Annotated in this window: 51 protein-coding genes and 1 tRNA gene (1 of these 52 running past the window's edge); 24 read left to right on the top strand and 28 right to left on the bottom strand. The window is 69.7% G+C overall.

Features of this window, described 5'->3' with window-relative positions:
- Positions 1-97 precede the first annotated feature (97 nt).
- Both OG718_RS28180 and OG718_RS28175 read left to right on the top strand, forming a co-directional pair.
- A complete protein-coding gene (locus OG718_RS28180; protein ID WP_143643333.1) occupies positions 98-1,327 on the top strand; it encodes an MFS transporter in 1,230 nt (409 codons plus the stop codon).
- A 189-nt stretch (positions 1,328-1,516) separates the two neighbouring features.
- Positions 1,517-1,936 (top strand): GlcG/HbpS family heme-binding protein, encoded by a 420-nt coding sequence (locus OG718_RS28175; protein ID WP_143643334.1) that lies wholly within the window; start codon positions 1,517-1,519, stop codon positions 1,934-1,936.
- A gap of 158 nt (positions 1,937-2,094) precedes the next feature.
- On the opposite strand, the gene OG718_RS28170 is transcribed toward OG718_RS28175, so the two are convergent.
- Both OG718_RS28170 and OG718_RS28165 read right to left on the bottom strand, forming a co-directional pair.
- On the bottom strand, positions 2,095-2,961 hold the full coding sequence (locus tag OG718_RS28170) for a GNAT family N-acetyltransferase (RefSeq protein WP_328845505.1): 867 nt from the start codon (positions 2,959-2,961) through the stop codon (positions 2,095-2,097).
- Positions 2,962-2,966: 5 nt separating this feature from the next.
- On the bottom strand, positions 2,967-3,548 hold the full coding sequence (locus tag OG718_RS28165; RefSeq protein WP_143643336.1) for a DUF2269 domain-containing protein: 582 nt from the start codon (positions 3,546-3,548) through the stop codon (positions 2,967-2,969).
- Positions 3,549-3,624: 76 nt separating this feature from the next.
- On the opposite strand from OG718_RS28165, the gene OG718_RS28160 reads away from it, so the two are divergent.
- A complete protein-coding gene (locus tag OG718_RS28160) occupies positions 3,625-4,257 on the top strand; it encodes an HAD family hydrolase (RefSeq protein ID WP_143643337.1) in 633 nt (210 codons plus the stop codon).
- A gap of 418 nt (positions 4,258-4,675) precedes the next feature.
- On the top strand, positions 4,676-6,343 hold the full coding sequence (locus OG718_RS28155) for a globin domain-containing protein (protein ID WP_328845504.1): 1,668 nt from the start codon (positions 4,676-4,678) through the stop codon (positions 6,341-6,343).
- Positions 6,344-6,357: 14 nt separating this feature from the next.
- Here OG718_RS28155 and OG718_RS28150 read toward each other — a convergent pair whose 3' ends face one another.
- From OG718_RS28150 to OG718_RS28130, 5 genes are all read right to left on the bottom strand, one after another.
- Entirely contained in the window at positions 6,358-6,840 is a 483-nt protein-coding gene (locus OG718_RS28150) for an NUDIX domain-containing protein (RefSeq protein ID WP_143643339.1), read from the bottom strand.
- A 66-nt stretch (positions 6,841-6,906) separates the two neighbouring features.
- The gene (locus OG718_RS28145) at positions 6,907-7,812 is read right to left on the bottom strand and encodes a LysR family transcriptional regulator (protein ID WP_143643340.1); all 906 of its coding nucleotides are present in this window, start codon (positions 7,810-7,812) and stop codon (positions 6,907-6,909) included.
- A gap of 212 nt (positions 7,813-8,024) precedes the next feature.
- Positions 8,025-9,164, bottom strand: coding sequence for a cystathionine gamma-lyase (locus OG718_RS28140; protein WP_328845503.1), 1,140 nt, complete (start codon positions 9,162-9,164; stop codon positions 8,025-8,027).
- Positions 9,161-9,664: a low molecular weight protein-tyrosine-phosphatase gene (locus tag OG718_RS28135; RefSeq protein WP_143643342.1), complete on the bottom strand. Its 504-nt coding sequence runs from the start codon at positions 9,662-9,664 to the stop codon at positions 9,161-9,163. The genes OG718_RS28140 and OG718_RS28135 overlap by 4 nt, the downstream gene beginning before the upstream one ends.
- A gap of 8 nt (positions 9,665-9,672) precedes the next feature.
- Positions 9,673-10,050 carry a phage holin family protein gene (locus tag OG718_RS28130; RefSeq protein ID WP_143643343.1) on the bottom strand — a complete coding sequence of 126 codons (378 nt, stop codon included), beginning with the start codon at positions 10,048-10,050 and terminating at the stop codon, positions 9,673-9,675.
- A 60-nt stretch (positions 10,051-10,110) separates the two neighbouring features.
- Between OG718_RS28130 and OG718_RS28125 the strand changes: the two genes are divergently transcribed.
- From OG718_RS28125 to OG718_RS28110, 4 genes are all read left to right on the top strand, one after another.
- A complete protein-coding gene (locus OG718_RS28125; protein WP_055610299.1) occupies positions 10,111-10,428 on the top strand; it encodes a cupin domain-containing protein in 318 nt (105 codons plus the stop codon).
- A gap of 173 nt (positions 10,429-10,601) precedes the next feature.
- The gene (locus tag OG718_RS28120; RefSeq protein ID WP_328845502.1) at positions 10,602-10,814 is read left to right on the top strand and encodes a DUF5326 family protein; all 213 of its coding nucleotides are present in this window, start codon (positions 10,602-10,604) and stop codon (positions 10,812-10,814) included.
- 291 nt (positions 10,815-11,105) lie between these two features.
- Positions 11,106-11,831 carry an IclR family transcriptional regulator gene (locus OG718_RS28115; protein ID WP_143643434.1) on the top strand — a complete coding sequence of 242 codons (726 nt, stop codon included), beginning with the start codon at positions 11,106-11,108 and terminating at the stop codon, positions 11,829-11,831.
- Between the two features lie 99 nt (positions 11,832-11,930).
- Positions 11,931-12,371 carry an SsgA family sporulation/cell division regulator gene (locus tag OG718_RS28110; protein WP_143643345.1) on the top strand — a complete coding sequence of 147 codons (441 nt, stop codon included), beginning with the start codon at positions 11,931-11,933 and terminating at the stop codon, positions 12,369-12,371.
- A 182-nt stretch (positions 12,372-12,553) separates the two neighbouring features.
- Here OG718_RS28110 and OG718_RS28105 read toward each other — a convergent pair whose 3' ends face one another.
- Positions 12,554-14,047 (bottom strand): YibE/F family protein, encoded by a 1,494-nt coding sequence (locus tag OG718_RS28105; protein ID WP_143643346.1) that lies wholly within the window; start codon positions 14,045-14,047, stop codon positions 12,554-12,556.
- Positions 14,048-14,267: 220 nt separating this feature from the next.
- Between OG718_RS28105 and thiC the strand changes: the two genes are divergently transcribed.
- The gene (thiC, locus tag OG718_RS28100) at positions 14,268-16,097 is read left to right on the top strand and encodes a phosphomethylpyrimidine synthase ThiC (protein WP_328845501.1); all 1,830 of its coding nucleotides are present in this window, start codon (positions 14,268-14,270) and stop codon (positions 16,095-16,097) included.
- A 365-nt stretch (positions 16,098-16,462) separates the two neighbouring features.
- Here thiC and OG718_RS28095 read toward each other — a convergent pair whose 3' ends face one another.
- From OG718_RS28095 to OG718_RS28085, 3 genes are all read right to left on the bottom strand, one after another.
- A complete protein-coding gene (locus OG718_RS28095; protein WP_143643349.1) occupies positions 16,463-17,335 on the bottom strand; it encodes a hypothetical protein in 873 nt (290 codons plus the stop codon).
- Positions 17,336-17,518: 183 nt separating this feature from the next.
- Positions 17,519-18,721, bottom strand: a complete 1,203-nt coding sequence (locus OG718_RS28090) for a metallophosphoesterase (protein WP_143643350.1) — start codon at positions 18,719-18,721, stop codon at positions 17,519-17,521.
- Positions 18,722-18,933: 212 nt separating this feature from the next.
- Positions 18,934-20,046: a LacI family DNA-binding transcriptional regulator gene (locus tag OG718_RS28085; protein WP_143643351.1), complete on the bottom strand. Its 1,113-nt coding sequence runs from the start codon at positions 20,044-20,046 to the stop codon at positions 18,934-18,936.
- A gap of 432 nt (positions 20,047-20,478) precedes the next feature.
- Here OG718_RS28085 and hisC point away from each other — a divergent pair, with 432 nt between their 5' ends.
- From hisC to OG718_RS28055, 6 genes are all read left to right on the top strand, one after another.
- Complete coding sequence (gene hisC, locus OG718_RS28080) at positions 20,479-21,561, top strand: histidinol-phosphate transaminase (protein WP_143643352.1); 1,083 nt, start codon at positions 20,479-20,481, stop codon at positions 21,559-21,561.
- Positions 21,562-21,821: 260 nt separating this feature from the next.
- Positions 21,822-23,330: a cytochrome ubiquinol oxidase subunit I gene (locus tag OG718_RS28075; RefSeq protein WP_328845500.1), complete on the top strand. Its 1,509-nt coding sequence runs from the start codon at positions 21,822-21,824 to the stop codon at positions 23,328-23,330.
- Between the two features lie 20 nt (positions 23,331-23,350).
- Positions 23,351-24,355, top strand: coding sequence for a cytochrome d ubiquinol oxidase subunit II (cydB, locus tag OG718_RS28070; RefSeq protein ID WP_328845499.1), 1,005 nt, complete (start codon positions 23,351-23,353; stop codon positions 24,353-24,355).
- A 101-nt stretch (positions 24,356-24,456) separates the two neighbouring features.
- Positions 24,457-27,957, top strand: coding sequence for a thiol reductant ABC exporter subunit CydD (gene cydD, locus OG718_RS28065; protein WP_328845498.1), 3,501 nt, complete (start codon positions 24,457-24,459; stop codon positions 27,955-27,957).
- Positions 27,958-28,166: 209 nt separating this feature from the next.
- Positions 28,167-29,828, top strand: coding sequence for a GAF domain-containing sensor histidine kinase (locus OG718_RS28060; protein WP_328845497.1), 1,662 nt, complete (start codon positions 28,167-28,169; stop codon positions 29,826-29,828).
- A 230-nt stretch (positions 29,829-30,058) separates the two neighbouring features.
- Positions 30,059-31,105 (top strand): M23 family metallopeptidase, encoded by a 1,047-nt coding sequence (locus OG718_RS28055; protein ID WP_328845496.1) that lies wholly within the window; start codon positions 30,059-30,061, stop codon positions 31,103-31,105.
- A 112-nt stretch (positions 31,106-31,217) separates the two neighbouring features.
- Here OG718_RS28055 and OG718_RS28050 read toward each other — a convergent pair whose 3' ends face one another.
- From OG718_RS28050 to OG718_RS28020, 7 genes are all read right to left on the bottom strand, one after another.
- A complete protein-coding gene (locus tag OG718_RS28050; protein ID WP_328845495.1) occupies positions 31,218-32,105 on the bottom strand; it encodes a Cof-type HAD-IIB family hydrolase in 888 nt (295 codons plus the stop codon).
- Positions 32,106-32,343: 238 nt separating this feature from the next.
- On the bottom strand, positions 32,344-33,258 hold the full coding sequence (locus OG718_RS28045) for an LLM class flavin-dependent oxidoreductase (protein ID WP_328845494.1): 915 nt from the start codon (positions 33,256-33,258) through the stop codon (positions 32,344-32,346).
- A gap of 140 nt (positions 33,259-33,398) precedes the next feature.
- Positions 33,399-33,947 (bottom strand): RNA 2'-phosphotransferase, encoded by a 549-nt coding sequence (locus OG718_RS28040; RefSeq protein WP_143643359.1) that lies wholly within the window; start codon positions 33,945-33,947, stop codon positions 33,399-33,401.
- Between the two features lie 122 nt (positions 33,948-34,069).
- The gene (locus OG718_RS28035) at positions 34,070-35,014 is read right to left on the bottom strand and encodes a MerR family transcriptional regulator (protein ID WP_328845493.1); all 945 of its coding nucleotides are present in this window, start codon (positions 35,012-35,014) and stop codon (positions 34,070-34,072) included.
- Positions 35,015-35,067: 53 nt separating this feature from the next.
- Entirely contained in the window at positions 35,068-35,991 is a 924-nt protein-coding gene (locus tag OG718_RS28030; RefSeq protein ID WP_328845492.1) for a metal-dependent hydrolase, read from the bottom strand.
- Positions 35,988-37,742 carry an SDR family oxidoreductase gene (locus tag OG718_RS28025; RefSeq protein WP_143643361.1) on the bottom strand — a complete coding sequence of 585 codons (1,755 nt, stop codon included), beginning with the start codon at positions 37,740-37,742 and terminating at the stop codon, positions 35,988-35,990. Before OG718_RS28025 ends, OG718_RS28030 begins: the two co-directional genes overlap by 4 nt.
- A complete protein-coding gene (locus tag OG718_RS28020; protein ID WP_143643362.1) occupies positions 37,739-38,617 on the bottom strand; it encodes a M24 family metallopeptidase in 879 nt (292 codons plus the stop codon). Before OG718_RS28020 ends, OG718_RS28025 begins: the two co-directional genes overlap by 4 nt.
- A gap of 374 nt (positions 38,618-38,991) precedes the next feature.
- On the opposite strand from OG718_RS28020, the gene OG718_RS28015 reads away from it, so the two are divergent.
- From OG718_RS28015 to OG718_RS27990, 6 genes are all read left to right on the top strand, one after another.
- The gene (locus OG718_RS28015) at positions 38,992-39,978 is read left to right on the top strand and encodes an ABC transporter ATP-binding protein (RefSeq protein ID WP_143643363.1); all 987 of its coding nucleotides are present in this window, start codon (positions 38,992-38,994) and stop codon (positions 39,976-39,978) included.
- Positions 39,968-40,903 carry an ABC transporter permease gene (locus OG718_RS28010; protein ID WP_328845491.1) on the top strand — a complete coding sequence of 312 codons (936 nt, stop codon included), beginning with the start codon at positions 39,968-39,970 and terminating at the stop codon, positions 40,901-40,903. The genes OG718_RS28015 and OG718_RS28010 overlap by 11 nt, the downstream gene beginning before the upstream one ends.
- The gene (locus OG718_RS28005; RefSeq protein WP_143643365.1) at positions 40,900-41,811 is read left to right on the top strand and encodes an ABC transporter ATP-binding protein; all 912 of its coding nucleotides are present in this window, start codon (positions 40,900-40,902) and stop codon (positions 41,809-41,811) included. The genes OG718_RS28010 and OG718_RS28005 overlap by 4 nt, the downstream gene beginning before the upstream one ends.
- Positions 41,812-41,821: 10 nt before the next feature.
- The gene (locus tag OG718_RS28000) at positions 41,822-42,541 is read left to right on the top strand and encodes an ABC transporter permease subunit (RefSeq protein ID WP_143643366.1); all 720 of its coding nucleotides are present in this window, start codon (positions 41,822-41,824) and stop codon (positions 42,539-42,541) included.
- Positions 42,542-42,688: 147 nt separating this feature from the next.
- Positions 42,689-42,952, top strand: coding sequence for an SGM_3592 family protein (locus OG718_RS27995; RefSeq protein ID WP_143643367.1), 264 nt, complete (start codon positions 42,689-42,691; stop codon positions 42,950-42,952).
- 327 nt (positions 42,953-43,279) lie between these two features.
- Positions 43,280-43,369: transfer RNA gene (locus OG718_RS27990), tRNA-Ser, on the top strand.
- Positions 43,370-43,520: 151 nt separating this feature from the next.
- Here OG718_RS27990 and OG718_RS27985 read toward each other — a convergent pair.
- The 9 genes from OG718_RS27985 to OG718_RS27945 form a co-directional block, all read right to left on the bottom strand.
- A complete protein-coding gene (locus OG718_RS27985) occupies positions 43,521-44,369 on the bottom strand; it encodes an HAD family hydrolase (protein ID WP_143643368.1) in 849 nt (282 codons plus the stop codon).
- Positions 44,366-45,643: a serine--tRNA ligase gene (serS, locus tag OG718_RS27980; RefSeq protein WP_143643369.1), complete on the bottom strand. Its 1,278-nt coding sequence runs from the start codon at positions 45,641-45,643 to the stop codon at positions 44,366-44,368. Before serS ends, OG718_RS27985 begins: the two co-directional genes overlap by 4 nt.
- A 724-nt stretch (positions 45,644-46,367) precedes the next feature.
- Complete coding sequence (gene pheA, locus OG718_RS27975; RefSeq protein WP_143643370.1) at positions 46,368-47,300, bottom strand: prephenate dehydratase; 933 nt, start codon at positions 47,298-47,300, stop codon at positions 46,368-46,370.
- 89 nt (positions 47,301-47,389) lie between these two features.
- Entirely contained in the window at positions 47,390-48,778 is a 1,389-nt protein-coding gene (efeB, locus tag OG718_RS27970) for an iron uptake transporter deferrochelatase/peroxidase subunit (protein WP_328845490.1), read from the bottom strand.
- An 8-nt stretch (positions 48,779-48,786) separates the two neighbouring features.
- Positions 48,787-50,766 carry a copper resistance protein CopC gene (locus OG718_RS27965; RefSeq protein WP_328845489.1) on the bottom strand — a complete coding sequence of 660 codons (1,980 nt, stop codon included), beginning with the start codon at positions 50,764-50,766 and terminating at the stop codon, positions 48,787-48,789.
- 14 nt (positions 50,767-50,780) lie between these two features.
- The gene (locus tag OG718_RS27960) at positions 50,781-51,245 is read right to left on the bottom strand and encodes a copper chaperone PCu(A)C (RefSeq protein WP_143643436.1); all 465 of its coding nucleotides are present in this window, start codon (positions 51,243-51,245) and stop codon (positions 50,781-50,783) included.
- 56 nt (positions 51,246-51,301) lie between these two features.
- Positions 51,302-51,973: an SCO family protein gene (locus OG718_RS27955; RefSeq protein ID WP_306938913.1), complete on the bottom strand. Its 672-nt coding sequence runs from the start codon at positions 51,971-51,973 to the stop codon at positions 51,302-51,304.
- Positions 51,974-52,099: 126 nt separating this feature from the next.
- Positions 52,100-52,849: a YcnI family copper-binding membrane protein gene (locus OG718_RS27950; RefSeq protein ID WP_328845488.1), complete on the bottom strand. Its 750-nt coding sequence runs from the start codon at positions 52,847-52,849 to the stop codon at positions 52,100-52,102.
- A gap of 127 nt (positions 52,850-52,976) precedes the next feature.
- On the bottom strand, positions 52,977-53,807 hold the full coding sequence (locus OG718_RS27945; protein ID WP_328845487.1) for a hypothetical protein: 831 nt from the start codon (positions 53,805-53,807) through the stop codon (positions 52,977-52,979).
- A gap of 224 nt (positions 53,808-54,031) precedes the next feature.
- Between OG718_RS27945 and OG718_RS27940 the strand changes: the two genes are divergently transcribed.
- From OG718_RS27940 to OG718_RS27930, 3 genes are all read left to right on the top strand, one after another.
- On the top strand, positions 54,032-54,487 hold the full coding sequence (locus tag OG718_RS27940; RefSeq protein ID WP_143643376.1) for an ATP-binding protein: 456 nt from the start codon (positions 54,032-54,034) through the stop codon (positions 54,485-54,487).
- Between the two features lie 120 nt (positions 54,488-54,607).
- Entirely contained in the window at positions 54,608-55,555 is a 948-nt protein-coding gene (locus OG718_RS27935; protein ID WP_328845486.1) for an intradiol ring-cleavage dioxygenase, read from the top strand.
- A gap of 33 nt (positions 55,556-55,588) precedes the next feature.
- A complete protein-coding gene (locus OG718_RS27930) occupies positions 55,589-56,428 on the top strand; it encodes a triphosphoribosyl-dephospho-CoA synthase (protein ID WP_328845485.1) in 840 nt (279 codons plus the stop codon).
- Here the strand turns inward: OG718_RS27930 and OG718_RS27925 are convergent.
- Positions 56,403-56,591: the 3' end of an MFS transporter gene (locus tag OG718_RS27925; RefSeq protein ID WP_328845484.1), read on the bottom strand. 1,101 nt of this gene lie beyond the right edge of the window; 189 of the gene's 1,290 nt are visible here — the last part of the coding sequence; its start codon lies off the right edge, out of view; the stop codon is at positions 56,403-56,405. The two genes, OG718_RS27930 and OG718_RS27925, sit on opposite strands and share 26 nt — an antisense overlap.

The following is a 56,591-nucleotide window of genomic DNA, read 5'->3' as shown; positions in this document are numbered from 1 at the left end:
ACTACCGCGATAGTCCGCGCTTGCAAGTAGTCAGCGTCTGCAAGTATTGTCAACGCATGTAAAGCGCTCCTGCAATCGTCTGGGAAGGTTCTCCCCCATGCCTCTCGCGCTTCTTGCCCTCGCGATCGGGGCCTTCGGAATCGGAACCACCGAGTTCGTGATCATGGGTTTGCTGCCCGAGGTCGCCGGTGACTTCGGTGTCTCCATCCCCACCGCGGGCTTCCTCGTGACCGGCTACGCACTCGGCGTCATGTTCGGCGCGCCGCTCATGACCGTCCTCGGTACCAAGGTGTCCCGCAAGCGGATGCTGATGCTCCTGATGGGGCTGTTCATCATCGGCAACCTGCTCTCCGCCGTCGCTCCCAGCTTCTCCGTGATGCTGATCGGCCGCGTGGTCGCCTCGCTCGCACACGGTGCCTTCTTCGGCATCGGTGCCGTCGTCGCCGCAGACCTCGTCGCGCCCGACAAGAAGGCCGGCGCCATCGCGATGATGTTCACCGGCCTGACCGTCGCCAACGTCGTCGGTGTACCGCTGGGCACCCTCATCGGCCAGTCCGCCGGCTGGCGCGTGACCTTCACGATCGTCGCCGCTCTGGGTGTCCTCGGCCTGGCGGGCATCGCCAAGCTCGTCCCCGACATGCCCAAGCAGGAAGGCGTGCGCCTGCGCCACGAGCTCGCCGCGTTCAAGAACGTCCAGGTACTGCTGGCGATGGCGATGACCGTCCTCGGTTTCGGCGGAGTCTTCGCGGCGATCACCTACATCGCGCCGATGATGACGCACGTGGGCGGCTTCGCCGACGGCTCCGTCACCTGGCTGCTCGTCCTCTTCGGCCTCGGCATGGTCGGCGGCAACCTCGTCGGCGGCAGGTTCGCCGACCGCGCCCTGATGCCGATGCTGTACGTCTCCCTGGGCGCCCTGGCGGTCGTACTCGCCCTGTTCACGCTCACCGCGCACAACAAGATCGCGGCGGCCGTGACCATCGCGCTGATCGGTGCCCTCGGGTTCGCCACCGTGCCGCCGCTCCAGAAGCGGGTGCTCGACCAGGCGCACGGCGCCCCGACACTCGCCTCCGCCGTGAACATCGGCGCCTTCAACCTCGGTAACGCCCTCTCCGCCTGGCTCGGCGGCCTCGTCATCGCGGCCGGCCTCGGCTACACCGCCCCCAACTGGGTCGGTGCCGCCCTCGCTGCCGCCGCTCTTGCGCTCGCCGTCCTCTCTGCCGCTCTGGAGCGCCGGGCCGACGCCACGGACGCCACCGACGGCTTGGTCGTCACCGGGGCGGCCTCGGCGGAGTCCGCGCAGCAGAAGGCCGCTGTCCACCACTGACCCGCTGCCCGGGCGGTCGTATCCGCCCTGGTTTGGTCGACCGCTGGGCCAGGGCTGTCCCGGTGTCCCACCGAAACCCCGAGCAGGCCTTCACCCGCACCTCAGCAGATCACTGCCCCCACACGCCCCACCCGGCAAACCGCCACCCCCACCCCCACACGGCACCACTCATCAAGGAGAAACAAGCTCATGAGCACCACCGCCGTCGCCCCGCTGACCATCCAGGACGCCGAGGCTCTCGTCACGGCCGCTCGTCGCGCCGCGGAAGCCGCCGACGTCACGGTCAGCGTCACCGTCCTCGACGCGGGCGGCCACCTGCTCGCCTTCCGGCGCGACGACCGGGCCGTGCTGATCTCCGGTGAGACCAGCACCCGCAAGGCCTACACGGCACTGCAGCTGGACACCCCCACAGCCGACCTCGTCGACGCCGTGCAGCCGGGTGGTCTCTTTCACACCCTGCCCACCGCCCTCGACCGCCCGCTGCTCTTCATCGCGGGTGGCGTCCCGGTTCACCGCGACGGCCGTCTGGTCGGCGCGATCGGAGTCGGCGGTGGCGCGCCGGAGCAGGACCACGCCTTCGCCACCACCGCGCTGAAGACGCTCGCTTAGGAGCGCTCGAACGCGCCGGAGCGCCAGGAACACCGAAACGCCTGTCCCGTCCGGGGCAGGCGTTTCGGTTGGCCGCCAGTTCTCTACCGCCGAGTTCTCTACCGTCGAACTCTCAGTCGCCGAGCTCTCAGACGTCGGCCCAACTCACCCTCGGCCCTTCAGCCCGCAGCCACCGTGAGCGGAGCGAACCGCCGCGTCCAGTCGCCCGGCAACTCCGAGATGCCGTACGTCATGACCGCGTTGAAACTCAGGGGGGCGAGCCCGCGTTCCTTCACCCACGCCAGCAACTCCTCGTGCCGTACGTCGATGTCGGTGCGCAACGGTCCGTCGACGTGGGCGGCCAGCGAGGCGATGAGCGCCTTGGCCGTCTCCGTGTCCCGGGCGATCAGCGGACCCACGACATGGTTGTCCAGGTTGGGCCAGGCGGCCGCGTAGCCGATGATCCGGCCGTTCTCCTCGGCGACACGCAGCTGGTCGGCGAAGGCGGGCAGGCGCGTGATCATGTGCGTGCGGTCGGTACCGAAGACCCCTTCGTCGAGCCGGAGGATCGCATTGAGGTCCTCGGCCGTGGCCGCACGCGTGGCGACCTCGGGCTCAGGGCCGCCCGGGACGAAGTGGCCGCGGACCATCTCGGCCCGTCCGGTGGTCTTGAATCCCAGCTCCTCGTAGAGAGGGCGCCCGTACGGCGTCGCGTGCAGCGTCACCGGTGTGGTGTCCAGCTCGGCGACGACATGCTGCATCAACCTGCGTCCGACGCCCTGGCGGGCATGCCGCTCGGCGACCAGCACCATGCCGATCGCGGCCAGGGCGGGGCGCTCCTGGGGCCCGTACGAGGTCACGACGCAGGCGGTGACGAGGCCCCCGTCGGGGTCGTCGATGCCGTAACCCGTACCGGCCGTGAGCAGGAGGCCCCACTTGTGCTCCTCGCGGGGCCAGCCGCGGTTCTCGGCGAGATCGGCGCAGGCGGTGAGATCGCGTGGGGTCAGACGGCGGATGGGCTGGAAGGCGGGGGAAGGAGTCGACACGCAGGTCAGGCTGTCTGAGATGCCCGCTCGGCGTCCACCGATTTCCGGGCAGCCGCACTGATCTTTTGCCCACGCGACTTCTGTCCGACTGACTTCTGCTCACGCAGCCTCCGTCCACGCCGGGTCAGTCCCCAGGGCTTGAGGACCGAGATCACCGTCATGAAGAGATAGGCGGACAGCGAGACGATCGGCCCGAACAGAACGTCACCGGCGTCAGGCAGCGGGCCGCCTGCCGAAACAGCCGTGACGGCGGAACCGACGCCGGGACGCAGCGCGAAGACAGTGGCGGTGATCGTGGCCAGGGTCAGCCAGAACTTGATGTAGACCCAGCGATGCCTCGCCAGTCCCCACGGAGTGCCGAGGGACAGCACCAGACCACTCAGGAGCGTGAGGATCGCGAGGGGGAGCAGGAGCCAGTCGGCGAACAGCTTCATGGCGCGTACGGAGGCCTCCACGGTCACCGCGGACCCTGTGGTGGCCGCGGTGATCCCCAGAGCGAGCAGCCCGAGCGTGAGCCCGAGCCAGCCCGCGGAGGCGGCTACATGGACGACGAGGGTGGCCCGGCGTGCGGGGCGGCTTAGTTTCACGTGAAACACCGTGCCGCGCGGGAGCGAAGAGTACGTCTGCCGGCGGGAGTAACCCCACGTACTAGCCTCGGCGTACATGGCGAGACTTCATCTCTTCGATCTGGACGGGACCTTGCTGCACGGCACCTCGGCGCCTGTGGAGATCTCCCGGCAGCTCGGCCTGGAAGCCGAGACCGTGGCGCTCGACGAGGCGATCGGAGCGGGGCTCATAGGCCCGCCGGAGTACGCGACGCAGGTGCACGCCCTCTGGAGAGATCTCACCGAGGTGCATGTGGCGACCGCCTTCGCGAGTGCGCCGTGGCTGGAGGGCATCCAGGACGTCTGGGCGGACATCAGGGGGAGCGGCGACTACAGCGCCGTTGTCTCGCTCTCACCCTCGTTCTTCGTCGAGCGGCTGACGGGGTGGGGCGCGCACGCCGCGTACGGATCACGCTTCCCCGCGGTGCCGTTCACCGAGCCGGTGGACCCTGCCGGGATCCTGAGCGCGGCGGCCAAGGTACGGATCGCGGACCGGCTCTGCGCGGAGTTCGGGGTGGCGAGAGCCGACTGCGTCGCGTACGGCGACTCGATGTCCGACAGGGATCTGTTCGGGGTGGTGCCGGTATCCGTCGCCGTCAACGCGGACCGGCATGTGGAAGGTCTCGCCACCCACTCCTACGTGGGGCGGGATCTGCGGGGTGCCTATGAATTGGTGTGCCCTGCCCGGTAATTCAAGGAATTGACGGTCCGGTCCCCCTTCAATTCCCGACGTGGGGAAGGGGGGACTTGTGTGCCGGACGGCGGCCGGTATGGTCGACTCCGGTTCGTGTCCGGTGTGATGTCCGCGCATCCCGCCAGGGCGAACAAACGGCAATGCAGCCTAACGGGACAGAGAGATCGAAGACCCGCATTTCCGGTTACGTGGCCGGGGTGTTGGCGCAGGGTGAGATGCTGCGATGGCTGTAGTGCGGCCAATGTCACACTCTTGGCCTACTTGTCCGTAGGGTGCGGGATTCCGGGGTTCAATGTGGCCGCCATGGGGCGACGGGGCGGAACGGGGAAAGCAAGCAGTCTGCGGGGGAAAGCAGGCATCTTCCGACCGAGGAAGTGCGCAGACCGACCGAAAGATGTTCGAGGCGAGGCACACCATGGACGCTCCGACCACCACGTCGGCCGACAACGGCACTTCAGGGGGTAGTGGCGGGGGCGGCTGGTTCACGCCGCACAAGCCGCCGGAGCCGCCCGCGGGCGGCGAGCAGGAGGCGCCCGAGGGCCACCGCCTGGCCGCGCTGCGCCCCGTCGGCAGGCCCACAACGGGCGCCGACGCCACGACTGGGCAACGAATACCCCCGACCGACGAGACCGTCTCCGACACCGAACGAGTCGACACCGGAGTCACGGAGACGCTCGGCCGCCACGCGGGTTCCCCTGACGGCGGCCCCACCGGCGCCAGGTTCGTACCTGCCGACGCTCCCCGTGCCGACGCTCCCCGTGCCGACGCCCCCCGTGCCGGGGCCGCTCATGCCGGAGCTGCTCATGCCGGGCCGACCGCGACGCCAGCCATGACGTACGAGGCGACACCCGCCCCGCAAGCCCACACCGGTCCCCCCGCCCCACCTGGGCCCGACCACGCGCCGCGCGTTCCCGACTGGCGCTCCGTTCCTGCCCCCGCCGCCGTAGCCGTTCCTGCCCCCGCACAGGCCGCCTCCCCCGACGCCGTCCTCATCCGCCGGACCATGGCCGAGGTGGGTCCCGTCGCCGACAAGGTCACCTCGTACTTCTACGCGCTGCTCTTCGTACGGCACCCGGAGCTGCGCCAGCTCTTCCCCGCTGCGATGGACACTCAGCGGGACCGGCTCCTGCGGGCACTGCTGACCGCGGCCGAGCACATCGACAACACCGAGGTCCTGGTCGCGTATCTGAAGAACCTCGGCCGTGGCCACCGCAAGTACGGCACCCGCCCCGAGCACTACCCGGCCGTCGGCGAGTGCCTGATCGGCTCGCTCAGCCGGTTCGCCGCAGGCTGGGACGGGGAGACCGAGGCTGCCTGGGTGCGGGCGTACACAACGATCTCGCAGGTCATGATCGACGCCGCAGCCACGGACGAACTGCGGGCGCCGGCCTGGTGGCATGGCGAGGTGGTCTCGCACGACCTCAGGACCCCGGACGTCGCCGTCATCACGGTCCGCCCCGACCAGCCGTACCCCTTCCTCGCCGGGCAGTACGCGAGCCTGGAGACCCCTTGGTGGCCGCGGATCTGGCGGCACTACTCCTTCGCCTCGGCGCCCCGCTCCGACGGACTGCTGTCGTTCCACGTGAAGGCGATTCCGGCGGGCTGGGTCTCCAACGCGCTGGTGCACCGCGCCCGCCCCGGCGACGTCGTCAGGCTCGGCCCTCCGGCCGGCTCGATGACCGTCGACCACACCACCGACAGCGGCCTGCTCTGCCTGGGCGGCGGTACCGGCATAGCGCCGATAAAGGCCCTGGTCGAGGACGTCGCCGAACACGGCGAGCGGCGCCCGGTCGAGGTGTTCTACGGAGCCCGCACCGATCACGACCTGTACGACATCGACACGATGCTCCGGCTTCAGCAGAGCCACCCCTGGCTCGCGGTGCGCCCGATAGTGGACCAGCACGGGCATCTGAATCTCCCCGACGCCGTACGCGAGTACGGGCCGTGGAACGAGTACGACGCGTATCTTTCGGGCCCGCCCGGCATGATCCGCAGCGGGGTCGACGCGCTCAGGGACATCGGCATCCCGTCGGAGAGGATCCGTCACGACTCGGTGGAAGAACTCGCCGTGACCGGAGACTGACTCCGAACCAGTCGTCAGCCCAGGTCGGGTGCGTGCATCGCCAGTACGCCCTCGATGTTTCCGTCGAGATAGTGCCGCAGCGACAGCGGTACGAGATGGACGGAAGCGATTCCCACGCGGGTGAAGGGGATCCGCACGATCTCGTACTCTCCGCAGGGCTCGTCGATCTCGGGGCCATGGCGCAGCGAGGGGTCCATGGATTCCAGGCGGCAGACGAAGAAGTGCTGGACCTTCACGCCGGTCGTGCTCGCGTCCTCGCCGATGTGCTCGACGGTGTCGACGAAGCAGGGCACCACATCGGTGATCTTGGCGCCGAGTTCCTCGTGCACCTCACGATGGAGTGCGTCGACGACGGTCGTGTCCTCCGGCTCGACCCCGCCGCCGGGCGTCAGCCAGTAGGGATCGACGCCGGGCTTGGTCCGCTTGATGAGGACCAGGTCATTGCCGTCCAGTAGGACGGCCCGGGCGGTGCGCTTGACCACGGGTCGGACGGTCATGGGAGAAATGTGGCCCAGTTGGTTCCACGTGAAACATCGCCCTCTTGACGAGGTGATGCATCTTGGTCATGACCAGTCTATGGCGGCGTGCATGAGCCACTCGTGCGCCCGCGCAATATGGGGCATGGCCAGTGTGCCGGTGCGTACCACCAGGAAGTACGTACGAAGCGGAGGCACCGCGGGTTCGGTCAGTGCGACGACGTCTCCCCGCGCCAGAGCCGGTGCGCACAGATAGCGCGGTAACACCGCGAGCCCGGCGCCGGTGGTCGCACAGGCGAGGACAGCGCGCAGGTCGGGGACGATGACGGTGCCCGAGGCGGCCGGGCGGGAGTCGAAGACGGAGGCCCAGTAGCGGGCGACGAACGGCAGCGACTCGTGCACCTCCACCACGGGGAAGTTCTCCAGGGAGGGCTCGCCCCGGTGACGTAACGAGCCGGAGCCGAGGCGGTCGGCCCAGCGCGGGGCGGCGACCAGGACGTGCTCCTCGTCGCAGAGCGGAGTCGCGGTGAGCAGGGCGCCGCGCGGGCGGGCCGTACTGATGGCCAGATCGTGATGTCCGGCGGCGAGTCCTTCCAGCGTCTCCTCCGCGTTGCCGAAGGAGGCACGCAGCGCGAAGCCCTGGCCGTCGTCCCCGGTCAGCTCGGTGAGCGCGGGCAGGGCGCGTTCGGCGGTGAACTCCGGCGGGCCGGCGAGATGGAGCGTGCGTACGGAGGAGTCCTCGTCGAGACCGGTCTCGGCGATCTCCACCAGGGCGTCGAGATGGGGTGCCGCCTTGTGGGCGAGTTCGTCGCCCATGGTCGTAGGGGTCACTCCACGGGCCTGACGCAGGAAGAGAGGGCGTCCCAGCTGTCGTTCGAGGGTCCGGATCTGGGAGGTGACGGCAGGCTGCGAGAGGCCCAGCAGGGCGGCCGCGCGGGTGAAGGAGCCGGCCCGGTGCACGGTCACGAAGGTCCGCAGCAAGGCCAGATCCATGGCGTTCCTTTTCTCTCCAGCTCCCGGAAGCCCCCAACTATAAATATGTCGATAGGTCTCTGTCGCTACTGTGATTGGACACTGACACAGAGTCAACTAGCCTTGTTCGCGCGGTTCTTCGCGCGCAGAACCGGGACGGTCCGAGCCACGAGGGGGGAGGCTCGGACCGTCCGCCGTACGTGCCCGCTACTGACCGGTGACTCAGCGGGCGTTCACTGAGCGGACTCGTCGAGCGCACGCAGCACATCGGCCACGAGGTCCTGAGGATCCTCGGCACCGGCTGAGAAGCGGATAAAGCCCTCCGGCACCGCGTCACCGCCCCAGCGGCCGCGCCGCTCGGCCGTCGACCGCACCCCGCCGAAGCTGGTCGCGTCGTCCACCAATCGCAGCGCGTCGAGAAAACGGTCGGCACGCGCGCGCGTGGGCAGCGTGAACGACACCACGCACCCGAAGCGCCGCATCTGCTGAGAGGCGATCTTGTGCGACGGGTCGCCGGGCAGCCCCGGATAACGGACCCCGAGTTCCTCGTGCCGGTCGCGCAGGGCCTCGGCGATCACCAGTGCATTGGCGTTCTGCCGTTCCACGCGCAGGTGGAGCGTCGCGAGGGAGCGGTGCGCGAGCCACGCCTCCATGGGCCCCGGAATCGCCCCGACGATCTTGCGCCAGCGCCGTACGGAGGCCATCGCCACGGCGTCGCCACCGGTGACGTACCCCAGGAGGATGTCTCCGTGCCCGGTGAGCTGCTTGGTGCCGCTGGCCACGGAGAAGTCGGCGCCCAGTTCCAGCGGGCGCTGTCCGAGCGGGGTCGCCAGGGTGTTGTCGACGGCGACCAGACAGCCACGCGCGTGCGCCGCCTCGACGAGCCGCCGTACGTCGCACACGTCGAGCCCCGGGTTCGACGGGGTCTCGATCCACAGCAGCTTCGCGCCGTCGAGGACGTCGAGCTGGGCGTCGCCGCCGGTCGGGGCGGTGCGCACCTCGATTCCGTACGCCTCCAGCTGTGCGCGCACGAGCGGCAGCACCTGGTAGCCGTCGTCGGGCAGCACGACCGTGTCGCCGGCGCCCAGCTGGGAGAAGAGGACGGCCGAGATGGCGGCCATGCCGGAGGCGAAGACGAGCGTCTCGACGTCGTCGTGCCCCGGAGCCTCCAGCTCGCCGATGGCGCGCTCCAGATGGGTCCAGGTCGGGTTCTCGTCGCGGCCGTATGTGTACGGGCCGGTGGGGTCGCCCGGCAGATGGAAGTGGGCGGCGAACACCGGCCCCGGGAGGGTCGGCTCGTGCTTGACGGGCTCGGGCAGCCCCGCCCGCACCGCGCGTGTGCCGTCACCCACTCCCGTAACGGAATCTGTCATGCCGCCTGTCCCTCCACTTGCTCCCGTACCGCGGCGAGCAGGCCGGGGCTCGCCGCCTCCACCATCTCAAGACACTCCTCGAAGCCGTCCAGGCCCCCGTAGTAGGGGTCCGGTACGTCGAGGTCGACTCCCGAGGCCGACGCGACGGCAGGGTCGTACGAGCGCAGCAGCCGCACCTTCTCGGCGTCCGCCTCAGTGGGGGCGAGGCGGCGCAGGGCCCTCAGGTGGCCGGCGTCGAGGGCTATGACCAGGTCGAGCCGGGTGAACCAGTCGGCGTGGAACTGGCGGGCCGCATGGCCGCCTTCGTAGCCGCCCGCTTCGAGGACGGAGACGGTGCGTGGGTCGGCGCCGTCGCCCTCGTGCCAGCCGCCGGTGCCGGCGCTGTCCACCTCGACCAGACCGTCCAGCCCGGCCTCAGCCACCCGCGCGCGGAAGACGGATTCGGCCATCGGGGAGCGGCAGATGTTGCCGGTGCAGACGAAGCACACGCGATAGGGCATCTGGTCGCTCAGTCCTTGTCGGGGAGGACGACGTTCAGCGCCCAGGAGACGATGGAGATGATCAGGCCGCCCAGGACGGCGGTCCAGAAGCCCTCGACGTGGAAGCTCAGGTCGAGCTTGTCCGCCAGCCACGAGGTGAGCAGCAGCATCAGGGCGTTGATCACCAGTGTGATCAGGCCGAGCGTGAGAATGAACAGCGGGAACGTCAGCACCTGCACGATCGGCTTGACCAGGAAGTTGACCAGGCCGAAGACCAGTGCGACGAGCAACAGCGTGCCGATCTCCTTGCCCGTGCTGTCACCGGACAGGGTGATCTTGTCGAGCAGCCACACGGCGACGGCCAGTGCGCCGGCGTTGGCGAGCGTCTTGACTACGAAATTCTTCATGTGTCTGATCGTGACAGACGTGATCGGATACGAGCAGCGGGGCAAGGGCGGACAAGAACGATGAAGGCATTCCGGCTGGACGAACTGGAGGCGGAGCGCGCCGCCAACGACGGTGCGTACCTCCAGTTCCTGCGTGAGAAGAACATGTCGGTCGGCCTGTACGCGCTCGACGCGGGCACCCAGGACCCGCAGCAGCCCCACCGCCAGGACGAGGTGTACTTCGTCGTCAGCGGCCGCGCCGCGATCACGGTCGGCATGGAGACGACCCAGGTGGCACGCGGCAGCGTCGTCTACGTGCCTGCGGGGGTGGCCCACAAGTTCCACCACATCAGCGAGGATCTGCGGGTCGTGGTGGTCTTCTCTCCGCCGGAGAGCTGACCTCCGCCTCAGGGTTCCCTAGGGGAACGTTCAGGGGAGGACAAGGGGTGCGAGGCCCCCGTCGGCACCCCTGCCGCGCCTAGCATCGAGGGCAGGACATCCGAGACCCGTCACCTTCGGGAGCGGGCCGGGACAGCACTCGGAAACGGGCAGAGAGACAAGGAACAAGGGCGATGCGAGAGATCTTCGCGGGTATGCCGTGGTGGATTAAGTGGGTCGCGGTGCCGGTCATCGCCCTGGTCGTGTTCGGCGGCCTGATAGCGAGCGTCGTCGGGTTCGTGATCGGCCTGCTCTTCAAGCTGCTGGTCTTCGTGGCGTTGGTCGGCGGACTGATCTACGTCGTACGGAGGTTCATGTCGAGCTCCTCGTCGAGGAGCGACTGGTAGGCGACGGGAGACCCGCCGGTCGGCAACCGGCCGGCGGTAACAGGAACCGGCAGTTCCCTCGGGCGAGGGAAGTTTCGGCACAGGCCGTCTGCGAGCGGTGGCAGACGGTTAAAGTCCGGAATTCGACGCGGGGTTGATACCCGCGAGCGGCGCTCAGATCCCTCCCGTGTTACCCCCGCACGGGCGGCCCCCCTCGCGCTTCGGGAGCACCCCTTGGCCACGGTTGACACCGCATCCGCCGGACCACACGTCCCTTCCTCCGAGCCGCATCCCACGACCCTCATCGGATCCGTGCAGCGTGCGATGCGTCTCCTGGAGTCCGTCGCCCGCCACGAGCACGGGGCGCCCGCGAAGCAGCTCGCCCGTGAGGCCGGGCTCGCCCTGCCCACGGCGTACCACCTGCTGCGCACCCTGGCCCACGAGGGCTATCTGCGCCGGGAGAAGGGCCTGTTCTTCCTCGGCGAGGCGGTCGAGCGGCTGAGCAACGGCGGGGCCCAGCAGAAACGTCGCAGCATGGTCGCCGACGCACTCGCGCAGTGCCGTGATTCGGTCGGCGCACCCGTGTACTACGCGCTCTACCGCGACGGTGAGATCGAGGTCCAGTGCGTCGCCGACACTCCGGCCAATCCCGCCGTCGAGGAGTGGGCCGACTTCCGTGAGACGGGCCATGCGCACGCGATCGGCCAGTGCCTGCTGTCCCAGCTCGACGAGGACGCCCGTCGGGACCACCTCGACCGCTACCCCGTCCGGTCCATCACGCCGTATACGGTGCGTGACGATCGAACTCTGTTGCGACGCCTCGAATCCGCGCGACGCATGCAGCCCGTGATCGAGCGTCAGGCGTACGCGCTGGGTACGGTCTGCGCCGCGATTCCGATCACCGTGGGCAGTACTGCGGCCACTATTGCCATTTCTCTGCCTGCCCACCAGGCCGACCGACTGCTGCCGGCGGCACGCCGATTGCAGAGCGAGATCGGCAGGCTGCTGGGGTCACTCTCGCTCTCTATCAGCATCTGAAAACTCACTCCTTGTGATCTGGTGTGTACGTTCAGCAAGATGCCAGCAGTGTCAGGTGGATGATTCCCGGCCAGTCGAAGGCGAACGACGGGGTAGGCGATGCGCGAGTCGGTAGTACAGGCAGAGGTCATGATGAGCTTCGTCGTCTCGGAGGAGCTCTCCTTTCGCATCCCGGTGGAGCTGCGCTACGAGACCTGTGATCCCTATGCCGTGCGGCTGACCTTCCACCTGCCCGGTGACGCCCCGGTGACCTGGGCCTTCGGCCGCGAGCTGCTGATCGACGGGGTGGGCCGGGCGTGCGGGGACGGTGATGTGCACATCGCTCCCGCCGACAGCGAGGGGTTCGGCGATGTGCTGATCCGGCTTCAGGTGGGCGGCGACCACGCGTTGTTCCGCTGCGGGACGGCGCCGCTGCTGGCGTTCCTCGACCGTACGGACCGGCTGGTGCCGCTGGGCCAGGAGCGTTCCCTCGCGGACTTCGACACGCACCTCGACGAGGCGCTGAACCGCATCCTGGCGGAGGAACAGAGCGCCGGATGACGCGAAACGGGGCTGGGGCAGGCATGGCGCCGCCTCGCTGTACGTCGTCCCGTACCGGTGTGACGCATGCTCGTCCTGCCCGGCGCCTGCCGCACTTCATACCGCTGCTTGCCTCGCCGCCTTACGGGCTGCCGTAACGCTTCTTCTCAACTCTCGGCAACCGGATCCGGCAGGGGCCGGGTTCAGTGCTTGCGGCGGCGGCCGCTCCCGCCACGCAGAGGCGCCCTGGCGCCCGACTGGGGCTGCGGCTGCGGCTGTTCCTGTTGCGCCGGCGCGGCGGGGCCCGGGCGGTCCGCCGAGACCACCAGGGCGGCGAGAACCGTGGTCACCGGCACGGAGGCGACCAGTCCGATCGAGCCGACAAGCGTGCGCACGATCTCCTCGGCGACCAACTCACTGTTGGCCACCGTCCCCACACTGCTCTGCGCGATGGAGAACAGCAGCAGCAGCGGCAGCGCGGCGCCCGCGTAGGCGAGGACGAGCGTGTTGACGACCGACGCGATGTGGTCGCGGCCGATGCGGATGCCCGCGCGGTACAGCCCGCGCCAGCCCATCGTCGGATTGGCCTCGTGCAGCTCCCAGACCGCCGACGTCTGTGTCACCGTCACGTCGTCGAGCACACCCAGCGAGCCGATGATGATGCCCGCGAGCAGCAGGCCGCTCATGTCGATGGACGGGTACAGCCCGTGGATCAGACCGGTGTTGTCGTCCGTGTTGCCGGTCAGCGCGGCCCAGTCGATGAACAGCGAGCCGAGCAGCCCGATCAGCAACAGGGAGAGCAGGGTGCCGAGCACCGCCACCGACGTACGGGCGGACAGTCCATGGCACAGATAGAGCGCGATCAGCATGATGGCGCTCGCTCCGACCACCGCCACGACCAGAGGGTTCGAGCCCTGCAGGATCGCGGGGAGGATGAAGAACGTCAGGATGAGGAAGCTGGCGGCCAGTGCGACCAGCGCCATGACGCCGCGCATCCGGCCCACCACGACCACCGCGACGGCGAAGATCCCGGCGAGCAGCGTCATCGGGAGCTTGCGGTTCACATCGGTGACCGAGTACTGGAGCTCCTTGGGGGCATCCGGCGCATACGCGACGATCACCTCCTGGCCCTGCTCCAGCTGCCGCGAGGAGTCCGGCTGGACGATCTCCGTGAAGGTACGGCCCTTGTCCTTGCCGGTGTCGACCCGGACCGTCGCCTTCTTGCAGCTGCCGGACGCCTGTTGCTGCGCCGACGAGCCCTCGGCGGTCGAGGTGTCGCCGGTCGGCGTCTCCCCCGAGGCGTTCACCGATTTGCAGTCGACCTTGTCGACCTTGGTCACGGTGGCCTGTTGGGTCTGTCGGTCGAAGCCGACACCGGTGCGCTCGTGCCCCGGGGCGCCGCCGGGCCAGAGCACCACGAGGCCGACGACTACCGCAGCCGCGAAGGGGATCAGCACGGCCGCGATGACCTTGCGCAGATGCATCGAGACAGGTGCTGCGGGTCCGTGACTGTGGGAGTGGCCGTGCCCGCCGCCACCCGGTCCGCCACCGTCACCGCCGCCGGGCCCGTCTCCGCCGCCGCCCGGTCCGGGGCCGTGGGGGCCGTGCCCAGGTCCGCCGCCGTGACCGTGGCCGTCGTGGCCGTGTCCGTGGGGCGGTTCGGACGGCGGGATTGGGGGCTGCTGCGTCGTGGTCACCGACCGATCATCGCAAGAACGGCCCGGGCCCACTGTTCACCGCGCCACATCTGACGCTAGCGTGGGGGCACCTTTGCACACGCGGGAGCTCGGAGCACCGGGCTGAGAGGGCGCTGACCTCCGTAGACGCGATGTTTCACGTGGAACATCGCTGGACGGAAATCGCTGCGTCGACCGCCGAACCTGTTACCGGGTAATGCCGGCGTAGGGAGTAGGTCTCATGACCAACAAGGACGTACGCACGCCTGCCTCCAGCGAGACGAACGGGGCCCTGTCCGAGAGTTCCCCGTCCCAGAACGGCGAGGCCGGGAAGTCCATCGGCTGGCACAAGGCGTATGTCGAGGGTTCGCGCCCCGACCTGCGGGTGCCGGTCCGTCAGGTGCACCTCACCAACGGGCAGTCGGTCACTCTGTACGACACCTCCGGCCCGTACACCGATCCGACCGTGGACACCGACGTACGCAGGGGCCTCGAGGCCGTCCGGGCCAACTGGATCATCGCCCGCGGTGACACCGAGGAGTACGCGGGCCGACCCGTCCGCCCCGAGGACGACGGGATCAAGCACACCTCGCCGCGCGGTGGACTGCGCAACCTCGACGCGGTCTTTCCGGGGCGTCCGCGCCAGCCCCGGCGCAGCCGTGACGGACAGGCGGTGACGCAACTCGCGTACGCCAAGCGGGGCGAGATCACGCCGGAGATGGAGTACGTGGCCATCCGGGAAAGCGTTTCTCCCGAGGTCGTCCGCGAGGAGATCGCGGCGGGCCGGGCCGTGCTGCCGGCCAACGTCAACCACCCGGAGATCGAGCCGATGATCATCGGCAAGCGGTTCCTGGTGAAGGTCAACGCCAACATCGGCAACTCCGCGGTCACCTCCTCCATCGAGGAGGAGGTCGAGAAGATGACCTGGGCGACCCGTTGGGGCGCCGACACGGTCATGGACCTGTCCACCGGCCGCAACATCCACACCACGCGGGAGTGGGTGCTGCGGAACTCCCCCGTCCCCATCGGCACGGTCCCGCTCTACCAGGCGCTGGAGAAGGTCGACGGGCGGGCCGAGGAGCTCACCTGGGAGATCTACAAGGACACGGTCGTCGAGCAGGCCGAGCAGGGCGTGGACTACATGACCGTCCACGCGGGCGTGCGGCTGCCCTTCGTCCCGCTGACCGCGAACCGCAAGACGGGCATCGTCTCGCGCGGTGGCTCGATCATGGCGGCCTGGTGCCTGGCGCACCACAAGGAGTCGTTCCTGTACGAGAACTTCGAGGAACTCTGCGAGATCCTCGCTGCGTACGACGTCACGTACTCGCTCGGCGACGGCCTGCGGCCCGGCTCGATCGCGGACGCCAACGACCCTGCCCAGTTCGCCGAGTTGAGGACTCTAGGGGAACTCAACAGGGTCGCGAAGCGTTTCAACGTACAGACCATGATCGAGGGCCCGGGGCATGTCCCGATGCACAAGATCAAGGAGAACATCGACCTTCAGCAGGAGATCTGTGATGAAGCTCCGTTCTATACGCTCGGCCCGCTGACGACGGACGTCGCGCCGGCGTACGACCACATCACCTCCGGCATCGGTGCCGCGATGATCGCTTGGTGGGGCACGGCCATGCTCTGCTACGTCACGCCCAAGGAGCACTTGGGCCTGCCCAACCGTGACGACGTCAAGACGGGCGTCATCACCTACAAGATCGCGGCCCATGCGGCGGACCTCGCCAAGGGACATCCGGGCGCACAGGAGTGGGACGACGCGTTGTCGGACGCCCGCTTCGAGTTCCGTTGGGAGGACCAGTTCAACCTGGCCCTCGACCCCGACACGGCCCGGGAGTTCCACGACGAGACCCTCCCGGCCGAGCCCGCCAAGACAGCGCACTTCTGCTCCATGTGCGGGCCGAAGTTCTGCTCGATGAAGATCAGCCACAGCATCACCGAGCAGTTCGGCGGCACGGCGGCTGCGGGGGCGACGGCCGAAGAGGTCGCCGAGGGGATGCTCCAGAAGTCGAAGGAGTTCGCGGCGAGCGGAAACAGGGTGTACCTGCCCATGGCCGACTGACTCCGGCGTGCTGTTCGACCCCTTCTCCGAGGTCCTGGCCATCCAGGCCGGGGCTTCACGGAGGAACGCGACGCCATGCTGTGCACCGGTGCTCTTCCACCTCGCCCTGGTGCATGTCTCCAGCCGCACACGGGTCGAGCGAGCGACCGCGCAGATCGTGCGACGCATGTGGAAACGGAATGAAGGCACGGCACGACAGCGCGGCATGAAGGCGCGCCATTGCAGGCACGGTATGAGGGCCGCACCTGTCGGAACGCGGCCGTCGCGGGCGTAGTGCCCGCGACGCTGCGGCCGGTAGGGCCCCACTCCGCCTGGCCGCGCCCGGTTGCCGGCCCGCACAGGGCCGGACCCGGGCGAGGGCGGGGCTACTCCGGCTGGTGCTCCGGCCCCCCGAAGTCGGGGCTGCTGAAGTCCGGGCTGGAGAAGCTGGGGCGGGGTCCCGCTGTCGGACCGCCGTCCGGGCTGCTGAAGCCTGGCCGGTTGTAGCCGAGCTGGGGCATCCGGCTGATCGGCGCCGACGGCTTCGTACGGCCGAGGGCGGCCGTGCCCGGGTCGGCGAGGGCCTCCCTGAGGAACGGCATGATGCCGCGCTCCAGAAGGGCGTCGTGCCAGGCTTCCCTGGCCCGGTTCACCTCTTCGCTGCGTTCGCCGTGCGCGCCGGCCTGGAGTGAACTGGCGCCGTTGCGCAGGGCGGCGAGCAGGAGACCGACCGCGGCCACCAGGATCGTGACGGCCGTGATGGCTCCGAAGACCCACCCTGTGGTGAGGAGGGTCTGGGCGATGCCCGGCTGGGGGTCGAGCATCTTCAGGATGTAGCCGACGAGCAGGAAGATCGCCGCGGCGGTGCCGGCGAGGACGGGAGCGAGCACGGCTACGACCGCCGCGGCACCCGCCCCGGCGGTCTCGGCGACCTCCCCCATGGTCGTGGCGAGCCCGACCGCGCCCGTGGCCGGATCCGTGGTGCTGGTGGACCCTTCGCGGACAGGAGGGGTGGACGGCGCCGGCTGGCGCAGTTCCTCGCGGACCTTCACATAGTGCTGGTACTCGGTCGCCGCGGCCGCCGTGATGAGAGCGGTGGCGTTGAGCGCCATCGTGCGCAGTTGTTCGGGGTTGAGCCGCTGACCTACAGCGGCGAGTTCCGGACGGTGTGGTGCGGAGCGCAGCGCCTCATCGAGGATCCGCTCGTACTCTTGGCGGTCCTCGCTCAGCAGGTGCTGCGGAACGCTGTTCATGTGCATCCCCCGATGCTCCGTAGGGCTTGGGGCTCGGCATGCTGACGAGCCGTCGGGCAGAAACGGAGGGGAGCCTGCTACGGATAAGCCGATGGTAGAGCGGTGACGGCACACGGTGACAGGGGGTTTCCAGAATTTGCCCCTGCGTTGCGGATGTCCTCCGTCGGGGGACGCCTGCCCGATGAACGCTCAGCTATCCAGGGGAAGTTGCTGGACCAGCAGCTTTCCGGCCATGGTCACTCCGCCGTCCATCGCGATGGCGAGCCCGTCGGCGTACACATGCGGCTTGTCGACGACGGGGTTCGGGGAGTCCTCCCCTTCCTCCGGGCCGACCTCGCCCAAAAGATACGGAATGGGGCTGTGACCATGGACGATGCGTGAACCGCCGTACATGTCCAGCAAGGAGCGCACCGCCTGCGCACCCCCGTCGTCGCGGAACGCGAAGCGCTTGGTGAACTTGCGGAACACGTCCCAGCACTCGTCCGCGTCATTGCGGGTGAGCGTTTCGCGGACGGTGTCGTTGACCGCTTCGATGGAGTCGCCGTAGTCGAGATAGGCGGTGGTGTCGGAGTGCACCAGAAGGTGCCCGTCGGCCATCTCCATGGCGTCGAGGCGGGCCATCCACTGGAGATGGTGGTCCTGGAGGCGCTCCATGTCGGTCTTCTGGCCGCCGTTCAGCAGCCAGGCGGCCTGGAAGGTGGCCGTTCCGGCCCCCGAGTTGACGGGGGTGTCCCCGAACCGCTTGGCGCCGAGCAGCAGCAGCTCGTGGTTGCCCATCAGAGCCTTGCAGTAGCCCCCGGCCGCCGCGGCCTCCGCGGACAGCCGCATCACGAGGTCGATGACGCCGATGCCGTCCGGCCCGCGGTCGGTGAAGTCGCCGAGGAACCAGAGCCGTGAGGTCCCCGCCGCCCAGCTGCCGTCGATGTCGATGAGGCCCTTCTCGCGCAGCGCGGCGACGAGCTCGTCGAGATAGCCGTGGACGTCACCGACGACGTACAGCGGTCCAGGCCCTTCGGCGGGCTGGACGATCGGTCCGGCCTCTGGGTCGACCGGTACCTGAAGGGTGTCACCGCGATTGATGACGGGCAGATCGCGCTGCGTCGGTGTGTAGCCCTCCGGCTCGCCGACCGGTCCGGCACCCTCGCCGGGAGGCATCTGCTGCGCATGAGGGCCGGGCCGGTCGTACCGGTCGGATGCTTCGGCGTAGGGACCCGCGGACCGGTCCCGGGCCTGGTCGTACGGCTCGGCGGCCTGGTCGTACACCTCGCCGGACTGCGGGTACGGGCCGGGGGACTGTGTGTACGGACCGGCCTCGTCGACGTACGCCGGCACGCGGAAGTCGCGCACCGTCGGCGTACGCATCTCGGGTCCCTGACCGGCCCCCTGAGTCATCGACCCCTCCACCACCATCGCGCCGCATCTGCACCGCGTCGGACTGCCTGGTCGCAGCGGCCCGCGGTGTCGTCCGCCCATCATAGGAATGCGGATCGCGCCATGTGATGACCCAGGGGTGGTGAATCGGAGCAGAACCCCAGTTCACCGTGGTTTTCTCCCGAATTGGGAGGGGCTTTCCGCGCCGGTTTTACCCGTAGGTCATCCGGAGGTCATTCCTCCTCCGGTGATCGGGGCGGGCTGACGGTCGTCCGGGGAGGCCGTCGCTGGGAGGACGTCCGCACGATCAGCTCGGTCGGTATCACCTGCTCGACCGGTTGGTCCGATTCGACCCCCTCGATCGCGTCGATGAGGAGCTGGACCACGGCCGTGCCGATGCGACGCGGTTTGAGCGAGAGTGTCGTGACGGGCGGCTCGGTGTTTGCGTACACGGTGGACTCGCTGCAGCACACGAGCAGCAGGTCCTCCGGTACGCGCAGTCCGTAGCGGCGGGCCGCCGCGAGGAGGTCGGTGCCGTTCGGGTCGAACAGCCCGTAGACGGCGTCCGGCCGGTCGGGCCGGGCGAGGAGTCGGTCGGCGGCGACGGCCCCCGCGCACGGATCGTGCGCGGGATAGGCCTCGTACACCGGATCCTGGCCCACGCGCTCGCACCAACGCAGGTACGCGGTCGTGGACAGATGTGTGTACGTGTCCGTGGTCGTCCCCGTGAGCAGGCCGATCCGGCGGGCGCCGGCGTCGGCCAGGTGGTCGAGGATGCCCAGGACCGCGGCCTCGTGGTCGTTGTCCACCCAGGCGGTCACCGGCAGCGAGCCGGCCGGGCGGCCGTCGGAGACCACCGGCAGGCCCTGGCGGACCAGTTCGCTGACGACCGGGTCCTGGTCGGAGGGGTCGATGACGACCGTCCCGTCCAGGGCCACGTTCGACCACACGTCGTGGCGCGAGGTCGCGGGGAGGATGACCAGGGCGTAGCCCCGGGCGAGCGCGGCCGAGGTGGCGGCTCTGGCCATCTCAGCGAAGTACGCGAACTCCGTGAAGGTGAAAGGTTCATCCCCGTAGGTCGTCACAGTCAGGCCGATGAGGCCGGACTTTCCGGTACGGAGGGTTCGGGCCGCGGCGGAGGGGCGATAGCCCAGCCGGTCGGCGACCTCGCGGACATGGCGTCGGGTGGCGTCCGGGAGCCGCCCCTTGCCGTTGAGTGCGTCGGACACGGTCGTGATGGACACTCCCGCGGCCGCGGCCACGTCTCTGATGCCCGCCCGGCCCGGCCGGCTTCCTCGGCGGGAGGTATCCGACCGGCTCACCTGGTGCTTCCCTGCTGCTGTCATGGCGAGCCGATAGTAGGGCTCATGAGGTGGGGTAGTGCGGACGCATATGCACGCGTTGACAGGCACGTTTCTGCATGGTCATCGGCAGGCAAGTCCCTTGGAAGAGAAGGGAGTTGACCGTTTCAATGGCAGGACGTCACTTGTCGGCGCGCATGGGCCTGCCAAATGGGCCATGTTTCGAAGAGGTCTCAACTCACCTTCACGAGGGATGCGCGCCACGGCGCGAGCCACCGGCGCGTGCTCCGGTGGGTGGCGCGCCCCCTCTTTCGTACGCCTTCGGGCGGTGATGCCCGGGAGTGCGTACGTGGCTGCCGGGCGCCGTCGATGCGGGAGGTCCCGGGCCATACGCAGCGGAGCCGAATCCTCTTAAGGTGAGGAGTATTGGTTGCCGGTGGTGGTCATGAGCCGGAGAAGGTCACGAGGAGGAGTGCGGTGAGCGAGACGAGCCCGAAGCTGCGTGCCGAGCTGGAGGGTATTCCCACGTACAAGCCGGGGAAGCCCGCCGCGGCCGCGGACGGCCCGGTGGCGTACAAGCTGTCCTCCAACGAGAACCCCTACCCGCCGCTGCCCGGTGTGATGGAGAGCGTGGCCTCGGCGGTCGGCGCTTTCAACCGCTACCCCGACATGGCCTGTACGGGGCTGATGAACGAGCTGGCGGACCGCTTCGGCGTGCCGCTCACGCACCTGGCCACGGGCACCGGTTCGGTCGGTGTCGCCCAGCAGCTGCTGCAGGCGACCTCGGGGCCGGGCGACGAGGTGATCTACGCCTGGCGGTCCTTCGAGGCGTATCCGATCATCACCCAGATCAGCGGGGCGACGTCGGTGAAGGTGCCGCTGACGCCGGGAGACGTGCACGACCTCGACGCGATGGCGGACGCGATCACCGAGCGAACGCGGCTGATTTTCGTCTGCAACCCCAACAACCCCACGGGCACGGTGGTGCGCCGGGCCGAGCTGGAACGGTTCCTCGACCGGGTGCCGAGCGATGTCCTCGTGGTCCTCGACGAGGCGTACCGGGAGTTCATCCGCGATTCCGAGGTGCCGGACGGCGTCGAGCTCTACCGCGAGCGGCCGAACGTGTGCGTGCTGCGGACGTTCTCCAAGGCGTACGGGCTGGCCGGGCTGCGGGTCGGATTCGCGATCGCCCATGAGCCGGTGGCGGCGGCGCTGCGCAAGACGGCCGTGCCCTTCGGTGTGAGCCAGCTCGCGCAGGACGCGGCGGTCGCCTCGCTGCGGGCCGAGGACGAACTGCTCGGCCGGGTGGGTTCGCTGGTGTCGGAGCGTGCCCGTGTGGTCGAGACGCTGCGCGGGCAGGGCTGGACGGTGCCGGAGACCCAGGCGAACTTCGTGTGGCTGCGGCTCGGTGAGCGCACGCTCGACTTCGCCTCGGCCTGTGAGCAGGCCGGGGTCGTGGTGCGGCCGTTCGCCGGCGAGGGGGTCAGGGTCACGGTGGGCGAGACCGAGGCGAACGACATCTTCCTGAAGACGACCGAGGCGTTCCGCAAGGAGCTCTAGCCGGTTGGTGGGGGTGCCGGAGCTGGTTGGTGGGGGTGTCGGTCGTGCGGTCGAGCCCGTCGGTCGGGCCGGTGCTGTCGGTCTGGCCGACAGGTGTGACCGATCCGGCACCCCCCGCGTGTCAACCCTCGAACTGCCATGCGTCATAATTGCTTGTGAATGTGAACGCGTTCACAAGCGTGTCCCAGTTGATCCCGTGATGTCTGCGACAAGCGGGACAAACTGACGCCGATACCTCGGCGATGTTAGGAGATGACGACGTGGAATTGGCTTTGGCGCCGGAGACGCTGGCGCGATGGCAGTTCGGCATCACCACCGTCTACCACTTCCTCTTCGTCCCGCTCACGATCTCGCTCGCCGCGCTCACCGCCGGCCTGCAGACCGCCTGGGTGCGGACCGAGAACGAGAAGTACCTCAAGGCCACCAAGTTCTGGGGCAAGCTCTTCCTGATCAACATCGCGATGGGCGTCGTCACGGGCATCGTGCAGGAGTTCCAGTTCGGCATGAACTGGTCCGACTACTCGCGCTTCGTCGGTGACGTCTTCGGTGCCCCCCTCGCCTTCGAGGCGCTGATCGCCTTCTTCTTCGAGTCCACCTTCATCGGCCTGTGGATCTTCGGCTGGGACAAGCTGCCCAAGAAGATCCACCTCGCCTGCATCTGGATGGTCTCGATCGGCACGATCCTGTCGGCGTACTTCATCCTCGCGGCCAACTCGTGGATGCAGCACCCCGTCGGCTACCGGATCAACGAGCAGAAGGGCCGAGCCGAACTCACCGACTTCTGGCTGGTCCTGACCCAGAACACCGCGCTCGCCCAGGCCTTCCACACTCTCTCCGCGGCCTTCCTCACGGGTGGCGCCTTCATGGTCGGCATCGCCGCCTTCCACCTGGTCCGCAAGAAGCACATCCCGGTGATGAAGACCTCACTGCGGCTCGGCCTGGTCACCGTCGTCGCCGGCGGCATGCTCACCGCTCTCAGCGGTGACACGCTCGGCAAGATCATGTACGAGCAGCAGCCCATGAAGATGGCCGCGGCCGAGGCGCTGTGGGACGGCGAGGCTCCCGCTCCCTTCTCCGTCTTCGCCTACGGGGACGTCGAGGCCGGCCACAACAAGGTCGCCATAGAGATCCCGGGACTCCTGTCCTTCCTGGCCAAGGACGACTTCAGCTCGTACGTCCCCGGCATCAACGACGTCAACAAGTCCGAGCAGGAGCGGTTCGGGCCCGGCGACTACCGGCCCAACATCCCCGTCGCCTACTGGGGGTTCCGCTGGATGATCGGCTTCGGCATGACGTCCTTCACCATCGGTCTGGCCGGACTCTGGCTGACCAGGAAGAAGTTCATGCTGGGGCGGCATCTGCGGGTCGGTGACGACGAAGTGCCGCACGTGGTGCTCTTCAAGAACAAGGCTCTCGGCCCGACGCTCACCAAGTGGTACTGGCGCATTGCGATCCTGACCCTGGGATTCCCGCTGATCGCCAACTCGTGGGGCTGGATCTTCACCGAGATGGGCCGTCAGCCCTGGGTCGTCTACGGCGTGCTCCAGACCCGCGACGCGGTCTCCCCCGGTGTCTCGCAGGGCGAGATCCTCACCTCGATGATCGTCTTCACCACGCTCTACGCGATCCTCGCCGTGATCGAGGTCAAGCTGCTCGTGAAGTACGTCAAGGCCGGTCCGCCCGAGCTCACGGAGGCCGACCTCAATCCACCCACGAAGATCGGCGGCGACCCCAAGGACGCCGACAAGCCGATGGCCTTCTCGTACTAGGCCCAGGGAGCTGCTGAGTCATGGAACTTCACGACGTCTGGTTCGTCCTCATCGCCGTCCTGTGGACCGGCTACTTCTTCCTGGAGGGCTTCGACTTCGGGATCGGCGTCCTCACCAAGCTGCTCGCCCGGAACCGGACCGAGAAGCGGGTGCTGATCAACACCATCGGGCCGGTCTGGGACGGCAACGAGGTGTGGCTGCTCTCGGCGGGCGGCGCGACCTTCGCCGCCTTCCCCGAGTGGTACGCCACGCTCTTCTCCGGCTTCTACCTGCCGCTGCTGCTCATCCTGGTCTGCCTGATCGTGCGCGGCGTCGCCTTCGAGTACCGGGCGAAGCGGCCCGAGGAGCAGTGGCAGCGCAACTGGGAGAACGCGATCTTCTGGACCTCGCTGCTCCCGGCGTTTCTGTGGGGCGTGGCCTTCGGCAACATCGTCCGGGGCGTGAAGATCGACCAGGACTTCGAGTACGTGGGTAACCTCGGGGACCTGCTCAACCCGTACGCCATCCTGGGCGGTCTGGTGACGCTGACGCTGTTCACCTTCCACGGGGCGGTGTTCGCGGCACTCAAGACCCTGGGTGACATCCGGGAGCGGGCCAGGAAGCTGGCGCTCGGGCTCGGTCTGGTGACGACTGTGCTCGCTCTGGCCTTCCTGCTCTGGACCCAGGCCGACAACGGTGACGGCAAGAGCCTGGTCGCGCTGGTTGTGGCCGTCGTCGCCCTGGTCGCGGCGATCGGGGCGAACCAGATGGGGCGCGAGGGCTGGGCGTTCGCGCTGTCAGGCCTCACCATCGTCGCCGCCGTGGCGATGCTCTTCCTGTCGCTCTTCCCGAACGTCATGCCGTCCTCGCTCAATGACGAGTGGAGCCTGACGGTCACCAACGCCTCGTCGAGCCCGTACACGCTGAAGATCATGACCTGGTGTGCGGTGATCGCGACGCCGGTGGTGATGCTCTACCAGGGATGGACGTACTGGGTGTTCCGCAAGCGGATCGGTACGCAGCACATCGCCGAGGCCGCGCACTAGCACCGATGAATCCATGGGCCTGTTTCACGTGAAACAGGCCCAATGAGAAGAGGGTGTGTTTCACGTGAAACACACCTGCTTGACCCGAGGGTGTGTTTCACGTGAAACCGATCGACCCGCGACTGCTGCGATACGCCCGCGCCACCCGCCTGTTCCTGATCGCTGTTGTCGGTCTGGGAGTTGTGGGGGCGGGGCTGGTCATCGCCCAGGCGATGCTGATCGCTGAAGTAGTGGTCGGTGCCTTCCAGCATGAGCTGTCCGTCGCCGAACTGCGCACGCCACTCCTGCTGTTGGCGGCGGTCGCGGTCGGTAGGGCATGTGTCTCCTGGCTCACCGAACTCGCCGCACACCGGGCGAGCGCGGCGGTCAAGTCGGAGCTGCGGAGGCGGTTGCTTGAGCGTGCCGGTGCGCTCGGTCCGGGCTGGCTGAGCGGACAGCGGACCGGTTCGCTGGTCGCGCTCGCCACCCGCGGGGTCGACGCGCTGGACGACTACTTCTCGCGTTATCTGCCGCAGTTGGGGCTCGCGGTGGTCGTGCCGGTGGCGGTGCTCGCGCGGATCGTCACCGAGGACTGGGTGTCGGCGGCGATCATCGTCGGCACCTTGCCGCTCATTCCGATCTTCATGATGCTCATCGGCTGGGTCACCCAGTCACAGATGGACCGTCAGTGGCGGTTGCTGTCACGGCTCTCGGGCCACTTCCTGGACGTGGTCGCGGGACTGCCCACACTCAAGGTGTTCGGTCGGGCCAAGGCGCAGGCCGACTCGATCCGCCGGATCACCGGGGAGTACCGGCAGGCGACCATGCGGACCCTGCGGATCGCCTTCATCTCGTCCTTCGCGCTGGAGCTGCTCGCCACGATCTCGGTCGCGCTGGTCGCGGTGACCATCGGAATGCGGCTCGTCCACGGCGAGATGGCGTTGTACGACGGTCTGGTCGTCCTCGTTCTCGCGCCCGAGGCCTATCTGCCGCTGCGGCAGGTGGGGGCGCAGTACCACGCGGCGGCGGAGGGGCTGTCCGCCGCCGAGGAGATCTTCTCGGTCCTGGAGACACCCGAGCCGACGTCCGGGACCGGCGCGGTGCCGTCCTCCGGAGGGGTGAGCTTCGAGAGGGTGACGGTCCGGTACCCCGGGCGGTCCTCCGACGCGGTGTCGGACGTGTCCTTCGCGGTCGAACCCGGGGAGACGGTGGCACTCGTCGGCCCCAGCGGAGTGGGCAAGTCGACGCTGTTGAACGTGCTGTTGGGATTCGTGGAACCCACGTCGGGTCGGGTACGTGTCGGGGGAGCCGATCTCACCGAGACCTCCCTGGAGGAGTGGCGTTCACAGGTCGCGTGGGTGCCGCAGCGGCCCCATCTGTATGCCGGCTCCGTCGCTGAGAACGTACGGCTGGCGCGGCCGGACGCCGACGACTCCTCGGTGCGACGGGCACTGTCCGATGCCGGGGCTCTTGAATTCGTGGACGCGCTGCCCGACGGCGTACGGACGGTACTGGGTGAGGAAGGCGCCGGGCTCTCCGCAGGGCAGCGTCAACGGCTCGCTCTGGCACGGGCGTTCCTCGCGGACCGGCCGGTGCTGCTGCTCGACGAGCCGACGGCCTCGCTGGACGGGGCGACCGAGGCCGAGGTCGTGGAGGCGGTCAGGCGCCTGGCGGTGGGGCGGACCGTGCTGCTCGTCGTCCACCGGCCGGCGCTGCTGGACGTGGCGGACCGGGTGGTGCGACTGGAGCCGGAGGCGTCCGTCGCGGTGGACGGTTCCGTGGGCTCCGGCGGCGGCAAGGAGCTTCGGGCCGACGTGGTGGCCGCAGTGCCCGCGGGCGGCGAGGAAGAGGCCACTCTGCTCCCGGAGGGGCGGGAAGGCGTACTGGCGCGTGTGCGTGCCATGGCCGGGCCTCGGCGTGGGCGGCTGGCGCTCGCTCTCCTGCTCGGCAGTCTCGCGCTCGGCAGCGCCGTCGGCCTCATGGCCACCTCCGGCTGGCTGATCTCCAGGGCCTCACAGCAGCCTCCCGTTCTCTATCTGATGGTGGCCGTGACGGCCACGCGGGCGTTCGGAATCGGGCGGGCCGTCTTCCGGTACGCCGAGCGGCTCGTGTCGCACGACGCGGTGCTGCGGATGCTCGCCGACACCCGGGTCGCCGTGTACCGGCGCCTCGAACGGCTCGCGCCCGCCGGGCTGCGTATGACCCGTCGCGGTGATCTGCTCTCGCGACTCGTCGCCGACGTCGACACGTTGCAGGACTACTGGCTGCGCTGGCTGCTGCCCGCCGCGGCCGCGGCCGTCGTGTCCGCCGGCTCCGTCGGGTTCACGGCCTGGCTGCTGCCGGAGGCGGGGGCCGCGCTCGCGCTCGGGCTGCTGGCCGCCGGGGTGGGCGTCCCGCTGGTGACCGGTGCCGTCGCACGCCGTGCGGAGCGCCGGCTGGCCCCGGCGCGCGGGGTGCTGGCGACCCGGGTGGCCGATCTCCTCACGGGCACGGCCGAGTTGACGGTCGCGGGCGCACTGCCCGCGCGCAGCGCCGAGGTGCGGCGGGCCGACGGCGAGCTGACCCGTATCGCCTCACGCGCCGCCACCGCGACCGCGCTCGGCGACGGGCTCATCGCGCTGGTCTCCGGACTCACCGTCGCGGCCACCTCCCTCGTCGGCGCCCAGGCGGTCCTCGACGGGCGGCTCAGCGGTGTGGCGATGGCCGTCGTCGTCCTCACCCCGCTCGCCGCCTTCGAGGCCGTCCTGGGGCTGCCGCTCGCGGTCCAGTACCGCCAGCGGGTGCGCAAGAGCGCGGAGCGCGTGTACGAGGTGCTGGACGCGCCCGAGCCCGTACGCGAACCGGAGCGGCCGCTGGAGGCGCCAGAGTCGCCGTTCCCCGTCGTGGTGAAGGGTCTGGTCGCCCGTCACGCCGAACAGGAGCGGGACGCCCTTGCCGGGGTGGACCTGACGCTCGAACGCGGACGCCGGACCGCCGTCGTGGGGACGTCCGGGGCGGGCAAGACCACCCTCGCCCAGGTGTTGCTGCGGTTCCTGGACACGGACGCGGGGACGTACACGCTGGGCGGCGTCGACGCGTACGGCATGGACGGTGACGACGTACGGCGGATGGTCGGGCTGTGCGCGCAGGACGCCCATCTCTTCGACAGTTCGGTACGGGAGAACCTGCTGCTCGCTCGGAAGGACGCCACCGAATCCGCGCTGCGGGACGTGCTGGGGCGGGTGCGGCTGCTCGACTGGGCCGACGGGCTGCCCGACGGGCTGGACACGTTGATCGGGGAGCACGGGGCGCGGTTGTCCGGGGGACAGCGGCAGCGGCTCGCTCTGGCGCGGGCTTTGCTCGCGGACTTTCCCGTTCTCGTTCTCGACGAGCCCGCGGAGCATCTCGACCTGGCGACCGCCGATGCGCTCACCGCCGATCTGCTGGCCGCGACCGAGGGGCGTACGACGTTGTTGATCACGCATCGGCTGGCGGGTCTTGAGGCGGTCGACGAGGTGATCGTGCTGGACGGCGGATGTGTGGTGCAGCGAGGGGCGTACGGGGAGTTGGTGCGTGGGGAGGGGGCGTTGCGGGGGATGCTCGAGCGCGAGAGTCGGACGGAGCGGTTGGTTGCTGTGCGGTGAGGGCTGGTGCGGTGGTGGGTCGGCCGCGGGTTGTGAGGGCTGGGCGCACCCACGCGGCGGAGCCGCGTATGTCACATCCCCGCGCCCCTGAAAACATCCGGTTATGCCCGTTGCGAGCGAGTCCGCTCGCCCCTCGAAGCGGCCGGTCGTGATCCGCAGCGCGAAGGGTTCGACTTTCACTTACAAAAGGGACTAATTAGGCTCTGTGTATGTCAGTCGTGTCGAGCCCCGGTGGTGCCCCGGATTCTGACGATGTGCCGCGGTTGCTGGAGGCGATGCGGGCGGTGGGGAGTGGGCTTGAGCTGCGGTCCACGTTGGAGCGGATCTGTGGGACCGCGGCCGGGCTCGCGGACGCGCGGTACGCGGCCATCGGCGTGGCGGCGGAGGACGGGAACGGGCTTGCCGAGTTCGTGTACCAGGGGGTCGACGGAGAGACGGCCCGGCTGATCGGGAGGCTGCCGGACGGGCACGAGGGGCTGCTGGGGGCGCTCCTCCGCGACCCTGAACCCGTACGGCTCGCGGAGCCGACGGAGGATCCCCGGTCGTGCGGGTTTCCGGAGCACCATCCGCGGATGCGCGGCTTCCTGGGGGTGCCCATCCATGTGCAGGGGGAGATCTTCGGCAACCTCTACCTGGCCGAGAAGCACAGCGGGGGGCCGTTCGACGACCACGACCTGGACATGGTGCGCGTGCTGGCCGGGGAGGCCGGCATCGCCATCGGGAACGCGCGTCTGTACGAGGCCGCCAAGCGGCGCGAGCGCTGGATCGACGGCTCCGTGGCCGTCACGACCGCGCTCCTGTCCGGCGGGGACGCCGACGAGGCCCTGCAGGTGGTCGCCGAACAGGCCCGCCGGCTCTCCGACTCGGCCGCCGGACTCGTACTGCTGCCCGCGGCCGAGGGCGGTCTGGAGATCGTCGCCGTGGCGTCCGAGCGGCCGTCGAAGGCGCTGGGGCTGGTCGTACCGGCCGAGAACGAGGTCGTGGGTGAACTCCTCGCGGGAGAAGCCGTGTTCGTCGAGGACGCGGCAACCGACCGACGCATGCTCAGCGAACTCTCCCGCGGTTACGGGCCGACGATGCTGCTGCCCCTCCAGAGCGGCGGCCGCGTCCTGGGAACCCTCGTCATGGCGCGCGCGGAGGGCGCGCGGCCGTTCTCGGAGACCGAACGCAACCTGGCGACGCGGTTCGCCTCGCAGGCCGCCCTGGCGCTGATGATGGCGGAGGCGCAGCGCGACCGGGAGCGGCTCGCGGTCTACGAGGACCGCGACCGGATCGCCCGTGACCTGCACGACCTCGTCATCCAGCGGCTGTTCACCACCGGGATGATGCTGGAGAGCGCCCAGCGGAGGTCCGCCGTGCCCGAGGTGCGGCAGGGCGTGGGCAAGGCGGTCGACGAACTCGACGTCACCATCCAGGAGATCCGCACCGCCATCTTCGCGCTCCAGCAGGAACCGGCAGAGGTGCCGACAGGGCTGCGGACACGCGTGCTGCGCGAGATCAACATGGCCGCCGTGCCGCTCGGCTTCAAGCCGTCCCACCACTTCGTCGGTCCCGTCGACATGGTGGTCGGCGAACTCACGGCGAAAAACCTCATCGCGGCCCTCCGCGAGGCCCTGTCCAACGCCTTCCGGCACGCGGGGGCGTCCCGTATCGACGTCACCGTGGACGCGACCGTGCGACTGCCGGACGGGAGGCCCGGCGTGCGGCTGACCGTCACGGACGACGGTGTCGGCATCCCCGAAGGCGGGCGGCGCAGCGGGCTCAAGAACCTGGCGCGACGGGCGGAGTCGCTGGGCGGGGACAGCTGGTACGGACCGGGCAGCGGAGCGGAGGGCGGCGGCGCGTCGGTGGTGTGGGAGGCGCCGTACTGAACGCTCCGGCTTGCGCGCAGCCGTACAGGACGAACCACGCAGCGAGCCGTCGTACCCGACGAACCCGGGTGCGGTCGACCGGTCCGGGCAGCCGCGCAAAGCGACCCGCCGAAGTTCCCTGAACCAGGCCCCTGTTCGGCTCAGTGGAATGGTCCATCCGTGACAACCGGTCCCCCAGGTGTACGACTTGAACAGGACCGGAGCCGCTTTCGCGCGACACGATCGATGTCATGCGCTCACGTCGTCGCCGTCCCCTGATCGTCCCGGTGCTGCTGTGCGCGCTGGCTGTCCTGGTGGCCCGGCCCACGACGGCCATGGGAGACGCCGACGCCCCGGGCGGCCTGAGCGCCGATGTGGTGCGGCTGTACGACGAGGCGTCCCTGGCGACTCAGCAGTACGAGGCGGGGCGCCGGGAGGCCGAGGTGCAGCGGGGCCGGGCGCAGCGGCTGGAGCGGCTCCTCGCGCGTGAGCGAGAGGACATCGCCGCGCTGCACGGGGACCTCGGCCGGATCGCGCGCGCCCAGTACCGCAGCGGCGGCGGGCTCCCGCACACCGCGCAGATGCTGCTCGCGGACAGCCCCGAGGAACTGATGCGAGGTCAGCGTGCCGTCTGGCAGGCGGATCTGGCGGTCAACAACGCCGTCACCAAGAGCCGCAGGGCCGAGGCACGGCTCGCCGCCGACGAGGAGAAGGCGGCGTCGGCCTGGCAGACGCTGGAGCGGCGCAACGGCGAACTCGTCGAGATCAAGCGGGGGATCGAGAAGAAGCTGGAAGAGGCCCAGTGGACGCTCCAGGGGCAGGCGGACGCCTCGGTCGCCGCCGGCGCGTGCCGGGGTGCCGTCCGGCTCGACCAGCCGCGAACGGGCTTCACCCAGCCATGGGTCGCGCCGGTGGAGACGTACGAACTCTCCTCGGGCTTCGGCAGCGGCGGTGATCGCTGGGCGAGCCGGCACACGGGGCAGGACTTCGCGGTGGACATCGGCACACCGGTCCGGTCGGTGGGCGCGGGACGGGTGGTGAAGGTGTCGTGCGGTGGCGCGTTCGGCATCGAGGTCGTGGTGAAACACGCGGGGGGCTACTACACCCAGTACGCCCACCTGGCCGCCGTCACCGTGGAGCAGGGAGAGCGGGTGGCCGCGGGGCAGTGGGTCGGCCAGTCGGGCACGACCGGCAACTCGTCCGGGCCGCATCTGCACTTCGAGGTACGCCTGACGCCTCAGCTGGGATCGGGAGTCGATCCGCGGGAGTGGCTGGCCACGCGTGGAGTTCGGCTGTAGATCGGGGTCCAGGAGAGGGCCGGTAGAGCGAGCCAGTAGCTGGTGAGAGAGCTAGTAAGGGGCGGGCGTCAGGACGCCGTCCCTTACGCGCGCTCCGCGAGCAACTGCTCGACTACCGGCGCTCCGCGAGTATCCGCTCGATCACGACGGCCACCCCGTCCTCGTTGTTGGCGACCGTACGGCCGGAGGCTGCCGCGATCACGTCGGGGTGTGCGTTGCCCATGGCGTACGACGTGCCCGCCCAGGTGAGCATCTCCACGTCGTTGGGCATGTCCCCGAAGGCGACGACCTCCTCGTGCGAGATCCCGCGCTCGGCGCAGCACAGCGCGAGCGTGCTGGCCTTGGAGACGCCGGGGCCGCTGATCTCCAGGAGCGCGCTCGGGCTGGAGCGGGTGACGTTGGCCCGGTCGCCGATGGCCAGGCGGGCCGTCATGAGGAAGTCGTCCGGGGCGATCTCGTGGTGGAAGGCGAGGATCTTGAGCACGGGCTCATCGGCACCGGGCGCGTCCGGCGCGAGGAGCTTCTCGGCGGGCGCGAGGGTGTCGGGGGTCTCCATGTGCAGCTTCGGATACGCCGGCTCCTGGTAGAAGCCGTACGTCTGCTCGATGGCGAACACGGTCCCCGGCGCGGCGTCACGGAGCAGCCGTACCGCGTCGAGCGCGTTCTCCCGCGCCAGTTCCCGGACCTTGACGAAGCGGTGGGCGGCGGGGCCGCCGTGCAGGTCGACCACGGCGGCGCCGTTACCGCAGATGGCGAGGCCATGACCGTGGACATGGTCGCTGACGACATCCATCCAGCGGGCGGGGCGTCCGGTCACGAAGAAGACCTCGATGCCGGCCTCCTCGGCGGCGGCCAGGGCGGCGATCGTGCGCGGCGAGACGGACTTGTCGTCGCGCAGCAGCGTGCCGTCGAGATCCGTGGCGATCAGGCGGGGCGGGAGAGTGGAGGCCGGGTTCCCGGGCCGTCGGGTCGCTGAGGTCACTTCCTCATTCTCCCGCATATGCACGCACGGGCGTGCGGCGGTCCGCACATCTGAGTGGCGTATGCCCTCACCTGCGCCTTTGTCGTTCAGATGGCCTGGGCGGCTCTCCTGGAGGGACCCCTTGTGGAGGACCGCCGAAGCGGCCGCCCAACCGCCCGATCGGCCACCGGAACGAGGCTCTGGAGCCCGGCGCCGGAGCGAGCCGCCGGAACGACCCTTCGGAGCCAGGCACAGGAGCCAAGCGCCGGACAGGATCTCAGCCGAGCTGCCCGACCGCCTCCATCGCGATGTGCTCGAAGACCTTCTCGTCCGCGGCGAAGTCCGGGTAGTCGAGGACGGGCCAGTGGATCACGATGTCGGTGAAGCCCAGCTCCATGTGCCGGCCCGCGAAGTCGACGAACGCGTCGAGGGACTCCAGCGGACGCGCGCGGTCCGGGGTGAAGCCGGTGAGCAGGATCTTGTCGAGCTCGTTCACGTCGCGGCCGGCCGTCTCGCACGCGGTGGCCAGCTTCTCGACCTGTCCGCGAATGGCCTGAACCGACTGCTCGGGCGTGCCCGTCGCGAACAGCTTCGGGTCGCCCGTCGTCACCCACGCCTGCCCGTGTGCGGCGGCGAGCTTCAGCCCGCGCGGCCCGGTGGCGGCCACCGCGAAGGGCAGCCGGGGGCGCTGGACGCACCCGGGGATGTTGTAGGCCTCACGCGCCGAGTAGAACGTGCCGTCGTACGAAACGGAGTCCTCGGTGAGCAGCCGGTCGAGCAGCGGTACGAACTCGCCGAAGCGATCGGCCCGCTCGCGCGGCGTCCACGGCTCCTCGCCGCTCTTCAACAGCGTCGTGGCGTCGAAGCCGGAGCCGCCCGCGCCGATGCCCAGCGTGATCCGGCCACCGGAGATGTCGTCGAGCGCGATCAGTTCCTTGGCGAGGGTCACCGGGTGCCGGAAGTTCGGGGAGGTCACCAGCGTGCCGAGACGCAGCCGGTCGGTGGCTCCCGCGGCGGCGGTGAGCGTCGGTACGGCCCCGTACCAGGGCCCCTCGCGGAACGTCCGCCACGACAGATGGTCGTACGTGAACGCGGTGTGGAACCCGAGCTGCTCGGCGCGCTGCCATGCGGAACGCCCTCCCTCGTGCCAGCGGAGGTACGGCAGGATCACGGTGCTCAGGCGCAGACTCATGCCTCAGAGCCTAAGCGCAGCCGCGGGGGACACCTCAAACGGCCGGTGGGCGGGGACGGGCTGCCAAGCCGCAGGTGATTGGCCTGGGCAAGGCGGCAGGTGATGGGCCCGGGCAAGCTCGCGGAGACGGGCCCGGCCGCTCAGTGCGGGGCGGGAAACCGCAGGTAGTGCGGGGGTACCGCGGCCGTGAGCCAGACTCCGTTGGCGCTCACCCGGAACTCGTGGCCGTCGCGGTGCATGGCGGCGGAGTCCACGGAGAGCACGACGGGACGGCCGCGGCGGGCGCCGACACGGGTCGCGGTCTCGCGGTCGGGCGAGAGGTGCACGTCGTGCCGGTTCATCGGCCGCAGGCCCTCGGCACGGATCGCGTCCAGGCTTCGGGCGACGGTCCCGTGGTAGAGGTACGCGGGCGGAGTCGCCGCCGCGAGGCCCAGGTCGACCTCGACGGAGTGGCCCTGGCTGGCGCGGATCCGCGAGCCCTCGATCGCGAAGCGCCGCTTGTCGTTGTTCGCGACCACGTGGTCGAGCTCGTCCCGGGTGAACCGGAAGCCGTGCGCCGCCGCCGCGGCCATGAGCGTTTCGATCTCGACCCAGCCGCCCTCGTCGAGCGTGAGCCCGATCCGTTCCGGCTGATGCCGCAGATGCTTCGAGAGGTACTTCGACACCTTCACGGTGCGTCTTTCGTCCATCCCGCCAGAGTGCCTGGCGAGACGCTCGTCACGCATTTGATTTTGACCCGGAGGTTTGATCCACAGCCAAGTGCGTTATCCACAGGGCCAGTTGGAGAATCTGTGGACAACTCGCCGACACTTTACGACGGTTCGTCAACTTTCCTGAGGTCGGCATGATTTGCGGCGAGCGCGTCCAAGGCACGGGCCCTGACCTCCCGTTCGGCGGCCACGGCGATGAACTCGGCCGCCTTCTCCGCGCCGACGAGCCGCTCCACAGCGGCCATTGTCTCCGCGGGGACCGCCACGGATCGCGTCTCGTCCGCAGGCACCGGGGGCTGCTCCGCACCGAGGTGCCGGCGCAGGTGCCGGTTCGCGAACAGCCGCATGGCCCGGGCGAGTTCGGCGTCCACCGTCTGGCGGGCGAGCGGCCGCAGCCGTCGTACGAGCGCGGCCGCCTCGGCGGCATCCGCGTCGGTCGGCGGGTGCTCACCGAGATACCGGGCGAAGACGTGCTCGCTGGTGAACTCCAGGAAGCGGGAGGCGATGTGCTCCACCTGGCCCCTCAACTCCCGCAGATGGCCCGAGATCGCGGACAGCGGGACGCCCGCCTCGTACAACTCGGCGGCCACGGCCAGCTCTTGAGGGCTCGGAACGAGGAACGTGTCCTCGCTGCCCGGAACGCGTTCGAGCACTCCGAGCTCGACGGCGTCGGCCACCGCCGTGTCGTCCGGGTGGCCGCCGAACCGCTCGTCGAGTTCTGCCCGCGAGATACGGACCGCCTCCTCGTCCGTCCACGGACCGTCGACCTCCGCGACCAGGCCGAGCACACCGCCGAGGCCCCGGCCGGCGTCCCAGGCCTCCAGGAGTTCCTTGATGGAGGCCAGCGTGTAGCCGCGGTCCAGGAGGTCGGCGATCTGCCGCAGCCGGGCCAGATGGGCGTCCGAGTACACGTTGGCACGGCCGCGCCTCTCGGGCCGGGGGAGCAGCCCGCGGTCCTGGTAGGCACGGATCGTCCGGACCGTGGCACCGCTGTGGTGCGCCAGGTCCTCGATCCGGTACGCGACGCCGGCCGGCTCGTCGTCCACGGTCCCTGCCCTCCCGAGTCCTCGTCGCTACGCGAAGCCACTACGCGAAGCCGCTACGCGATCGCGGCCCTGCCGATCGCCCCCACCGCCGTCCGGGCCGCGGGTGACTGCGCCAGATACTCGACCGCTCTGCGCATCGAGCCCTCCTGCGAGGGATGGTACGAGCGCCGCAGATAGCGCGGCACGGCGGAGCCGAGCTCCTTCCATGTGGGCAGCAGCCCCTTGCGCACCGCCCGGTTGTGCGCGCCGAGCGAGTAGCGCAGCCGCCCGGCAAGCCGCGGGTCGTGACGTATGAGGTAGGCGGCGCCCCACGCCCACATGTACAGCATCACGGGGGCCGTGACGGCCATGCCGGCGACCCGGCGTGCGTACCGGGGAAGGCCCTCGCCGCCGCAGTGCTGGTACATGTCGAAGGCGACCGCGCGGTGCTCCACCTCCTCCGCGCCGTGCCAGCGCAGCAGGTCGAGCATGACCTCGTCGGCCCCGGCACGGTCGAGCCCCTCGGCTGCCAGTACCCAGTCGCCCAGGACGGCCGTGAACTGCTCGATCGCCGCGATCACCGAGAGCCGGAAACGCAGCCACTCCGGCGCCGATATCGGTGCGCCGAGCGGCGGGGTCTCGCCGAGGATCTTCTGGAAGAGGTAGTCGACGTGCTTCGTGTACGCGGCCGTGTCGAGGTCCTGTGCGGCGAGGTGGTCCAGCACGTACGAGTGCTGCACGCTGTGCGTCCCCTCCTGGCCCATGAACCCCTTGACGTCCTTGAGGAGTTCGGGGTCGGAGACCAGCGGGAGGCCCTCCTTGAAGACCTTCACGAACCACCGCTCCCCCGCCGGCAGCAGCAGGTGCAGCACGTTGATGACGTGGGTCGCGGTCGGCTCGTCCGGTATCCAGTGGAGCGGGGTCTCCTCCCAGTCGAAGGACACCCGCCGCGGTGTGATCGGGTAGTGGTCGCTCACGGTGGTGCCTTCATCGGTCACAGGGGTGGCTCCATTCGTGCGATCGCGCGCAGCGCCCTGGGTGTGAAGCGGGACATGAGGCGGCCGCCGCGTGCCTCCGCCGTCACGGGGACCACGGCCTGGTTGCGGACGACCGCGCGCAGCACGGCCTGGGCAACCTTCTCCGGCGGGTAGTTGCGCAGTCCGTACAGCCGCGCGGACTTCTTCTGGCGCCGCTTCTCCTCGTCGGCGTCGACCCCGGTGAAGCGTGCGGTCGACGTGATGTTCGTGTTGATGAAGCCCGGGCAGATCGCCGAGACCCCGATGCCCTGACCGGCCAGTTCGGCGCGCAGGCACTCGCTGAGCATCAGCACGGCTGCCTTCGAGGTGCTGTAGGCGGGCAGTGTCCTGGAGGGCAGATACGCGGCCGCGGACGCGGTGTTGACGATGTGGCCGCCCTGTCCGCGCTCGGCCATCTGCTTCCCGAAGAGCCGGCAGCCGTGGATCACGCCCCACAGATTGACGTCGAGGACGTTGCGCCAGTCCTCCGCGGTGGTGTCGAGGAACGAGCCGGACAACCCGATCCCGGCGTTGTTCACCAGGACGTCGACGACCCCGTACTCGGCGGCGACCTTCTCAGCGAGCTTCTCCATCGCCTGTTCGTCGGAGACGTCGACCGTCTCGGCCCAGGCCTGAGGGGCGCCGATGAGACGGGACAGCTCCGCGGTGCGGGCCGCGCTCTCCGCGTCCCGGTCGACGGCCACCACGCGCGCGCCGGCCTCGGCGAACGCGAAGGCGGTGGCCCGCCCGATACCGCTGCCCGCACCGGTGACCAGCACCAACTGCCCGCCGAACCGGTCGGCGTACGGGCCGGTCGCCGCTGACGCCGACCTCCCGCCCTCGGTGGTGGTCACGAACTCGGTGATCCAGGAGGCCAGTTGGTCCGGGCGGGTACGCGGGATCCAGTGCTTGCCCGGGAGTGTGCGTCGCGTCAACTGCGGGGCCCACAGCTCCAGCTCGTCGTAGAGCTTCTCCGACAGGAACATGTCCCCGAGAGGCGTGACGAGTTGCACGGGCGCGTGTGCGTACGCGTCGGAGCGCGGCCTGCGCAGCCTGGCCCGTACGTTGTCCCGGTACAGCCAGGCGCCGTGCGCGGCGTCCGTGGGCAGCGACGGGGTCGGATAGTCGCCCCCGGGGACCTTCTCCAGCCGCCGCAGGATCTTCGGCCACTGCTTGCCGAGGGGGCCGCGCCAGGCGAGTTCGGGCAGCACCGGGGTGTGCAGCAGGTACACGTACCAGGACTTGGCGCCCTGGCCGAGGAGTTGGCCGATCCTGCGGGGAGTCGGACGGGACACGCGCTTCTTGATCCAGTGCCCGAAGTGGTCGAGGGATGGCCCAGACATCGACGTGAAGGAGGCGATCCGTCCCTCGGTGCGCTTGACCGTGGTGAACTCCCAGGCCTGGACCGAGCCCCAGTCGTGGCCCACGAGGTGGACCGGACGGTCCGGGCTGACCGCGTCCGCGACGGCCAGGAAGTCGTCCGTCAGCTTCTCCAGCGTGAACCCGCCGCGCAGCGGCTGCGGCGCCGTCGACCGGCCGTGGCCGCGCACGTCGTACAGCACGACATGGAAGCGCTCGGCCAGGCGTGCGGCGACCTCGGACCACACCTCCTTGGAGTCCGGATAGCCGTGCACGAGCACCACCGTGGGCTGTGCCGGGTCACCCAGCTCGGCGACACACAGTTCGACCCCGCCCGTACGCACCCAGCGCTCGCGCGCACCCTCAAGTGTCACTTGTCCTCCGCCCAGCGCCGCACGTGCGGCAGATCGTCGTCGAGCCAGAAGGCGCTCTGCTCGGGGTCCTTCGAGTCGGTGACCACCAGGATCTCCTCGAACTTCGCGCCCGTACCCCGGAATCCGAGGTGCGGCTCGACCGCCCACAGGCCGGGCCGGGGAGGATGGTCGGAGAACCTGTACGGCGACCACAGCGGGGACCAGCCGTCACGGTGGCCGTGGATCGCGTCGCTCGCCAGGCCCTTGAGCGACTGCGTGCCGAACCCGAACAGATGCGGTGACCAGCGCCGCTCCCTGACCCGGTCGACCTTGTGCGCGATCACCCCGAAGGGATACGCCCGGTGCCGGTTCGCGTAGCCCTGGCGGACCATGAGCCGGTCCACGTCCTGGTAGATCTCGCGCAGCGGGCGCCGCTCGCGCACCTCGCGCAGGATCAGCTCGCGGTGGGCCTCCAGGTCGGCGAGGAGCCTGTCCTGCAGCGGGCTGGGCCCCAGCGAGCCGGAGTACCCGATGTCCGCGGTGAAGCCCTTGTGGACCGGCGCCATGTCGAGGATGAACGGCATCCCCGCCTCCAGGCGCCGGTTCGTGGGGAAGAACTGCAGCGGGATCCGGAAGTCCACGAAAGCCGTACGGTCCCCGAACCAGGCGAAGGGCAGATGGAACCAGTCCCGCACGCCGCGCTCGCGCAGCCACTCGCGCTGCATCCTCGCCGCCTCGCGCTCGGTCACGCCCGGCTTCAGCCGCGCCGCGACCGCCTCCGCGCACTCGTACGCGAGTCGTTGTACCTCTCTGAACCCCCGCAGCTCCGCGGTGAGTCCGCCCTTCCCCGAAGAAGTCCCTGGTGAAGCCGCTGCCGCTGCCACTGCCGAGGTCATGCCACCGTCCGTCCCAAGCCGACTGCCGTACACGCCCGCAACTTGACACTGATGAATGTGACAATTGTTGGAGGCTGCGTCAATAGGCGTGCACGCGACCTGTGGACAACCGGGCCGATGTGGACAACCAGCCCGGAAGGCCAACCTGATGGGCGGCCTGATGATGCCTGACAGCCGGCCCGATGACCGGCCCGATGACCGGCCCTATGCGGACAATCGGGCCGAGACGGGCCCCGCGCGATGCCGGCCGTCCGCCGCCGGTTGTTCGACCTCAGGGGGACCCCTACGGGCCCGTAATACCCGAGAGTGACGCCGATACAGCTCCCAGGGTTGACGACCAATGTGGGCTGCGCCACTACCTTCGAATTGTGACTGTGATCGCGACCGAAAGCCTGAGCAAGCGGTTCCCGAGGGTGACCGCTCTTGACCGGCTCTCCGTGGACGTCGGGCCCGGTGTGACCGGACTCGTCGGAGCCAACGGAGCCGGCAAGTCCACACTGATCAAGATCCTGCTGGGTCTGTCCCCCGCCACCGAGGGCCGTGCCGAAGTGCTCGGACTCGATGTCGCCACCAAGGGCGGCGACATCCGTGAGCGCGTCGGGTACATGCCGGAGCACGACTGTCTGCCGCCCGACGTCTCGGCCACCGAGTTCGTCGTCCATATGGCGCGCATGTCCGGCCTGCCCCCGACGGCCGCCCGCGAGCGCACCGCGGACACGCTGCGCCACGTCGGCCTCTACGAGGAGCGCTACCGCCCCATCGGTGGCTACTCGACGGGCATGAAACAGCGCGTGAAACTCGCCCAGGCGCTGGTCCACGACCCGCAGCTGGTCTTCCTGGACGAGCCCACGAACGGCCTGGACCCGGTCGGCCGTGACGAGATGCTCGGCCTGATCCGCCGTATCCACACCGACTTCGGCATCTCCGTCCTGGTCACCTCGCACCTCCTCGGCGAGCTGGAGCGCACCTGCGACCACGTGGTCGTCGTCGACGGCGGCAAGCTCCTGCGGTCCAGCTCCACCACGGACTTCACGCAGAGCACCGCGATCCTCGCGATCGAGGTCACCGACACCGACGAGCACCCGGACGGCACCCGCGCGGTGCGCGACGTGCTCCAAGCGCGCGGGATCGACACCCACGACGGCAGCGGACTGCCCGGCGCGGGCCACATCCTCCTGCTCACGGCGGACGGCGAGGAGACGTACGACGTCGTACGGGACGTCGTCGCCGACCTGGGCCTCGGTCTGGTGCGCATGGAGCAGCGCAGGCACCACATCTCGGAGGTCTTCAAGGACAGCGACGAGCAGGCTCTCCAAGGCGGCGACGAACAGCGGAAGGAGGCGGTCGGCCATGGCGGTTGAGCAGCCCCCGGCACAGACCTCGGCCCAGGCCACGGCCCCGGCTCGCCCGGGCGAACAGACCCGGATCCACAACATCGGCTACCGCAACTACGACGGCCCACGCCTGGGCCGCGCGTATGCCCGCCGTTCGCTCTACTCGCAGTCCCTGCGCGGCGCCTACGGCCTCGGCCGTTCGGTGAAGTCCAAGGTGCTGCCGATGCTGCTCTTCGTGGTGATGTGCGTCCCCGCGCTGATCATGGTCGCGGTCGCCGTCGCCACCAAGGCGAAGGACCTGCCCGTCGACTACACGCGCTACGCGGTCATCATGCAGGCCGTCATCGGCCTGTACGTCGCCTCCCAGGGACCGCAGTCCGTCTCCCGCGACCTGCGCTTCAAGACCGTGCCGCTGTACTTCTCGCGCCCCATCGAGACCGTCGACTACGTACGCGCCAAGTACGCGGCGCTGGCCTCGGCGCTGTTCATGCTCACCGCCGCACCGCTGCTCGTGCTGTACGTGGGCGCGCTGCTGGCCAAGCTCGACTTCTCCGACCAGACCAAGGGTTTCGCACAAGGGCTCGTCTCGGTGGCACTGCTCTCTCTCCTCTTCGCCAGCATCGGCCTGGTCATCTCGGCGGTCACGCCCCGGCGTGGCTTCGGCATCGCCGCCGTCATCGCCGTACTGACCATCTCCTACGGAGCCGTCTCCACCGTCCAGGCCATCGCCCACGAGCAGGGCAGCGCCTCGGCGGTCCCCTGGCTCGGCCTCTTCTCGCCCATCACGCTCATCGACGGAGTGCAGACCGCCTTCCTCGGCGCGTCGTCCGCATACCCCGGCGAGGCGGGACCCTCGTCCGGACAGGGCGTCGTCTTCCTCCTCGTCGCCCTCGGACTCATCGCCGGCTGCTACGGCCTGCTGATGCGCCGCTACCGAAAGGTCGGACTGTGACCACGCTCACCATCGACCACGTGTCGCGCTGGTTCGGCAACGTGGTGGCCGTCAACGACGTCACCATGACGATCGGCCCCGGTGTCACCGGCCTGCTCGGTCCGAACGGCGCGGGAAAGTCCACCCTCATCAACATGATGGGCGGCTTCCTGGCCCCCTCCACGGGCAGCGTCACGCTCGACGGCCGGCCGACCTGGCGCAACGAACAGATCTACAAGCAGATCGGCATCGTCCCCGAGCGCGAGGCGATGTACGACTTCCTCACGGGCCGCGAATTCGTCGTCGCCAACGCCGAATTGCACGGCCTGGGCGACAAGGCCGCCCAGCGGGCCCTCGCCACGGTCCAGATGGAGTACGCGCAGGACCGCAAGATCTCCACGTACTCCAAGGGCATGCGCCAGCGCGTGAAGATGGCCTCGGCGCTCGTCCACAACCCGTCCCTGCTGCTCCTGGACGAGCCGTTCAACGGCATGGACCCGCGCCAGCGCATGCAGCTCATGGACCTGCTGCGGAGCATGGGCGACGAGGGCCGTACGGTCCTCTTCTCGTCCCACATCCTCGAAGAGGTCGAGCAACTCGCCTCGCACATCGAGGTGATCGTGGCCGGACGGCACGCGGCGAGCGGCGACTTCCGCCGTATCCGCCGCCTGATGACCGACCGCCCGCACCGCTATCTGGTGCGCTCCAGCGACGACCGCGCCCTCGCGGCCGCGCTCATCGCCGACCCGTCGACGTCCGGCATCGAAGTGGACCTCCAGGAGGGCGCGTTGCGCATCCAGGCGGTCGACTTCCCACGCTTCACGGCACTGCTGCCGCGGGTGGCCCGTGACCACGGCATCCGGCTGCTCACGGTCTCGCCGTCCGATGAGTCCCTCGAGTCCGTCTTCTCGTATCTCGTCGCGGCGTAGGAGGCCCAAGATGTACGACCCCACAGTCGCCCGGCTCACCTACCGCGGCCTGCTCGGCCGCCGCCGGGCTCTTATCCTGGGCGCCCTGCCCCTCCTGCTGATCGTCATCTCCGTGGCCGTACGCGCCTTCACGGGCGCCGACGACCAGGTGGCCTCGGACGTCCTCGGCGGGTTCGCGCTCGCCACGATGGTGCCCATCATCGGCGTCATCGCGGGCACCGGAGCGATCGGCCCCGAGATCGACGACGGCTCGGTCGTCTACCTGCTCGCCAAGCCGGTCAAACGCCCCACGATCATCTTCACCAAGCTGATCGTCGCCATCGCCGTCACCATGGCGTTCTCGGCGATCCCGACGTTCCTCGCGGGAATGATCCTCAACGGCAACGGCCAGCAGATCGCCGTCGCCTACACGGTCGCCGCGCTGGTCGCCTCCATCGCGTACGCCGCGATCTTCCTGCTCCTGGGCACCATCACACGGCACGCGGTCGTCTTCGGACTCGTCTACGCCCTCGTGTGGGAGACCCTCTTCGGGTCGCTGGTGTCCGGGGCACGCACGCTCAGCGTCCAGCAGTGGTCCCTCGCCGTCGCCCAGAAGGTGTCCGGTGGCGACCTCGTCACGTCGGACGTCGGGCTGACCACGGGGGCGGTGCTGCTGATCGTGGTGACCGTCGCCGCCACCTGGTTCGCCGGACAGAAGCTGCGGACGCTGACGCTGGCCGGCGAGGAGTAACCGCTCCGGGGAGTCGGAGCGGCTCCACGCGCGCGTGACCGCCTGTCCGGGGGCACGCGCGCGTGGAGCCACTTTTGATCTTGAGATCGGCTTTACACGCAGACCGGCACACTTGCTCAAGGGGATGCACAGCGAGGAGGAACGGGGATGGCAGCGCAGGCACCGCGGAGCGAAGGACAGGGCCCCGGCGACGGCCAGGGCCAGGGGGCGTCCGAGGACGTCTGGGACGAGCTCGTCCTGGACGACGACTTCATACGGTCCGCCGACACGGCCGAGCCGTCGGCGCGCGCCCGGATGCTCGCGGCCCGCTGGCGCGACGGCGCACCCGACCCTCAGCCCTGGCGCTCCGACGAGCCGCCCGCGGGCTGGTTCTTCAGCAAGGCACGGCGCCGCAGGTGGCGTCGCCGGTAGCCGACCCCGGCCGCCTTCCACCGGGCGGCCCCCGCCGGGCGCCCGCGGCCTGGCGTCTTCCGCCGGGCGTCACGTTCGGCCGGTGATTTATTCGGTGGCGTCCAACTCGGCGTACGGGCACAGTGGTTATGTCCAAGTCGCCGGGTTCCTCCGGCGTCACGATCTGGGAGAGGAGAGCGACGATGCCCGTCAGTAGCAGTTCGTCGAGCTCCCAGCAGGGCAGCCGGCGGGCTCCGGAGTAGTTACGCCTCCGTCGAGTCCGCCCCACACGGGGAGCTGCCCGGGGCGGCCGCTTCGAGCGCGCACATTGGCGCGGGCCGCCCACCCGGAGGATTGGCCGAGCGGTAAGGCACCGGCTTGCTAAGCCGTGGTCGGGGTTGACCCCCCGCGCGTGTTCGATCCACGCATCCTCCGCCAGACGCTGTCGCTGTGACTCGGCGGGTTCGAGACGCCGCTTCGCGGCGCGATTCCCCGCCGCCCGCCCCCCTTTTTTTACTCTTTTTGGGGGGCTGTTGGGAGGTGGGCTGACCGCGTGCTGCCGTCGGTTTCTCCGCCAGCGCCGGGGGCGCTAACCCAGCAACCTCTCCAGGACCACCGCGATGCCGTCCGCCTCGTTCGACAACGTCATCTCGTCCGCCACGGCCTTGAGTTCCTCATGGGCGTTGGCCATGGCCACGCCATGGGCCGACCACGCGAACATCGGGATGTCGTTCGGCATGTCGCCGAAGGCGATCGTGTCGGCGGCCTTCACACCCAGGCGGCGGGCCGCCAGGGAAAGGCCGGTGGCCTTGGACAGGCCCAGGGGGAGGATCTCGACGATGCCCTCGCCCGCCATCACGACGCTCACCAGACCGCCGGCCGCCGCTCGCGCCGCGGCCGTCAGCTCGTCGTCGGTGAGTTCGGGATGCTGGATGTACATCTTGGTCAGGGGCGCGGCCCAGAGCTCCGAGACATCGGTGAACGGGACGGCCTCCAGCTGGCCGAGCACCCGGTAGCCGGGGCCGATCAGCACGTCCCCGTCGATGCCGTCGCGGCTCGCGGCGAGGGCCAGCGGGCCGACCTCCGCCTCGATCTTTGCGAGCGCGAGACCGGCCACCTGCCGGTCGAGGGTCACCGATGTGAGCAGACGGTGCGCTCCGGCGTCGTACAGCTGCGCGCCCTGACCGCACACCGCGAGTCCCTCGTATCCGAGTTCGTCGAGGATGTGGCGCGTCCAGGGCACCGCGCGGCCCGTGACGACGAGGTGCGCGGCGCCCGCCACGGTGGCCGCGGCGAGCGCCTCACGCGTGCGCTCCGAGACCGTGTCGTCGGAGCGCAGCAACGTTCCGTCGAGATCGGTCGCGACGAGCCTGTAGGGGAACGCCCCGGTCGACGCGGTCGGTCCGGTCGAGGCCGTCGACCCAGTGGTGCCGGTCACTTGGAGATCGGCTCCAGCACCTCACGGCCGCCCAGATACGGACGCAGCACCTCGGGCACCCGTACGGAGCCGTCGGCCAGCTGGTGGTTCTCCAGGATCGCCACGATCGTGCGCGGTACGGCGCAGAGCGTGCCGTTCAGCGTCGCGAGCGGCTGCACCTTCTTGCCGTCGCGCATCCGGACGGACAGTCGGCGCGCCTGGAAGCCGTCGCAGTTCGAGGCCGACGTCAGTTCGCGGTACTTGCCCTGGGTCGGGATCCACGCCTCGCAGTCGAACTTGCGCGAGGCGGACGCGCCCAGGTCGGCCGACGCCACGTCGATGACCTGGAAGGGCAGCTCAAGCCCGGTCAGCCACTGCTTCTCCCACTCCAGGAGTCGCTGGTGCTCGTTCTGAGCGTCCTCGGGGTTGACGTACGAGAACATCTCGACCTTGTCGAACTGGTGCACGCGGAAGATGCCGCGGGTGTCCTTGCCGTACGTCCCGGCCTCGCGGCGGAAGCACGGCGAGAAGCCCGCGTACCGCAGCGGCAGCTTGTCGGCGTCGAGGATCTCGTCCATGTGGTACGCCGCGAGCGGGACCTCGGAGGTGCCGACCAGGTAGTAGTCGTCCTTCTCCAGGTGGTACACGTTCTCCGCGGCCTGGCCGAGGAAGCCGGTGCCCTCCATGGCGCGCGGGCGGACCAGCGCCGGCGTCAGCATCGGGATGAACCCGGCCTCCGTCGCCTGCGCGATCGCCGCGTTGACGAGGGCGAGCTCAAGAAGCGCGCCGACACCCGTCAGGTAGTAGAAGCGCGAGCCGGACACCTTGGCGCCGCGCTCGACGTCGATGGCCCCCAGCGCCTCGCCGAGCTCCAGGTGGTCCTTGGGCTCGAAGCCCTCGGCACCGAAGTCGCGGATGGTTCCGTGCGTCTCCAGGACGACGAAGTCCTCCTCGCCGCCGACCGGGACGTCGGGGTGCACGAGGTTGCCGAGCTGGAGGAGGAGGCGCTTGGTCTCCTCGTCGGCCTCGTGCTGCTCGGCGTCGGCCGCCTTGACGTCGGCGGCGAGCTGGCCCGTCTTCTTGAGCAGCTCGGCCTTCTCGTCGGCGGAAGCCTTGGAGATGAGCTTGCCGATGCTCTTCTGCTCGGAACGCAGCTCGTCGAAGCGGACGCCGGACGACCTGCGCCGCTCGTCGGCGGAGAGGAGGGCGTCGACAACGGCGACGTCCTCTCCACGGGCGCGCTGGGAGGCGCGAACACGGTCGGGGTCCTCACGAAGCAGGCGAAGGTCAATCACCCCACAAGGCTACCGGTGCGGGGTTCCGACTCACGACCCGGTATTCCGTTCTGTCGCTTCTGTCATGTTTTGCGGGAATTGGTGAGGCGCTTCAATAGGCGTCAATGAAAGAGGCACTGCTCCCTGGAACGGGGCAGGTGGGATTCGGTCGGTTGACTCGATTCCCTTGTGGAGAACGGGACTTGAGAACTGGGTTGTCCACAGAGATCCACACCCCTGAAAAGTTATCCACAGGCTGTGCGAAAGATCTGTGGACATCGGAAGCGATCGTTCCCAAAGCTGTGTGCAGGGCCAAGAATTCCCGGACCAAACCCTCCCTACACGCACTTTCGAGTGGAAATGGTTCGCTCTATGGGATTGGTCAACAGAAACGGGTGGACGAAGGGTGACCGATGGGGCTGTGGACGGACTTGTGGGCTGTAGGCCGATTTGTCGACTGAGTCGCGTTTCGTTGTCGACTTGTCCCCAGGTCGAGAAGCGTGCCTGTGGATAACTTCTGTGGATGGAGACAATCTGCAGGTAGGACCGGCCGAAACGGGCCGGCGCAGCCGTCGGCCACGCCCGGAGAAACCGCCTGGAGGACGCCTGGTGGCTGCCGGGTTGCCAACGGGTGGCCGCTCGGCAGCCGTGAGAAGAGCCCGCTCCGCAAGCCGCGCTCGGCGAAAGCCGCTCCGCGAGCCGCGCTCGGGAGAGCCCGCTCAGTAACCCGCTCGGCAATGCCCGCTCAGAACCGGCCGTCCTGGCAGCGCGCCAGCCAGTCGGAGGCAGCCGCGAATTCGCTGTCCGACGTACCGGCCCGCGGCGCGAGTACGTCCTTGGGGTCGACGTCCGCCTGCGGATAGGAGCCGAGGAACCGCACCTGCGGGCAGATCCGCTTGAGGCCCATCAGCGCCTCGCCGACGCGACGGTCCGCGATGTGGCCCTCGGCGTCGATGGCGAAGCAGTAGTTGCCGATGCCCTCGCCGGTCGGCCGGGACTGCAGCAGCATCAGGTTGATCCCGCGGACGGCGAACTCCTGGAGGAGTTCGAGCAGGGCACCCGGGTGGTCGTCGCGCTGCCAGATGACCACGGAGGTCTTGTCCGCGCCGGTCGGCGCCGCGGGCCGGGCGGGCTTGCCCACCAGGACGAACCGGGTCTGCGCGTTCTCCGCGTCGTGGATCCCGGTCTCCAGGGCCTTCAGGCCGTACCGTTCCGCCGCGAACTCGCCCGCGAAGGCCGCGTCGTAGCGCCCCTCCTGCACCAGACGGGCGCCGTCCGCGTTGGAGGCCGCCGACTCCCAGATGACGTCCGGAAGGTTGTTCTTCATCCAGTTGCGGACCTGCGGCTGCGCGGCCGGGTGCGCGCTGACCGTCTTGATCTCCGAGAGCTTCGTGCCCGGGCGGACCAGCAGCGCGAAGGTGATCGAGAGAAGGACCTCGCGGTAGATCATCAGCGGCTCGCCGACGGCCAGTTCGTCGACCGTGGTGGTGATGCCGCCCTCGACGGAGTTCTCGATCGGTACGAACGCGGCCTCGGCCTCGCCGGCGCGGACCGCGTCGAGCGCGGCGGGCACGGACACCATCGGGATGAGCTGCCGGGTGGCCGACTCCGGAAGAGTCCGCAGGGCGACTTCGGTGAAGGTGCCCTCGGGGCCGAGATACGCGTAGCTGGCTGGCATGGCCTCACCCTAATGGGCCTTGCGCGGCCCGGCTCCCGCTTCCGGTCCCCTGCCACCTCGGCCGTCCCAGTCGCCTCAGCGAGCGGATCTCACCCCTCCAGCAACTTCTGCCCCACGTACTCCCCCTCCGCCGCCCCGCCCGGCACGGCGAACAGGCCGCTCGACTCGTGCCGGATGAACGTGGACAGCGCGTCACCGCGGTCGAGCTTGCGCTGCACCGGTACGAAGCCGCGCAGCGGGTCGGCCTGCCAGCAGACGAAGAGCAGGCCCGCGTCCGGAACGCCGTCCGAGTCGATGCCGTCGTGGAAGGAGAACGGCCTGCGGAGCATCGCGGCGCCACCGTTCTCGTCGGGCCGGGTGATACGGGAATGGGCGTTGATGGGGACGACGAGCCCGCCGTCGGCGTCGGTCTTCTCCAGGTCCATCTCGGTCGTCTCGGTCCCGCCGGAGAGCGGTGCCCCGGTGGCCTTCCGCCGCCCGATCACGTCCTCCTGGGCCTTGAGCGAGAGCTGCTCCCAGTCGTCGAGGAGCATGCGGATACGGCGTACGACGGCGTACGAGCCGCCTGTCATCCACGACGGGTCGCCCGCATCGGGCACGAAGATCCGCCGGTCGAAGTCGGGCTCCGACGGCTTGGGATTGCGCGTGCCGTCGATCTGCCCCATCAGGTTGCGGGCCGTCATGGGCTGGGAGGTGGCGCCCGGCGAGCGGTTGAAGCCGTTCATCTGCCAGCGCACCTTCGCCGCCCGACCCGCGTCCTGCTGGATCGCGCGCAGGGCATGGAAGGCGACCAGGGCGTCGTTCGAGCCGATCTGCACCCACAGGTCGCCGTTGCTGCGCGCCTTGTCCAGGTGGTCCGAGGAGAAGTCGGGCAGCGGGTCGAGGGCGATCGGCCGCTGCTTCTCCAGTCCCGTACGGGCGAAGAAGCTGTGGCCGAAGCCGAAGGTGACCGTGAGGGACGAGGGTCCGGAGTCGCGCGCCACGTCCGTGTCGGCGCTCGCGGACGCCTCGCCCGCCATCAGCCGCTGGGCCGTCGTCGACCAGCGCCGCAGCAGGGCGACCGCCTCCTTGCGGCCCGCGCCCGCCGCGAGATCGAAGGCGACGAGGTGGCCGCGGGCCTGCAGGGCGGTCGTGATGCCGGGCTGATGTTTCCCGTGAAACATCACCTCGTCCGCGCCGAGCGAGCTGAGGAGCGCGGTCCGGTCGGCGGAGGGCGCCGCGGCGTACCCGGCGGCCCCGCCCGCGGCGCCGAGCGCGAGCCCGGTGGCGCCGGCGGTACCGAGCAGACGGCGCCGCGAAATGACGCTCTTGGAGGAGGCCTCCTGGGAAACGGCCTCCCTAGGAGGGGCATTTTCGGAAGAGGCCCCCTTGGGAGCGGCCTTTGCGGCGGCGGCTTTCTGGGAGACGCCTCCCTGAGGGGGTGCCCCTTCGGCGGGGGCACCCGGGGAAGACGTCTCCGGAGTGGACTGTTCAGCCATGGTGTCGTTCAGCCGATCTGCGCGTTCTTGTCCACGGTCACCTGGTCGATGTCGGAGGTCCGCACCGTCACCGCGATCGCCCAGTTGCCCGCCATCGGGATCTGTACCCCGGTCGCCGTCCAGTGTCCTGTGGCGATCCGGTCGGGGACCACGGGCAGCGGTCCGATGTCCTTCGCCTTGAGAGTGAAGGCGACCTTGACCTCGGGGATGTCGAAGGCCTTGCCGTTCGGCCGCTGTACGTAGACGTGCATGTCGTTGCCGCCGACGCGGGCCGGGTCGATCTCGACGCGTGCGAGGCCCTTGCCGTCCTTGCCGCCCGTGTCGAACGGGATGTCCACGGCCAGCGCCCCGGTGGCCTCCTGAGAGGTGGCGGCGGTGGCGGCCTCGGCCTCCTCCACCGTGCGCCCGGGTTCGGTGGACGTCAGCACTGTCGTGACGGCCAGCAGGACCACCGCGACGCCCGCCTCGGCGAGCACCGAGCGGCGCAGGCCCGAGCGGAGCGGATCGGCGTCCCGCAGGCGCTTCTCGCGCGCGGTGGCCACCGCGGCCCGCTGCCGGGCCAGTTGGGTGGCCCGCTTGCCCTCGCCGCCCGCCGGCGCGGCGGCCGGCTCCTTCTCGTCCTCGGTCTCTCGGTCCTCCTTCTCCGACTTCTCCGAGGTCGCCGCGGAGGTCTTCACCGAAGCCTTCGCCGAGGCCTTGGCCGACGTCTTCGCGGTGGCCCTGACCGGCGTGGACACCGAGGTCTTCACGGCCTTCGCTGCCGGTGCCTGCGACAGTCGTGCCGTCCAGCGCCGCGAGATCCACGCGATGCCGACGAGGACGACCACCAGGCCGATCTTGACGAGCAGCAGCTGTCCGTACGAGGTCCCGGTGAACGCGGACCAGGAGCCGAGCTGGCGCCACGACTGGTAGATGCCCGTCGCGGCCAGCACGGCCACGCTGCCGAACGCGATGCGGGAGAAGCGGCGTACGGCGGCCGGCTCGATGGACGGCGCGCGGTAGAGCGCCACGAGGAGCGTCGACAGGCCGCCGAGCCAGACGGCTACGGCGAGCAGGTGCAGCACGTCGACGGGCATCGAGATTCCGGTCTGGATACCGGTCGAGGCGTGCTCGGCCATGGCCCAGGTCGCGGCCAGACCCGCCGCCACGACGAACCCGCCGATGGCGAGCCCGAAGGTCAGATCGCCCTTCTCCTCTTCGTCCTCGCGCTTTTCGTACGCTCCGAAGAGGACGGCGATGAACAGGGCGCCCGCGGCGAGCAGCAGCAGGCGCGAGACCAGTGCCGCGCCCGTCTTGGTCTGCAGCACGTTGCTGAGCAGGGTCAGGTCGAAGATGTCCCCGACCTTCCCGGAGCCGGTGTACGAGCCGCGCAGCAGCAGCATGGCGAGCGTGGCCCCGGTCAGCGCGAGCCAGCCGGAGACCACGAGCCGCTGCACCGACCGCTCCCCGGTGCCCCGCTGCCAGCAGGCCAGCACGAAGGCCGCGCCGCCGACGAGGAGGATGAAGCCCGCGTACGAGAGATAGCGCGCGAAGCCGTAGAGCCCGCCCACCACTCCGCCGCCGGCCTCCTTGTCGGACACGGAGACGGAGGTCGTCGAGGGTGCCCCGATGGAGAAGGTGAAGGCGCCGGAGACGGGGTGGCTGTCCGCCGACACCACCTGGTAGGTGACGGTGAACGTGCCGTCCGGCAGGCCCGAGTGCAGTTTCACGGAGTACGTGTTCGTGCCCTGCTCGCTGGTCTTTCCGGTGTCGACACGCTTGCCCTTGGGGTCGAGCACGCGCACCGAGCCGTCGGACATCGCGACGCCCTCGGAGAAGGTGAGCGACACCTGGGCCGGCGCCTCCTTGACCACCGATCCCTGCTGGGGGTCGCTCGCCGTCAGGGCGGCGTGCGCGGAGACGGGCGCGGACCCGGCGAGGAGCGCGCCGGTGACGGCGAGGAGCAGCAACAGCAGCGTCCGGACGCGGGGAGCGATGGTCTGACTCACGGTTGGTCCCTCCCTCAGTGGTGAGACGTCGAGGACGACTGCATGGACGATTTGGTGGTCGTCGTCGGCCGGTAGGTGGGGGACTTCACCGGCATCTCGACCTTCATCGGCCCGGACTTGGTGAAGTGCAGCTCCAGGGACACCTTGTCGCCCTCCTTCGGCTTGCGCTTCAGCTTCTCGAACATGAGGTGGTTGCCGCCGCTCTCCAGGACGAGCTTCCCGTGACCGGGGACGTCGAGGTTCTTGACCTCGGTCATCGACTGCCCGGACGTCGTGTGGAGGGTGACCTCGCCGGCGATGTCGCTGGTGACGGAGGACAGCCTGTCGTCGGCTCCGCCGGCGTTGGCGACGACCAGGAAACCGGCCGCCATGGAGTCCGACACCGGCTGCGGCATGTAGACGGAGCCGAAGGACAGTTCGGGTTCCGAGGAGCCCGAGTCCGAGTCGCCGCAGCCCGCCAGGGCCAGGGCGGCGGCCATGACGAGGGCAGCCGCCGAGGCCGCCGTCGACACTTTCGCGGACGCTGTACGACGCGTCACGGCTTCTCGCCCTTGATCAGCTTGGGGAGGTCCTTGGTGTAGTCGTCGACGGTGGCGTCCTCGCCGTACAGCACGTATCCGCCGTCGGTCTTCGGGGAGAAGGCGATGACCTGGGTGCCGTGCATCGAGACGACCTTGCCGGTCTTGTCCTTCTTCGGCGCCTCGATGGAGATGCCGAGCGTTCGTGCACCGCCCTGGATAGTGGCGAAGGAGCCGGTCAGGCCGACGACGTCGGGGTCGATGCCCTTGAGCCACTTGCCGAGCGCGGCGGAGGTGTCCCGCTCCGGGTCGGTGGTGACGAACACGATGCGGAGCGAGTCCTTCTCGGCCTGCGTCACCTGCTTGTTCTGAGCCAACTGCTTCTCGGCGACGGCGATGTTGTTCATCGTCAGCGGGCAGACGTCGGGACAGTTGGTGTAGCCGAAGTAGATCAGCGTCGGCTTGCCCTTGGTCTCCTTGCGGAGGTCGTACTGCTTGCCGTGTGTGTCGGTGAGGACGAGGTCCGGCTTCTCGAACGGCTTGTCGAGGACCGTCGCGGCCTTGTCCGAGCCCGCCTCCTCGGACACCTCGGCGACCGCGTTGTCGGCGTCGTCACCGCTGCCGCAGGCGGAAAGGGTCAGTGCGGCCGCGGCGAGCAGTGCGGCCGCGGCGTACGTCTTCTTGCGCATTTGCATTCTCCGGCGGGACACCACACCCGATCGCCGCTGTGCGGCGGGCCGGACCCCCGGCCGGAAAACGGATTCGGCCGGGGATCCCGGTGGGGCGTCCCGAGGTTTCGGTGGGTGGGACCTGGCTTACGCGGCGTCGGTACGCCGACGACCGGCGAGTACGCCGAACGCCACGCCCGCCACGCCGACGACGATGCCCACGATGCCCAGCACGCGGGCCGTGGTGTCGCTGCTGTCGGAGGCGGCGGCCTCGGTGGTCGAGGTGTTGGCGGCGGCCTTCGCGTCGTCGGCCTCCGCGGAGTCGTCGGAGGCGGAGGAGGCGGATCCGTGGTGGTCGTCCTCGGCGGCGGACAGGGCGAGCACCGGAGCCGGCGTCTCGGGCTCCTCCTCGCCCTTCGTCGGGGTCTCGATCCAGCGCACGACCTCCTTGTTGGAGTACGTCTGGATCGCCTTGAACACCAGCTCGTCGGTGTTCTCGGGCAGTGCGCCGATGGAGAGCGGGAACTTCTGGAAGTAGCCGGGCTGGATGCCCTTGCCGTCGGCGGTCCAGGTGACCTTGGTGACGGCCTCGTTGATCTTCTCGCCGTGCAGTTCGAGCGGCTTTTCGAGCTTGGACTTGGTGACCTTGACGGTCCAGCCGTCGACGGCCTGCGGCATCACCGAGGCGAGCGGGTGGTCGGCCGGGAAGTTCACTTCGAGCTTGGTGGTCGAGGCCTTGTCGCGCTCGTTCGGCACCTTGAAGTTGACGGTCGCGTAGCCGCCCTTGGCGGCCGCGCCCTCGGGCTGCACGCTGACGTGCGCGAACGCGGGGCCGGACAGGACGAGGACGGCGGAAGCGGCGACGGCACCGGTCGCGGCGATACGGGAAGCCTTCATGGCAGTGACACTCCACTTTCAGCACTGGTTCGGTGGCAGAACGGGGTTGCGCGTGTGAAAGAGCGGGCACGCGCGCGTGCCGCACGACGGCACCCCGGGAGTGATACGTCCAGAGTGGTGCGTCGCGTCAGGCGGCGAGGGTGAGAACCCCGTCGGCCGGCGGACCGCGCCGCACGACCGAGTGCTGAAGAGCGGTCGCGGGCACGGCCGGTGGCACGTACTCCGTGGCCCGCGGGACGCGCGGCGCCTCGGGGGACGTGCCCGGGAGCCCCGCCAGCAGGGCGCGTACGAGCGCCAGGGCCCCGCGCAGGGAGACGAGCGCTCCTTCGGCCACTCCGTGCGCCGAGAGGCGCAGGAGGCGCCGCAGTGCGACGTCCCCGCGGCGCAGCAGCCATCCGGTGGCGGCGGCCGCGAGGACGTGCCCGAGGAACATCGACAGCGACGGCAGCGCCGACATCGGGGTTCCGGCGGCGGCCGACGCCATGGCGCCCGCCTGTTCGTGTGCCGCGTGGGCCGTGCCCGACCCGCCGGGCCCGCCCGTTCCGACCGTGTCCAGCCGGGCGTCGGCGAGGATCCGCTGGGCCTGGGCGGGGCTGAGCGTCGCGACGGACGCGCCGCACACCAGCCGGGCGGCCCGGGCCACGAGCGAGGCGTCCACGCCCGCGGACGCCGTCGCCGTCGTGCCGTGCTGACCGAGTCCGAAGAGCGTGTGCAGTGCGGTCTGGCCGACCGCGAGGAGCACGGCGATGCCCGGCAGGGAGCGCTCACGTCCGGCGAGCGGTGCCGCGACGGCGAAGACGGCGAGGAATCCGGCACCCAGCGACCACAGGGGAACCGCGGCACAGGAGACGATCGCATGACCGGCCGCGGCCAGCACGACACAGACCGCGGTGAACACCGCGGCCCTCAGGACCCGGAGATCACCTCCGGTGCGCGCGCGCTGGTGGGGGGCAGTCATGGCGGGCTCATCATCGCACTGGGCTCACCCGCTCCACACGGCAGGTCCACAAGGTGACGTACGTTCCGGAAGGTCACGTTCTGGCACTGGTAGTACGCACATACACCGGCGGATGGCGCCGGCACATCCCCCGAATGGGCGGCATCACGTCAACGACACGCTTACACCCGGCCCTGTGCGGCAATACGTATCGGTATGTCGAGCCGCGGCCAGGAGGCTGGAGCATGAGCATCTGGTGGTCCCTCCATCTCCGGCGTGAGGCGGCGAGCGTGCCGCTCGCCCGGCGCCTGCTGCTCGGCACGATGGAGTCGGCAGGGGTGGATCCCGACATCTCCTACGACCTCTCCGTCGCGCTGAGCGAGGCTTGCGCCAACGCCGTCGAGCACGGGGGTGAGTCCGTCCATGGGGAGTCCGGCGAGGCCTACCGGGTCACGGCCTATCTGGACGGCGAGACGTGCCGCATCGAAGTGGCCGACTCCGGACCCGGGTTCCCGTCGGGCCGGGGACGGGCCCCCGTCCGCCCCGCCCACAGTGACGCCGAGAACGGCCGGGGTCTCTGTCTGATCCAGGAGCTCGCCGACCACGTCCACATCGGCAACAAGCCGGGCCGGGGCGGTGCGGTGGTCAGCTTCGACAAGATGCTCAAGTGGCGCGAGGACGCGCCGCTGGTGGCCACATAGAGAGCCTTCTGACGCACCAGGAGGGGTGTTTTCCCGCCGGCTTCGGCCTCTCCGGCATTCTCAGGGTCCTCACAGCCGCCCCCCATGTTCCTGACGGGCGGTGTCCCTAACTTTCCCGGCATGACGGGAACACACAAAGACACGACGATCACCCGGCGCCGCGCGATCGCGGTCACCGGAGGCACGGTCGCGGCCGGCGGGCTCGCGATCGCCGGATACCAGTCCGCCTTCGCCGACGGGACGACCGCCACGGCCACGGAGACGGCCGCCGCGAGCGCGTCCGCCGGTTCGAGCAGCGGCACCTGTGTCCTCATGTCCAGTGTCACGGAGGGCCCGTACTACCTGGACGGCGCTCTCGTGCGGAAGAACATCACCGAGGGCAAGAGCGGCGTCCCGCTGACGTTGCGCATCACGGTGCAGGACACCACCGAGTCCTGTGCCCCGGTGGCCGGCGCGGCCGTGGAGATCTGGCACTGCGACGCCTGGGGCTACTACTCCGGCTACACGACCGCCAACCCCGGCGGTTCGGCGCCCGCCGAGAGCGAGGACGGCTCGACCGCCGACGACAAGACGTACCTGCGCGGCTACCAGGTCGCCAACGCCAACGGGGTAGTCAAGTTCGAGACGATCGTCCCCGGCTGGTACACGCCGCGGACCTGCCACATCCGCGTGAAGGTGCACACCGGCGGCGAGAAGGAGGACGGCACCTACGAGGGAGGCAAGGTCAACTTCACCGGCCAGCTCTTCTTCGACGACGCCGTGGCCGAGCAGATCTTCGAGCTGGAGCCGTACTCGCAGCACACCGGCACCTGGACCAAGCTCGACGACGACATGGTCTACGACGGCGGAGGGGCCTCCAGCGGCCTGCTCACCCTGAAGCCCGTCCACAAGAAGGACCCCTCCAAGGGTTACAAGGGGTCCATCACCCTAGGCATCGACCCGGACGCCGAGAACACGGGCGCGGGCAGCGGTGGCGGTGGCGGCGGTACGCCCCCGAGCGGCGCGCCCGGCGATGCCCCCAGCGACGCCCCGAGCGCGTCGGCGTCCTCCACCGACTCCTCCTCGTAAGCGTTTACGTCGATGAGAGGCCGTGAAGTCTCGATGAGCAGCCGTGAGGACGAGACGCTCGCCCACGCCGCGGTGACCGCACTGACCGGGCACCTGGCGCTGGCCCCCAAGCCCGGACTGCCCGACCCGCGCGATCTCGGCGCCCGCGCGACCGGCGAGGACCACTGCTCCCTGCGCTGGTCGGCCAAGGCGCTGGCGCCCGGCCTCGCGGCCATGGCGGCAGCCGCCCGCCGCACCGGCTCGGCGACACCGGAACTGAGGGCGGAGCTCGGCGCGATCGGGCGCTCCACCGAGCACTCGGTGGCCCTGGCGGGCGGCGGTCACCGCGGAGCCCTGTGGGTGCTCGGCCTGCTGGTCGCCGCCGCGGCCCTGGAACCCCGCGCCACCGGGCGCGACCTGGCCGCGACCGCCAAGCGGATCGCGGCGCACCCCGACCGGCGTGCGCCGCGCCGGCCATCCCGAGGCTCGTCGGTCTCCGCGCAGTACGGCGCGGCCGGAGCGAGAGGCGAGGCCAGGGCCGGATTCCCGCACGTACGACGGGCGTTGGAGGCGCTGGCCACGGCCCGCTCGGCGGGCGCCCCCGAGCCGTACGCCCGGCTCGACGCCCTGCTGACCGTGATGTCGACGCTCCAGGACACGGAGTTGCTCTACACGGTGGGCCCTCACGGCCTGCGGCACGTCCAGGCGGGCGCCCGTGGAGTCCTGGCAGCGGGCAGTACGTCCACAGGAGCGGGCCGCGCGGCGCTGGCCGCCTTCGACGACGACCTCCACGCTCGCGCGTGGAGCCCCCGCGGAAGCAGTGGGCTGCTCGCGGGGGCCCTATTCGTGGACTCGCTGCCGGTGATGGTCAGTTCACCGGTACTGGCTGCCTGACCATCGGTGCGGCGGCGGGCCGGCTGTCCGTCGCCCACCGCACGGCCGGCCCCATCGCGTACGAGGCCGCCAGCATCAGGCCGCCCAGGAGCAGCCACCCGGGCGTTCCCCACCCCACGAGCAGCGACGTCAGCACCAGCGGCCCCGCGGTCCGCGCCACCGT

It is taken from the genome of Streptomyces sp. NBC_00258, assembly GCF_036182465.1.
Classification (GTDB): Bacteria; Actinomycetota; Actinomycetes; order Streptomycetales; family Streptomycetaceae; genus Streptomyces.
This window is presented reverse-complemented; position numbering and strand designations above follow the sequence as displayed.

What these genes read in the sequence shown, in the direction of transcription:
- OG718_RS28180 (WP_143643333.1), top strand. Translation starts at nt 98, where the DNA reads ATGCCTCTCGCGCTTCTTGCCCTCGCGATCGGGGCCTTCGGAATCGGA.
- OG718_RS28175 (WP_143643334.1), top strand. Translation starts at nt 1,517, where the DNA reads ATGAGCACCACCGCCGTCGCCCCGCTGACCATCCAGGACGCCGAGGCT.
- OG718_RS28160 (WP_143643337.1), top strand. Translation starts at nt 3,625, where the DNA reads ATGGCGAGACTTCATCTCTTCGATCTGGACGGGACCTTGCTGCACGGC.
- OG718_RS28155 (WP_328845504.1), top strand. Translation starts at nt 4,676, where the DNA reads ATGGACGCTCCGACCACCACGTCGGCCGACAACGGCACTTCAGGGGGT.
- OG718_RS28150 (WP_143643339.1), bottom strand. Translation starts at nt 6,840, where the DNA reads ATGACCGTCCGACCCGTGGTCAAGCGCACCGCCCGGGCCGTCCTACTG.
- OG718_RS28145 (WP_143643340.1), bottom strand. Translation starts at nt 7,812, where the DNA reads ATGGATCTGGCCTTGCTGCGGACCTTCGTGACCGTGCACCGGGCCGGC.
- OG718_RS28140 (WP_328845503.1), bottom strand. Translation starts at nt 9,164, where the DNA reads ATGACAGATTCCGTTACGGGAGTGGGTGACGGCACACGCGCGGTGCGG.
- OG718_RS28135 (WP_143643342.1), bottom strand. Translation starts at nt 9,664, where the DNA reads ATGCCCTATCGCGTGTGCTTCGTCTGCACCGGCAACATCTGCCGCTCC.
- OG718_RS28130 (WP_143643343.1), bottom strand. Translation starts at nt 10,050, where the DNA reads ATGAAGAATTTCGTAGTCAAGACGCTCGCCAACGCCGGCGCACTGGCC.
- OG718_RS28125 (WP_055610299.1), top strand. Translation starts at nt 10,111, where the DNA reads ATGAAGGCATTCCGGCTGGACGAACTGGAGGCGGAGCGCGCCGCCAAC.
- OG718_RS28120 (WP_328845502.1), top strand. Translation starts at nt 10,602, where the DNA reads ATGCGAGAGATCTTCGCGGGTATGCCGTGGTGGATTAAGTGGGTCGCG.
- OG718_RS28110 (WP_143643345.1), top strand. Translation starts at nt 11,931, where the DNA reads ATGCGCGAGTCGGTAGTACAGGCAGAGGTCATGATGAGCTTCGTCGTC.
- thiC (WP_328845501.1), top strand. Translation starts at nt 14,268, where the DNA reads ATGACCAACAAGGACGTACGCACGCCTGCCTCCAGCGAGACGAACGGG.
- OG718_RS28095 (WP_143643349.1), bottom strand. Translation starts at nt 17,335, where the DNA reads ATGCACATGAACAGCGTTCCGCAGCACCTGCTGAGCGAGGACCGCCAA.
- OG718_RS28090 (WP_143643350.1), bottom strand. Translation starts at nt 18,721, where the DNA reads ATGACTCAGGGGGCCGGTCAGGGACCCGAGATGCGTACGCCGACGGTG.
- OG718_RS28085 (WP_143643351.1), bottom strand. Translation starts at nt 20,046, where the DNA reads ATGACAGCAGCAGGGAAGCACCAGGTGAGCCGGTCGGATACCTCCCGC.
- cydB (WP_328845499.1), top strand. Translation starts at nt 23,351, where the DNA reads ATGGAACTTCACGACGTCTGGTTCGTCCTCATCGCCGTCCTGTGGACC.
- OG718_RS28060 (WP_328845497.1), top strand. Translation starts at nt 28,167, where the DNA reads ATGTCAGTCGTGTCGAGCCCCGGTGGTGCCCCGGATTCTGACGATGTG.
- OG718_RS28055 (WP_328845496.1), top strand. Translation starts at nt 30,059, where the DNA reads ATGCGCTCACGTCGTCGCCGTCCCCTGATCGTCCCGGTGCTGCTGTGC.
- OG718_RS28050 (WP_328845495.1), bottom strand. Translation starts at nt 32,105, where the DNA reads ATGCGGGAGAATGAGGAAGTGACCTCAGCGACCCGACGGCCCGGGAAC.
- OG718_RS28045 (WP_328845494.1), bottom strand. Translation starts at nt 33,258, where the DNA reads ATGAGTCTGCGCCTGAGCACCGTGATCCTGCCGTACCTCCGCTGGCAC.
- OG718_RS28040 (WP_143643359.1), bottom strand. Translation starts at nt 33,947, where the DNA reads ATGGACGAAAGACGCACCGTGAAGGTGTCGAAGTACCTCTCGAAGCAT.
- OG718_RS28020 (WP_143643362.1), bottom strand. Translation starts at nt 38,617, where the DNA reads ATGACCTCGGCAGTGGCAGCGGCAGCGGCTTCACCAGGGACTTCTTCG.
- OG718_RS28010 (WP_328845491.1), top strand. Translation starts at nt 39,968, where the DNA reads ATGGCGGTTGAGCAGCCCCCGGCACAGACCTCGGCCCAGGCCACGGCC.
- OG718_RS28000 (WP_143643366.1), top strand. Translation starts at nt 41,822, where the DNA reads ATGTACGACCCCACAGTCGCCCGGCTCACCTACCGCGGCCTGCTCGGC.
- OG718_RS27995 (WP_143643367.1), top strand. Translation starts at nt 42,689, where the DNA reads ATGGCAGCGCAGGCACCGCGGAGCGAAGGACAGGGCCCCGGCGACGGC.
- pheA (WP_143643370.1), bottom strand. Translation starts at nt 47,300, where the DNA reads ATGCCAGCCAGCTACGCGTATCTCGGCCCCGAGGGCACCTTCACCGAA.
- efeB (WP_328845490.1), bottom strand. Translation starts at nt 48,778, where the DNA reads ATGGCTGAACAGTCCACTCCGGAGACGTCTTCCCCGGGTGCCCCCGCC.
- OG718_RS27960 (WP_143643436.1), bottom strand. Translation starts at nt 51,245, where the DNA reads ATGGCCGCCGCCCTGGCCCTGGCGGGCTGCGGCGACTCGGACTCGGGC.
- OG718_RS27955 (WP_306938913.1), bottom strand. Translation starts at nt 51,973, where the DNA reads ATGCGCAAGAAGACGTACGCCGCGGCCGCACTGCTCGCCGCGGCCGCA.
- OG718_RS27950 (WP_328845488.1), bottom strand. Translation starts at nt 52,849, where the DNA reads ATGAAGGCTTCCCGTATCGCCGCGACCGGTGCCGTCGCCGCTTCCGCC.
- OG718_RS27945 (WP_328845487.1), bottom strand. Translation starts at nt 53,807, where the DNA reads ATGACTGCCCCCCACCAGCGCGCGCGCACCGGAGGTGATCTCCGGGTC.
- OG718_RS27940 (WP_143643376.1), top strand. Translation starts at nt 54,032, where the DNA reads ATGAGCATCTGGTGGTCCCTCCATCTCCGGCGTGAGGCGGCGAGCGTG.
- OG718_RS27935 (WP_328845486.1), top strand. Translation starts at nt 54,608, where the DNA reads ATGACGGGAACACACAAAGACACGACGATCACCCGGCGCCGCGCGATC.
- OG718_RS27930 (WP_328845485.1), top strand. Translation starts at nt 55,589, where the DNA reads ATGAGCAGCCGTGAGGACGAGACGCTCGCCCACGCCGCGGTGACCGCA.